This is a genomic window from Agromyces agglutinans, from assembly GCF_009647605.1.
Classification (GTDB): domain Bacteria; phylum Actinomycetota; class Actinomycetes; order Actinomycetales; family Microbacteriaceae; genus Agromyces; species Agromyces agglutinans.
The window spans coordinates 1-56,613 of record NZ_WJIF01000015.1 but is presented as its reverse complement, the minus strand read 5'-3'; the positions used below and the strand labels follow the sequence as shown (position 1 = coordinate 56,613).

General features: G+C 72.3%; 52 protein-coding genes. 46 read left to right on the top strand and 6 right to left on the bottom strand.

What is annotated here, in order from left to right; all coding sequences use genetic code 11:
* Window positions 1-77: 77 nt before the first annotated feature.
* The 11 genes from GE115_RS17385 (at window position 78) to miaA (ending at window position 11,697) form a co-directional block, all read left to right on the top strand.
* Complete coding sequence (locus GE115_RS17385) at window positions 78-1,319, top strand: ABC transporter permease (protein WP_312855333.1); 1,242 nt, start codon at window positions 78-80, stop codon at window positions 1,317-1,319.
* Between the two features lie 129 nt (window positions 1,320-1,448).
* Entirely contained in the window at window positions 1,449-1,940 is a 492-nt protein-coding gene (locus GE115_RS17380; protein ID WP_153686026.1) for a GNAT family N-acetyltransferase, read from the top strand.
* 90 nt (window positions 1,941-2,030) lie between these two features.
* A complete protein-coding gene (locus GE115_RS17375; RefSeq protein WP_153686025.1) occupies window positions 2,031-4,976 on the top strand; it encodes an FtsK/SpoIIIE family DNA translocase in 2,946 nt (981 codons plus the stop codon).
* A 39-nt stretch (window positions 4,977-5,015) separates the two neighbouring features.
* Window positions 5,016-5,615, top strand: a complete 600-nt coding sequence (gene pgsA / locus GE115_RS17370; protein ID WP_153686024.1) for a CDP-diacylglycerol--glycerol-3-phosphate 3-phosphatidyltransferase — start codon at window positions 5,016-5,018, stop codon at window positions 5,613-5,615.
* A gap of 11 nt (window positions 5,616-5,626) precedes the next feature.
* A complete protein-coding gene (locus GE115_RS17365) occupies window positions 5,627-6,160 on the top strand; it encodes a CinA family protein (protein WP_153686040.1) in 534 nt (177 codons plus the stop codon).
* A 125-nt stretch (window positions 6,161-6,285) separates the two neighbouring features.
* The gene (locus tag GE115_RS17360; RefSeq protein ID WP_153686023.1) at window positions 6,286-6,597 is read left to right on the top strand and encodes a helix-turn-helix domain-containing protein; all 312 of its coding nucleotides are present in this window, start codon (window positions 6,286-6,288) and stop codon (window positions 6,595-6,597) included.
* 105 nt (window positions 6,598-6,702) lie between these two features.
* A complete protein-coding gene (locus GE115_RS17355; protein WP_312855332.1) occupies window positions 6,703-6,933 on the top strand; it encodes a DUF3046 domain-containing protein in 231 nt (76 codons plus the stop codon).
* 267 nt (window positions 6,934-7,200) lie between these two features.
* Window positions 7,201-8,271: a recombinase RecA gene (gene recA / locus GE115_RS17350; protein ID WP_153686022.1), complete on the top strand. Its 1,071-nt coding sequence runs from the start codon at window positions 7,201-7,203 to the stop codon at window positions 8,269-8,271.
* Window positions 8,272-8,340: 69 nt separating this feature from the next.
* Window positions 8,341-9,090 (top strand): regulatory protein RecX, encoded by a 750-nt coding sequence (locus tag GE115_RS19305; protein ID WP_153686021.1) that lies wholly within the window; start codon window positions 8,341-8,343, stop codon window positions 9,088-9,090.
* A 92-nt stretch (window positions 9,091-9,182) separates the two neighbouring features.
* A complete protein-coding gene (miaB, locus tag GE115_RS17340) occupies window positions 9,183-10,775 on the top strand; it encodes a tRNA (N6-isopentenyl adenosine(37)-C2)-methylthiotransferase MiaB (RefSeq protein WP_153686020.1) in 1,593 nt (530 codons plus the stop codon).
* A 1-nt stretch (window position 10,776) separates the two neighbouring features.
* Window positions 10,777-11,697 (top strand): tRNA (adenosine(37)-N6)-dimethylallyltransferase MiaA, encoded by a 921-nt coding sequence (gene miaA, locus GE115_RS17335; RefSeq protein ID WP_312855331.1) that lies wholly within the window; start codon window positions 10,777-10,779, stop codon window positions 11,695-11,697.
* Window positions 11,698-11,726: 29 nt separating this feature from the next.
* Here miaA and GE115_RS17330 read toward each other — a convergent pair whose 3' ends face one another.
* Window positions 11,727-12,242, bottom strand: a complete 516-nt coding sequence (locus GE115_RS17330) for an Lrp/AsnC family transcriptional regulator (RefSeq protein WP_153686018.1) — start codon at window positions 12,240-12,242, stop codon at window positions 11,727-11,729.
* Window positions 12,243-12,342: 100 nt separating this feature from the next.
* Between GE115_RS17330 and GE115_RS17325 the strand changes: the two genes are divergently transcribed.
* Both GE115_RS17325 and dapF read left to right on the top strand, forming a co-directional pair.
* On the top strand, window positions 12,343-13,635 hold the full coding sequence (locus tag GE115_RS17325; protein WP_153686017.1) for an MFS transporter: 1,293 nt from the start codon (window positions 12,343-12,345) through the stop codon (window positions 13,633-13,635).
* 10 nt (window positions 13,636-13,645) lie between these two features.
* Window positions 13,646-14,527, top strand: coding sequence for a diaminopimelate epimerase (gene dapF / locus GE115_RS17320; RefSeq protein ID WP_153686016.1), 882 nt, complete (start codon window positions 13,646-13,648; stop codon window positions 14,525-14,527).
* Here the strand turns inward: dapF and GE115_RS17315 are convergent.
* Window positions 14,514-15,122 (bottom strand): class I SAM-dependent methyltransferase, encoded by a 609-nt coding sequence (locus GE115_RS17315; protein WP_153686015.1) that lies wholly within the window; start codon window positions 15,120-15,122, stop codon window positions 14,514-14,516. The two genes, dapF and GE115_RS17315, sit on opposite strands and share 14 nt — an antisense overlap.
* Before the next feature lie 42 nt (window positions 15,123-15,164).
* On the opposite strand from GE115_RS17315, the gene hflX reads away from it, so the two are divergent.
* The 4 genes from hflX (at window position 15,165) to GE115_RS17295 (ending at window position 21,151) form a co-directional block, all read left to right on the top strand.
* Window positions 15,165-16,715 carry a GTPase HflX gene (gene hflX / locus GE115_RS17310; RefSeq protein ID WP_153686014.1) on the top strand — a complete coding sequence of 517 codons (1,551 nt, stop codon included), beginning with the start codon at window positions 15,165-15,167 and terminating at the stop codon, window positions 16,713-16,715.
* A gap of 222 nt (window positions 16,716-16,937) precedes the next feature.
* On the top strand, window positions 16,938-17,945 hold the full coding sequence (locus tag GE115_RS17305) for a methylenetetrahydrofolate reductase (protein ID WP_153686013.1): 1,008 nt from the start codon (window positions 16,938-16,940) through the stop codon (window positions 17,943-17,945).
* Window positions 17,942-20,278 (top strand): 5-methyltetrahydropteroyltriglutamate--homocysteine S-methyltransferase, encoded by a 2,337-nt coding sequence (gene metE / locus GE115_RS17300; protein WP_153686012.1) that lies wholly within the window; start codon window positions 17,942-17,944, stop codon window positions 20,276-20,278. The genes GE115_RS17305 and metE overlap by 4 nt, the downstream gene beginning before the upstream one ends.
* Window positions 20,279-20,419: 141 nt before the next feature.
* Window positions 20,420-21,151 (top strand): alpha/beta fold hydrolase, encoded by a 732-nt coding sequence (locus GE115_RS17295; RefSeq protein ID WP_153686011.1) that lies wholly within the window; start codon window positions 20,420-20,422, stop codon window positions 21,149-21,151.
* A 79-nt stretch (window positions 21,152-21,230) separates the two neighbouring features.
* Here the strand turns inward: GE115_RS17295 and lexA are convergent, their stop codons facing one another.
* On the bottom strand, window positions 21,231-21,923 hold the full coding sequence (gene lexA, locus GE115_RS17290; protein WP_376765732.1) for a transcriptional repressor LexA: 693 nt from the start codon (window positions 21,921-21,923) through the stop codon (window positions 21,231-21,233).
* 278 nt (window positions 21,924-22,201) lie between these two features.
* On the opposite strand from lexA, the gene GE115_RS17285 reads away from it, so the two are divergent.
* The 9 genes from GE115_RS17285 (at window position 22,202) to GE115_RS17245 (ending at window position 33,825) form a co-directional block, all read left to right on the top strand.
* On the top strand, window positions 22,202-22,618 hold the full coding sequence (locus GE115_RS17285) for a LysM peptidoglycan-binding domain-containing protein (RefSeq protein ID WP_153686009.1): 417 nt from the start codon (window positions 22,202-22,204) through the stop codon (window positions 22,616-22,618).
* 30 nt (window positions 22,619-22,648) lie between these two features.
* Window positions 22,649-23,737, top strand: coding sequence for a histidinol-phosphate transaminase (locus GE115_RS17280; RefSeq protein WP_312855330.1), 1,089 nt, complete (start codon window positions 22,649-22,651; stop codon window positions 23,735-23,737).
* Window positions 23,738-23,824: 87 nt separating this feature from the next.
* The gene (gene hisB / locus GE115_RS17275) at window positions 23,825-24,439 is read left to right on the top strand and encodes an imidazoleglycerol-phosphate dehydratase HisB (RefSeq protein ID WP_153686007.1); all 615 of its coding nucleotides are present in this window, start codon (window positions 23,825-23,827) and stop codon (window positions 24,437-24,439) included.
* Complete coding sequence (hisH, locus tag GE115_RS17270) at window positions 24,436-25,074, top strand: imidazole glycerol phosphate synthase subunit HisH (RefSeq protein ID WP_312855329.1); 639 nt, start codon at window positions 24,436-24,438, stop codon at window positions 25,072-25,074. Before hisB ends, hisH begins: the two co-directional genes overlap by 4 nt.
* 153 nt (window positions 25,075-25,227) lie before the next feature.
* Entirely contained in the window at window positions 25,228-25,974 is a 747-nt protein-coding gene (gene priA, locus GE115_RS17265) for a bifunctional 1-(5-phosphoribosyl)-5-((5-phosphoribosylamino)methylideneamino)imidazole-4-carboxamide isomerase/phosphoribosylanthranilate isomerase PriA (RefSeq protein ID WP_153686006.1), read from the top strand.
* Window positions 25,958-26,839 (top strand): SseB family protein, encoded by an 882-nt coding sequence (locus GE115_RS17260; RefSeq protein ID WP_153686005.1) that lies wholly within the window; start codon window positions 25,958-25,960, stop codon window positions 26,837-26,839. The genes priA and GE115_RS17260 overlap by 17 nt, the downstream gene beginning before the upstream one ends.
* An 85-nt stretch (window positions 26,840-26,924) precedes the next feature.
* The gene (locus GE115_RS17255; protein WP_153686004.1) at window positions 26,925-28,364 is read left to right on the top strand and encodes a pyridoxal phosphate-dependent decarboxylase family protein; all 1,440 of its coding nucleotides are present in this window, start codon (window positions 26,925-26,927) and stop codon (window positions 28,362-28,364) included.
* Window positions 28,365-28,460: 96 nt separating this feature from the next.
* Complete coding sequence (locus GE115_RS17250; RefSeq protein WP_312855328.1) at window positions 28,461-33,059, top strand: ATP-dependent helicase; 4,599 nt, start codon at window positions 28,461-28,463, stop codon at window positions 33,057-33,059.
* Window positions 33,046-33,825, top strand: coding sequence for a DNA-formamidopyrimidine glycosylase family protein (locus GE115_RS17245; RefSeq protein WP_153686002.1), 780 nt, complete (start codon window positions 33,046-33,048; stop codon window positions 33,823-33,825). Before GE115_RS17250 ends, GE115_RS17245 begins: the two co-directional genes overlap by 14 nt.
* A 105-nt stretch (window positions 33,826-33,930) precedes the next feature.
* Here the strand turns inward: GE115_RS17245 and GE115_RS17240 are convergent, their stop codons facing one another.
* The gene (locus GE115_RS17240; RefSeq protein WP_312855345.1) at window positions 33,931-34,287 is read right to left on the bottom strand and encodes a DUF1844 domain-containing protein; all 357 of its coding nucleotides are present in this window, start codon (window positions 34,285-34,287) and stop codon (window positions 33,931-33,933) included.
* Between the two features lie 298 nt (window positions 34,288-34,585).
* Between GE115_RS17240 and infC the strand changes: the two genes are divergently transcribed.
* The 18 genes from infC (at window position 34,586) to GE115_RS17150 (ending at window position 52,052) form a co-directional block, all read left to right on the top strand.
* Window positions 34,586-35,206: a translation initiation factor IF-3 gene (infC, locus tag GE115_RS17235; RefSeq protein ID WP_312855344.1), complete on the top strand. Its 621-nt coding sequence runs from the start codon at window positions 34,586-34,588 to the stop codon at window positions 35,204-35,206.
* Between the two features lie 54 nt (window positions 35,207-35,260).
* Window positions 35,261-35,455, top strand: a complete 195-nt coding sequence (rpmI, locus tag GE115_RS17230) for a 50S ribosomal protein L35 (RefSeq protein ID WP_153686001.1) — start codon at window positions 35,261-35,263, stop codon at window positions 35,453-35,455.
* 32 nt (window positions 35,456-35,487) lie between these two features.
* On the top strand, window positions 35,488-35,874 hold the full coding sequence (gene rplT / locus GE115_RS17225) for a 50S ribosomal protein L20 (RefSeq protein WP_153686000.1): 387 nt from the start codon (window positions 35,488-35,490) through the stop codon (window positions 35,872-35,874).
* Window positions 35,875-35,984: 110 nt separating this feature from the next.
* A complete protein-coding gene (locus GE115_RS17220) occupies window positions 35,985-36,785 on the top strand; it encodes a TrmH family RNA methyltransferase (protein WP_153685999.1) in 801 nt (266 codons plus the stop codon).
* 82 nt (window positions 36,786-36,867) lie between these two features.
* Window positions 36,868-37,656, top strand: coding sequence for an amino acid ABC transporter ATP-binding protein (locus GE115_RS17215; RefSeq protein WP_153685998.1), 789 nt, complete (start codon window positions 36,868-36,870; stop codon window positions 37,654-37,656).
* A 67-nt stretch (window positions 37,657-37,723) separates the two neighbouring features.
* Entirely contained in the window at window positions 37,724-38,593 is an 870-nt protein-coding gene (locus GE115_RS17210) for a glutamate ABC transporter substrate-binding protein (protein ID WP_153685997.1), read from the top strand.
* 59 nt (window positions 38,594-38,652) lie between these two features.
* Window positions 38,653-39,303 (top strand): amino acid ABC transporter permease, encoded by a 651-nt coding sequence (locus tag GE115_RS17205; protein ID WP_312855327.1) that lies wholly within the window; start codon window positions 38,653-38,655, stop codon window positions 39,301-39,303.
* A complete protein-coding gene (locus GE115_RS17200; RefSeq protein WP_153685996.1) occupies window positions 39,300-40,235 on the top strand; it encodes an amino acid ABC transporter permease in 936 nt (311 codons plus the stop codon). Before GE115_RS17205 ends, GE115_RS17200 begins: the two co-directional genes overlap by 4 nt.
* 33 nt (window positions 40,236-40,268) lie before the next feature.
* Complete coding sequence (gene pheS / locus GE115_RS17195) at window positions 40,269-41,309, top strand: phenylalanine--tRNA ligase subunit alpha (RefSeq protein ID WP_312855326.1); 1,041 nt, start codon at window positions 40,269-40,271, stop codon at window positions 41,307-41,309.
* A gap of 5 nt (window positions 41,310-41,314) precedes the next feature.
* Window positions 41,315-43,840 carry a phenylalanine--tRNA ligase subunit beta gene (gene pheT, locus GE115_RS17190; RefSeq protein WP_153685995.1) on the top strand — a complete coding sequence of 842 codons (2,526 nt, stop codon included), beginning with the start codon at window positions 41,315-41,317 and terminating at the stop codon, window positions 43,838-43,840.
* A 142-nt stretch (window positions 43,841-43,982) separates the two neighbouring features.
* Window positions 43,983-44,390 (top strand): DUF1801 domain-containing protein, encoded by a 408-nt coding sequence (locus GE115_RS17185; protein WP_153685994.1) that lies wholly within the window; start codon window positions 43,983-43,985, stop codon window positions 44,388-44,390.
* Between the two features lie 224 nt (window positions 44,391-44,614).
* Window positions 44,615-45,658: an N-acetyl-gamma-glutamyl-phosphate reductase gene (gene argC, locus GE115_RS17180; RefSeq protein ID WP_153685993.1), complete on the top strand. Its 1,044-nt coding sequence runs from the start codon at window positions 44,615-44,617 to the stop codon at window positions 45,656-45,658.
* A complete protein-coding gene (gene argJ, locus GE115_RS17175; protein WP_312855325.1) occupies window positions 45,655-46,812 on the top strand; it encodes a bifunctional glutamate N-acetyltransferase/amino-acid acetyltransferase ArgJ in 1,158 nt (385 codons plus the stop codon). Before argC ends, argJ begins: the two co-directional genes overlap by 4 nt.
* 4 nt (window positions 46,813-46,816) lie before the next feature.
* Window positions 46,817-47,737, top strand: a complete 921-nt coding sequence (gene argB, locus GE115_RS17170; RefSeq protein WP_153685992.1) for an acetylglutamate kinase — start codon at window positions 46,817-46,819, stop codon at window positions 47,735-47,737.
* Window positions 47,734-48,921, top strand: a complete 1,188-nt coding sequence (locus GE115_RS17165; protein WP_153685991.1) for an acetylornithine transaminase — start codon at window positions 47,734-47,736, stop codon at window positions 48,919-48,921. The genes argB and GE115_RS17165 overlap by 4 nt, the downstream gene beginning before the upstream one ends.
* Window positions 48,922-49,007: 86 nt before the next feature.
* Entirely contained in the window at window positions 49,008-49,937 is a 930-nt protein-coding gene (gene argF, locus GE115_RS17160) for an ornithine carbamoyltransferase (protein WP_153685990.1), read from the top strand.
* Window positions 49,937-51,397, top strand: coding sequence for an argininosuccinate lyase (argH, locus tag GE115_RS17155; protein WP_153685989.1), 1,461 nt, complete (start codon window positions 49,937-49,939; stop codon window positions 51,395-51,397). The genes argF and argH overlap by 1 nt, the downstream gene beginning before the upstream one ends.
* Before the next feature lie 7 nt (window positions 51,398-51,404).
* Entirely contained in the window at window positions 51,405-52,052 is a 648-nt protein-coding gene (locus GE115_RS17150) for a DNA-3-methyladenine glycosylase (protein WP_153685988.1), read from the top strand.
* Between the two features lie 61 nt (window positions 52,053-52,113).
* Here the strand turns inward: GE115_RS17150 and GE115_RS19020 are convergent, their stop codons facing one another.
* Complete coding sequence (locus GE115_RS19020) at window positions 52,114-52,701, bottom strand: hypothetical protein (protein WP_376765731.1); 588 nt, start codon at window positions 52,699-52,701, stop codon at window positions 52,114-52,116.
* Between the two features lie 42 nt (window positions 52,702-52,743).
* Window positions 52,744-53,370: a DNA-binding protein gene (locus GE115_RS17140; RefSeq protein WP_153685987.1), complete on the bottom strand. Its 627-nt coding sequence runs from the start codon at window positions 53,368-53,370 to the stop codon at window positions 52,744-52,746.
* 116 nt (window positions 53,371-53,486) lie between these two features.
* On the opposite strand from GE115_RS17140, the gene tyrS reads away from it, so the two are divergent.
* Entirely contained in the window at window positions 53,487-54,782 is a 1,296-nt protein-coding gene (tyrS, locus tag GE115_RS17135) for a tyrosine--tRNA ligase (RefSeq protein ID WP_312855324.1), read from the top strand.
* Between the two features lie 19 nt (window positions 54,783-54,801).
* On the top strand, window positions 54,802-56,175 hold the full coding sequence (locus tag GE115_RS17130; protein WP_153685986.1) for a CoA transferase: 1,374 nt from the start codon (window positions 54,802-54,804) through the stop codon (window positions 56,173-56,175).
* Window positions 56,176-56,613: the final 438 nt, after the last annotated feature.

Here is a 56,613-nt window from a genome sequence, read left to right as displayed (position 1 = left end):
GCCGAAGCCGAAGCCGAAGCCGAAGCCGAAGCCGAAGCCGAAGCCGACGTCCACGCCGCCGACGCGGAGGCCGTGGCGTGATCGGCTGGCTCGCCCGGACCGGCACGGGCATGGTCTCCACCGTCGTCGAGGCGCTCGAGGAACTGCGCATCCATCGCGGCCGCGTGCTGCTCTCGCTGATCGGCGTCGCCGTCGCGGTGTGCGCACTCGCGACCGTCGTTGCGGCCGGTGCCATCGCCGAACAGGCGGGCCGCGAGATGCAGGAGCGGTACGGCGGGCGACCGGCGACCGTGCAGTTCAACCTCGCGACCGCGAACGGCCAGGCGGATGCCTCGGCCTCGCAGACCGCCTGGGCCTCCGCGATGGCCCGGCACGAGGTCGAGTACTCGACCCGCGTGGGCTACGGCTCGCTCACGGTGCAGTTCGCCGACGGCGCTCGGCCGGTATCCGCCCAGGTCGTCGACGCCGACTACGGGCTCATGCACCGGGTCCGGCTCGCCGAGGGCGCCTGGTTCACCGATCGCGACGCGGCGAGGCTCGCTCCCGCGGTGATCGTCAACGAGGTCATGTGGGAGCAGCTCGGCAGCCCGGCGCTGGCGACGCATCCGACGATCGAGGTCATCGGAGCCGACCCGTTCACGGCGGTCGTCACGGGAGTCACGCCGCGACAGTCCGAGTGGGAGACCGACCCGTCGGCGTTCATCCTCGCCGACGCCTACCTCGCGCACGCGCCGGAGCCGACCGACCCGATGATGGGCGCGTTCATGCCCGCGTACGAGGCGTGGGTCCCCGACGGCTCGGCCGAGGAGCTCACCGAGGCGCTCACGCGCACGCTCAGGTCCGAGCTCGGCGAGGGTGCCCAGGTCGACGGCTGGCGCAGCGACTACGCCGCATTCGACGGCGACCCGTACCTCGCGATCAAGCTCGTCATCGCGGGCGTCGCGGTCGTGATCCTGCTGCTCGGCGCCCTCGGCCTGCTCACGATCTCGCTCGTCACCGTGCGCGGCCGGATCCGGGAGATCGGCATCCGGCGCTCGTTCGGGGCGTCGGCCGGGCGCGTGTTCTTCTCGGTGCTGATGGAGACGGTCGTCGGCACGTTCGTCGCGGGCGTGGTGGGGGTCGGGATCTCGATCGCGCTCGTGCGGAGCCCGCTGCTCGGGCTCGCACTCGGCGGCCAGCTGGTCGAGGACCTCCCCGGGTTCCCGGTCGAGGCCGCGCTCATCGGCATCGGCTCCGCCGTGGCGGTGGGGGCGCTGTCGGGCCTCATCCCCGCGCTCGCGGCGGTCCGGGTGCGGGTCATCGACGCGATCCGGTTCTGAGGCGACTCGGTGCGGTTCCGCCTCGACTCGATCCGTTTCCGAGGCGCTGCCGGGGCGCGGTGCGGGCGGGCCGATCCCGCCGTTCGGCACCGAAACACCGACGAAACGCCGGGCGCGTAGCATCCGCCCATGACGGCCCTCAGCATCCGTCCGGCCGCGCCCGGCGACGGCGCGTTCCTCGCCGACATGGTCGTCGAGGCGGCGAACTGGCGCGACGGCACCAACCGGCCGCGTCCGGTCGTCCTCGCCGACCCGGTGCACCGCGGCTACGTCGCCGGCTGGCAACGTCCGGCCGACGCGGGCGTCGTCGCGGTCGACCCCGAGGGCAGGCCCGTGGGCGCGGCCTGGTACCGCGTCTTCCCGCCCGACGCCGCGGCGCACGGGTTCGTCGCGGCTGGCGTCCCCGAGCTCATCGTCGGCGTTCGGCCGCTCTGGCGGGCCCAGGGCGTCGGTCGCGCGCTGCTGCAGGGCGTGACGGATGCCGCGCGCCGCGCCGGATTCGCCCGCCTCGCCCTCAGCGTCGAGCACGGCAACTTCGCGGCGGCGCTGTACCGTTCGGAGGGATTCGCCGTCATCGCCTCGACGGCGACCCGCGACACGATGGTGCGCCGGCTCGGCTGAGCGAGCCGATGTGCGCCGCGCGGCCCCGGATCGCAGACACTCGCGGGCGGATGCCGCTCCGTGTCGCAGCCGGGCCGTAACGTGGAGCCCATGGCTACGGGCACCCGATCGAACAAGCGTGCGTCGGGCACGTCCGCCCGCACGACCTCCACGCGGCAGGCCACGGCCGCGACGAAGAAGCTCCCGGCGGCGACGGCACGCGGCAGCAAGGCGAAGCCGGCCGGTGCCGAGCGGCCGAACCTGCTGGTCCGGGCCTGGATGGGCCTGGCCCACGTGGTCGGCGCCGGCGCGCGCGCACTCGGACCCGAGACCCTCGCGAAGGAGGAGCGTCGCGACGGCCTGCCGTTCTTCCTCGTGCTGCTGGCCGTCGCCGGAGCCGTCGTCGAGTGGTTCGCCATCAACGACCCCATCGCGCAGACGCTCGACTCGTGGACGTTCGGGGCGCTCTTCGGGCGCGTCGCGTTCGCCCTGCCGGTCGTCATGCTGCTGTTCGCGGTGTGGCTGTTCCGCCATCCGAGCTCGGTGCACGACAACACGCGTATCGGCATCGGGCTCGCGCTGCTGCTCGTGTCGGTGTCGGCGCTCTGCCACATCTTCGGCGGGCAGCCCGCGCCCAGCGAGGGCATGCCGGTGCTCGCGCGCGCGGGCGGCATCCTCGGCTGGATGCTCGCGCAACCGCTCATCCTCCTCATCCAGCCGATCGGCGCGACGGCGGTCGTCATCGTGCTCGTCGCGCTCTCGCTGCTGATCATGACCAAGACGCCGCCGAACCGCATCGGCGCCCGCTTCCGCGAGCTGTACGTGTGGCTCTTCGGCGAGGTCGAGCCGCGAGAGACGGATGCCGCGTCCACCAAGGCCGAGGCGGAGCCCAAACGCCGGCGCGGCCGGGCCGAGAAGACCGAGCAGGTCGAGCTCGACGGCATCGACGCCGACGCCGACGCCAAGGGCGACCAGGCCGGCTCGGGCCTGCTGCCCTGGTGGCGACGAAACTCGTCGAATCGCGAGGAGGATCCCGACTTCGTGCCCGCCGGCGCCGACGGGCTCACCGAGGTGTTCGGGGCCGGATCGGCCGACGGCAGCTTCGAGTCGGCGCTCGAGGGCCAGGGCGGTCCCGACTCGTACGGCACCGAGGTGCTCGGCGACCTCGAGCGCGCCGAGTCGGCGCTGCAGCGGTTCACGGGCGAGACGCCGCACGGCGGCACCGCCCTGCGCGGCGACGACGGCGAGGGCGGTACGGCCGGCGGCGTGCTCGCCGGCCTCGAGGGCGCCGGCACCGTCGGTGCCGGCCTCGGTCCCGCCGTCGCCGCGACGACCGACGCTGCGGCGGCTCCGGCCGTCGACGAGGCCGAGCAGCCCGAGCGCCCATACCACCTGCCGTCGGCGGCCACGCTCGCGGCGGGCGCGCCGGCCAAGTCGCGCTCGGCGGCGAACGACGAGGTCGTGCGCCAGATCACGGGCGTCCTCGACCAGTTCGGCGTCGACGCGAAGGTCACGGGATTCTCGCGCGGGCCGACCGTGACACAGTACGAGATCGAACTCGGGCCGGGCGTGAAGGTCGAGCGCGTCACGGCGCTGTCGAAGAACCTCGCCTACGCGGTGGCCTCGAACGAGGTGCGCATCCTCTCGCCGATCCCGGGCAAGAGCGCCATCGGCGTCGAGATCCCCAACGCCGACCGCGAGATCGTGACCCTCGGCGACGTGCTGCGCTCGGGCGCGGCCGTCGGCGCGAAGCATCCGATGACCATCGGCGTCGGCAAGGACGTCGGCGGCGGCTACGTCGTCGCGAACCTCGCGAAGATGCCCCACCTGCTGGTGGCCGGATCGACGGGATCGGGCAAGTCGAGCTTCGTGAACTCGATGATCACGAGCCTGCTGATGCGCGCCAAGCCCTCCGAGGTGCGCATGGTGCTGATCGACCCGAAGCGGGTCGAGCTCGCGCCTTACGGCGGCGTGCCGCACCTGATCACGCCCATCATCACGAACCCCAAGAAGGCGGCCGAAGCGCTGCAGTGGGTCGTGAAGGAGATGGACATGCGGTACGACGACCTCGCGTCGTTCGGGTTCCGCCACATCGACGACTTCAACAAGGCCGTCGTCAACGACGAGATCGTGCTGCCGGCGGGCTCCGAGCGCCGGCTCAAGCCGTACCCGTACCTGCTCGTCGTCGTCGACGAGCTGGCCGACCTGATGATGGTCGCCCCGCGCGACGTCGAGGACTCGATCGTGCGCATCACCCAGCTCGCGCGAGCCTCGGGCATCCACCTCGTGCTCGCGACGCAGCGTCCGTCGGTCGACGTCGTGACCGGACTCATCAAGGCCAACGTGCCGTCGCGGCTCGCCTTCGCGGTGACGAGCGTCACCGATTCGCGCGTCATCCTCGACCAGCCGGGCGCCGACAAGCTCATCGGCCAGGGCGACGGGCTCTTCCTGCCGATGGGCGCCTCCAAGCCGATCCGCGTGCAGGGCGCGTGGGTCAGCGAGGGCGAGATCGAACGCGTCGTCACGCACGTGACCCGCCAGGCCCGGCCCGAGTACCGTCAAGACGTCGAGGCCGCGGTCGAGAAGAAGGAGATCGACGCGGACATCGGCGACGACCTCGAGCTGCTGCTCGCGGCGGCCGAGCTGATCGTGTCGAGCCAGTTCGGGTCGACCTCGATGCTCCAGCGCAAGCTGCGGGTCGGGTTCGCGAAGGCCGGGCGCCTCATGGACCTGCTCGAGTCGCGCGAGATCGTCGGGCCGAGCGAGGGGTCCAAGGCGCGCGACGTGCTCGTGACCGTCGAGCAGCTGCCCGGTGTCCTGGCCACCCTGCGCGGCGAGCCCGGCGGGTCTCCGGCAGCATCCCGAGCCCCCGCAGCGCCTGCCGCGCAGTCCGCACCGCCGTCCGGAACGGCGACCGGACCGGCCCCCCAGGCGGCACCCGGCTTCGGTGCCGACGACCGCTACGACGGCGATCCGGTGGCACGACGCACCGAGGCGCTCGAGGTCGTCGACGCCGATCCGGATGAAGACGCCTGGGGCCTCACGGGTCGCGACTGACGTGGGCCGGGGCGGTCGCCGGCCGCTATCCTGAGTGCCATGACCTCCTCCGCCGGCACTCCCGCGCGCTCGGCGAACTGGAACCTCCCCAACGCCATCACGGTGGTGCGGATCCTGCTCGCACCGGTCTTCTTCTGGCTGCTGCTGGTCGACGGCGGCGACGGAGGCACGCTGCGCTGGGTCGCGACCGCACTCTTCGTCGTGGCGATCTCGACGGACTGGGTCGACGGGTACATCGCCCGCAGCCGCGGGCTCGTCACCGACCTCGGCAAGCTGCTCGACCCCATCGCCGACAAGCTCCTCACGAGCGGGGCGCTCATCTGCCTGTCGATCTTGGGCGAGGTGCCGTGGTGGGTCACCGGGCTCATCGTGTTGCGCGAGGTCGGCATCACGGTGTGGCGTTTCGTCGAACTGCGCCGCGGCAACGTCGTGCCGGCCTCTTCGGGCGGCAAGCTCAAGACGGTCGCCCAGTCGGTCGCGATCTCGTTCGCACTCGCGCCGTTCCCGATGCTGCTCGGCGAGTGGATGGCGTGGGTCAATGCCGTGCTCATCGGCATCGCCCTCGCGCTCACGGTGTGGTCGGGCCTGCTCTACGTGCGCGACGCGGTCCGGCTCGGTCGCGAGCGGCACGCGGCGTGACCGACGAACGGATGCCCCCCGCCGGGGCCGTGTCGGCCGACGCGGTCCGCCTCGTCGCCGCGCTGGCCCAGCAGGGCCTGACGCTGGCCGTCGCGGAATCGCTGACCGGCGGCCTGCTCGCCGCCGAGATCGTCACGGTGCCCGGGGCATCCGTCGTCTTCACCGGCGCGGTCGTCGCGTATGCGACGCCGCTCAAGGCCAGCCTGCTGGGGGTCGATGCCGCGCTCCTGGCCGAGCGCGGCGCCGTCGACGCCGAGGTGGCGCGCCAGATGGCCGACGGTGTGCGGCGCGCGTGCGCGGTCGACGGTCGCCCCGCCGACCTCGGCATCGCGACGACCGGCGTGGCCGGTCCCGACCCGCAGGACGGGCACGCGCCTGGCACGGTGCACCTCGGCATCGCTTCGGCCCGGGGCATCCGGTCGGTCGCGCTCGACCTCGCCGGCGACCGGCCGGCGATCCGCCGCGCGGCGGTGGAACGGGCGGTCGCGGAGGCCCTCGCGGAACTCGACGCGACGGGTATCGCCGACGCGGAATACCCGGTGTGAACTCCCGGTTACAGGTGGCAGGTTCACACGGAAATTCCAGTGTGCAAGGCTAGAGTCGAAGGACACGGAAGGTCGGGTTAGACTGACCCTCCCGTTCCGGCTCAGGTGAGAGAAGGAGGTTCCCGATGGTTCTGGTTCGACAGGAGATCGGTGATGTGCTGAGGGACTTCCGTCTGCAGAAGGGCCGCACGCTCCGCCAGGTCGCCAGCAAGGCGAGCGTGGCGCTCGGCTACCTCAGCGAGGTCGAGCGCGGACAGAAGGAGGCGTCGAGCGAGATCCTCGCGTCGGTCGCCGACGCCCTCGACACGCCCATCTCCGTGATCATGCACGAGGTCGGCGATCGCATCGCCGTGCTCGAGGGGCTCACCCCGGTGGTGCCCGACAGCCTCCCCGACGAGCTCGTGGCCGAGTTCGACGCGGAGATCATGGTTCGCTGACCCACAGGATTCGATGGCGACGGCCGGTCGGAAGACCGGCCGTCGTCGTGTCCCGTGCGGAGGTGCCGAGGTTCGTGTTCGAAGGTTCGCGCCCGGGAGGCCGATGTGAAGCGCAGTGAGTTCCAGATCGCGGTCGAGACCGAGTTCGGCGCGGGCTACGCCGGGGCGCTGCTGCGCGACCTGACGATGGAGGCGCTCGGCGGCCGCACCGCACGCGAGGCCCTCGCCGCCGGTGTGCCGCCGCGTGAGGTCTGGCTCGCGCTCTGCGAGGCGACGGACGTCCCGGTCGAGCGCCGCCACGGGGTCGGCCAGCGCGAGCCGGGCCGCGATCGCTGACGACGATCGCGCTGGCCGCAGTCGCCGAAGACGTGTTCGACACGCCGGTGCGCGTTCGAACATGCGTTCGGTCGAACGCGTAGGCTCCTGCACAGCGGATGCCACGACGACACCGTCCACATCCTCCGGCTCGCCCGGTGCGATGTCGGTGGCCGGCCATACGGTCGGAGTCGTCGGAAGCAATCCCAACCGCCTTGTCGCCAGGAACGGGTCACCGTGAAGGCGACAGCCTAGAGGCAGCCGCACCAGCATCGAAGGAGCCAGCACATGCCATCACCAGTAGACCGCGAGAAGGCGCTCGAGACCGCCCTCGCCCAGATCGACCGCCAGTTCGGCAAGGGCTCCGTCATGCGCCTCGGCAGTGAAGAGCGCGCACCCGTCGAGGTCATCCCGACCGGCTCCATCGCCCTCGACGTCGCGCTCGGCGTCGGCGGCCTCCCGCGCGGCCGCATCATCGAGATCTACGGCCCCGAGTCCTCGGGCAAGACGACGCTCACCCTCCACGCGATCGCCAACGTCCAGCGCGCAGGCGGCATCGCGGCGTTCATCGACGCCGAGCACGCACTCGACCCCGACTATGCGAAGAAGCTCGGCGTCGACATCGACTCGCTGCTCGTGTCGCAGCCCGACACGGGTGAGCAGGCGCTCGAGATCGCCGACATGCTGGTGCGTTCGGGCTCGATCGACCTCGTCGTCATCGACTCGGTCGCCGCGCTCGTGCCCCGGGCCGAGATCGAGGGCGAGATGGGCGACTCGCACGTCGGCCTCCAGGCCCGCCTCATGTCGCAGGCGCTGCGCAAGCTCACGGGTGGACTGAACCAGACCAACACCACCATGATCTTCATCAACCAGCTGCGCGAGAAGATCGGCGTGTTCTTCGGCAGCCCCGAGACGACCGCGGGCGGCAAGGCGCTGAAGTTCTACGCCTCCGTGCGCCTCGACATCCGTCGCATCGAGACCCTGAAGGACGGCACCGAGGCGGTCGGCAACCGCACCCGCGTGAAGGTCGTCAAGAACAAGATGGCGCCGCCCTTCAAGCAGGCCGAGTTCGACATCCTGTACGGTGTCGGCATCTCGCGCGAGGGCTCGCTCATCGACTACGGCGTCGACCAGGCGATCGTGAAGAAGTCGGGCGCCTGGTACACCTACGACGGCGACCAGCTCGGCCAGGGCAAAGAGAACGCGCGCAACTTCCTGCTGCAGAACCCCGACATCGCGGCCGACATCGAGCAGAAGATCCTCGTGAAGCTCGGCATCGGCGCGGCCGGTGCGGCTGCTGCGGCGCAGCAGGCGGCGTCCAACGTCGAGTCGCTCGACGCGAAGCGCCGGGGGGCCTGAGTCACCGCGGCGCGTCGGTCCGCCGACGCGCCGCGGTCTCGATCCGTGATTTCCGGGGGAGGAGCACCAGTGCACGAATGGTCGCCAGACGAGCAGGCGAGAGGGCCTGAAGGTGCCGCAGGGCGCGACGGTGCCGCAGGGTCCGAGGGCGCTGCGGGCGATGCGCGGCTGGCCCCGGTCAGCTACCTGCCGTGGGCCGAGCCGTCCGCGACCGGGCGACGCTCGGCCGCGAAGGGCCGGTACCGCGGATCGGGGCGCCCGCCCGTCGACATCGGTGCTGCAGCTGCCGGCCTCGCCGACGACGGACCGGCCGACGACGGCTCCGACCGGCAGCGCGACGAGACCGGCGCCGAGCGCGACGCCCGCATCGATCGGCTCGTCGTCTCGCGGCTGCGCCGCTCCTCACTGTCGGTCTCCGAGGTGCGTGCGGTGCTCGTCGAGCACGGGCTCGACGACGCCGAGGTCGAGGAATGGATCGAGCGCTACGAACGGCTCGGCTACCTCGACGACGCCCGGCTCGCCGAGCAGGTCGTCCACACGAGCGCGGTGCGGCGCGGCAAGGGCAGCGGCGCGATCCTCGCCGAACTCGGCCGGCGCGGCGTCGACCCCTCCGCCGCGCGAGCGGCGCTCGACGAGATCGACCCCGAACTCGAGCGCGAGAACGCCGTCCAGGTCGCCCAGCGGCGTGCCCGCCAACTCGGCGGGCTCGACCGCGCCGTCGCCACGCGCCGGCTGACGGCGTTCCTGCAGCGGCGCGGCTATCCGTCCGAGGTGATCCGCGAGGCCGTGGCGGCGGCTCTCCCGGGCGATCGCGGCTGACCAGTCGCAGCTCACATCGGGTGCTCGGCGGTCGACCGGTCGAACGCCCCACGATCGAACGTCGCGGCGATCGAACGTACACTGGTTCGATCATGAGCACCCTCCGAGAGGCCTCGCCGGTCGAGGTCGATGACGCCGCGCCACGCACCTACGAGGTGCGCACGTTCGGCTGCCAGATGAACGTGCACGACTCCGAGCGTCTCTCCGGGTCGCTCGAGGCGGCCGGCTACGTGCCCGCCAACGGCGCGGAGCCCGACGTCGTGGTGATCAACACCTGCGCGGTGCGCGAGAACGCCGACAACAAGCTCTACGGCAACCTCGGCCACCTCGCGAGCGTCAAGCGACGCCACGCGGGCATGCAGATCGCCGTCGGCGGCTGCCTCGCCCAGAAGGACAAGAACGTCATCCTCGAGAAGGCCCCGTGGGTCGACGTGGTGTTCGGCACGCACAACATGGGCTCCCTGCCGAGCCTGCTCGAGCGTGCCCGGCACAACGACGAGGCGCAGCTCGAGATCCTCGACGCCCTCGAGGTGTTCCCCTCGACGCTGCCCACCAAGCGCGACTCCAGCTACAGCGGCTGGGTGTCGATCTCGGTCGGCTGCAACAACACCTGCACCTTCTGCATCGTGCCCGCGTTGCGCGGCAAGGAGAAGGACCGCCGGCCGGGCGACATCCTCGCCGAGGTCCAGGCGCTCGTCGACGACGGCGCGATCGAGGTCACGCTGCTCGGCCAGAACGTGAACTCCTACGGGGTCGAGTTCGGCGACCGGCAGGCGTTCGGCAAGCTGCTGCGTGCCGCCGGAAGCATCGAGGGCCTCGAGCGGATCCGGTTCACGAGCCCGCACCCGGCCGCCTTCACCGACGACGTCATCGACGCGATGGCCGAGACCCCGAGCGTCATGCCGCAGCTGCATATGCCGTTGCAGTCGGGCTCCGACCGCGTGCTGAAGGCGATGCGGCGCTCGTACCGGAGCGAGAAGTTCCTCGGCATCCTCGACCGCGTGCGCGCGAGGATCCCGAACGCCGCGATCTCCACCGACATCATCGTCGGCTTCCCGGGCGAGACCGAGGCCGACTTCCAGGAGACGCTGCGCGTCGTCGAGGCCGCACGGTTCGCGTCGGCGTTCACGTTCCAGTACTCGATCCGGCCCGGCACCCCGGCCGCGACGATGGAGGACCAGATCCCGAAGGAGGTCGTGCAGGAGCGCTACGAGCGGCTCGTGGCCCTGCAGGAGCGCATCTCCTGGGAGGAGAACCAGCGGCTCATCGGGCAGCCCGTCGAGGTCCTCGTCGCGACCGGCGAGGGCAAGAAGGACGCGGCGACCCATCGCATGAGCGGCCGCGCCGAAGACAGCCGGCTCGTGCACTTCGAGGTGCCCGAGGGGTCCGCAGTGCCGCGTCCCGGCGACGTCGTGTCGGTGACGATCACCGAGGCCGCCCCGTTCCACCTCATCGCCGACTCGACCGACGACGCGCCGCTCGCGGTGCGACGCACGCGCGCGGGCGACGCGTGGGATCGCCAGCAGGCCGAGAGCTGCGGGGTGCCCGCGGCTCCCGGCGCCGCACCCGCCGAAGCCGGCCGCGTGTCGCTCGGACTGCCGACCATCCGGGTCGCCCGCGAGCCGCTCGTTGCCCCGGGCGTCGGCACCATGCCGATCTACGACCCCACAGACGCCCAGCGCTGACGTGACCCTCATCGCGATCGTCGGCGCCACGGGCACCGGCAAGTCGGCCTTCGCGCTCGACCTCGCCGAGTCGTTCGGACGCGCCGGCCGCCCGGCCGAGATCGTCAACGCCGACGCGATGCAGCTCTATCGCGGCATGGACATCGGCACGGCGAAACTGCCGGTGGCCGAGCGCCGCGGCATCCCGCACGCGTTGCTCGACGTCCTCGACGTCACCGAGGAGGCGTCGGCGGCCGCGTACCAGGCGGCCGCGCGCGCCGAGATCGAGCGCATCGAGGCATCCGGCGCCGTCGCGCTCCTCGTCGGCGGCTCGGGGCTCTACGTGTCGAGCGCCATCCACGACTTCCGGTTCCCCGGCACCGACGCCGCGATCCGCGCACGACTCGAGGCCGAGCTCGCCGAGCTCGGGCCCGGCCTGCTGCACGCGCGCCTGCGCGGCATCGATCCCGAGACGGCGGCGGGCGTCGACGCCGCGAACGGGCGCCGGATCGTGCGCGCGCTCGAGGTGATCGAGCTCACCGGCGAGCCGAAGGCGGCACGCCTGCCCGACGAGCCCGTGGCGTGGCATCCGCACCGGGTCGTGCACCTCCGCAGCGATCGCGGCGTGCTCGTCGACCGGCTCGACCGGCGCGTCGAGCAGATGTGGCGCGACGGCCTCGTCGACGAGGCCGAGGCGCTGATCCCAGCCGGCATCGAGCGCGGCGTGACCGCCCGGCGCGCGATCGGGTACGCGCAGGCGCTCGCGGAGCTCCACGGCCGGATGCCTCGCGCCGACGCGATCGCGCAGACGCAGCAGCTCACGCGGACGTACGCGAGGCGCCAGGTCAGCTGGTTCAAGCGGTATCCCGACCAGTCCGTCGTCGATGCCGACGATCGTGGAGCGCTGGCCGCGGAGCTCGCACGACAGGTCGAGCTCGGCTGAGCAGGCGCGCCCGACCGGTACCGGCGCGGTCAGCCCTGCTCGGATGCCTCTCCGGCGTTCCACCAGCGGTCGCCCGTCGTGACCGGGCGCGGCGGGGGAGTCGGGCGCACCTCCCCGCGCGCGAACGGCGTGGACATCACCATCGTCGTCTCGATCGGCCCGTGCGTGCCGATGCGCTCGGAGAGCCCCTCGAAGTGCGCCATCGACGCGACTCGCACGCGAAGCAGCGTGCAGTGCCGGCCGGCGAGCTTGTGGATCTCGACGATCTCGGGGTACTCGTCGGGGTCGGCGGTCTTCAGCAGGCACCTGCCGGAATCGCAGCGCAGGTGGATGTAGGCGGTGACCTCCTGACCGACGCGGGCCGGGTCGACGTCGGCCGAGTAGCCGGTGATGATGCCGTGCGCCTCGAGCCGCCGCACGCGCTCGGCCACCGACGGCGCCGAGAGCGGGATGCGGCGCCCGATCTCGTTGTACGAGAGCCGGGCGTCGGCCTGCAGTTCGCGCAGGATCGCCCAGTCGGTCTCGTCGGGCTCGTACGATCGCATCGTGTCACGCTCCCATCGCGTTGCGAACGCGATCTGATCGACGGGAACGGGTGCTCGACGGCCATTCACGGCGTTCGCGCACCTTCCTACCATGATCCGCATGACTCCGGAACCCGTCGTCCAGGACACCTCGAACCGGCCCGTGACGCGCGGCCGCGGCATCGGCTGGCTGTCGGCCGCGGCGATGATCGGGGCGCTCGCCAACGCCGTCGCGGGCACCGCGGGCGCGCTCCTCGCCGAGCGGCTCGGCGGCGCGACGTGGTACGCCGGGTGGCCGCAGGCGATGATCGTGGTCGGCACGGCGATCGCGGCGCTCGTGATCAGCCCAGCGTCGCGTGGGGGCGGCCGCGCGAGGGCGCTCGCGTGGGGAGCGATCGCGGGTGCCTTCGGCGCGGCCGCGGTGGTGGTCTCCGCGATCGCGGGCGCGATCGTCGCGATGCTCCTCGGCAGCCTGCTCTTCGGCGCCGGCAACGCCGTGGTCATGCTCAGCCGCTATGCCGCGGCCGAGCGCGCGGCGCCCGCGAACCGGGTGCGGGCGCTGACGCGCCTCCTGGTCGCCACGTCGGTCGGAGCGGTGCTCGGACCGCTGCTCCTCGAACCGAGCGATGCCGCCGGTCGCGCGGTCGGCCTGCCGCCGCTGGCGGGCTGCTTCGTGCTGGGCGCCGTCGGGTTCGCCGTCGCGGCCGCCGAGCTGTTCCGGTCGGCGCCGCGCCGCTCGGTCGCGCCGCAGCGTCGCGACGAGTCGTCGCCGATGACGGATGCCGCGGCGGACGCCACGGCGGACGCGGTCGCCGTTGCCGCTGCCACGTCGGCGCCGGGGCGCTCGTCGACGGCGAGCCGACGGGACTCGATCGTCGGCATCGGCGTGCTCTCGCTCGCGAACGTCGTGATGGTGACGGTCATGGCCGTGCTTCCGGTGCACCTCGGCCACCTGCACGTCGACCTCGCCTCGGTCGGCGTGCTGATCTCTGCCCATATCGCGGCGATGTTCGCCCCTTCGCCCCTCTCGGGGGCGCTCGTCGAGCGGTGGGGAGCCGAGGTCGTCGCGTGCATCGGCGCCGTGGTGCTCGCCGCAGCCGCGTGCCTCGCGACCGGCGCTCCGCAGTCGGTTCCGGGTGTCGCGATCGCGGTCGTGCTGATCGGCCTCGGCTGGAACCTGTCGCTCGTCGCGGGCAGCGCGGTGCTCTCGCGGGACGCCGACGAGCGCGTGCGACTGCGTCGCGAGGGGTGGGGCGAGGTCGGCATGGGGGTCGCGGCCGCCGGCGGTGCGGCGGCCTCCGGCACCGTGCTCCAGCTCGCGGGATTCGGCGCCGTCGCGACGGCGGCAGCGGTCGTCGCGGTCGTGTTGCTGGCGTGGGCGGCGGCCGCCGGACCAGCCCGGGGCCGGCCGTAGACTGAGCGGCATGCCGTTCGATCTGAGGTTCACCAAGGGGCAGGGCACGGGCAACGACTTCGTCCTCTTCGCCGACCCCGAGGGCGACACCGAGCTCACCCCCGGCCAGATCGCCGCGGTGTGCGACCGCCGGTTCGGCGTGGGAGCCGACGGCGTCATCCGCGCCGTGCGCTCGGCCAACCTCGACGCGGGTGCCGCGGCGCTCACCGAGGACCCTTCTGCCGTGTGGTTCATGGACTACTGGAACGCCGACGGATCGGTGTCCGAGATGTGCGGCAACGGCATCCGCGTGTACGCGGCGTACCTGCTCGACCAGGGCTTCGCCGAGATCCCCGCCGGCGGCGCACTGGCGATCGGCACGCGCGCGGGCGTGAAGCGCGTGAGCCGCGCAGCGAACGGGTTCCAGGCCGATATGGGCCGCTGGCGCCTCGACGGCACCGAGCCGCTCGTGCGCGCGCGCGAGCTCCCGGTCGCCCGCCCGGGCCTCGGCATCGACGTCGGCAACCCGCACGTGGTCGTCGCCCTGGCCGACGACGGGGAGCTCGAACGGCTCGACCTCGGCTACGTGCCGATCCTCGACCCCGTGCCCGATGCCGGCGCGAACGTCGAGTTCGTGGTGCCCGCCGAACCCCTCGTCGAGGACGGGGTCGGTCGCATCCGTATGCGCGTGCACGAGCGAGGCTCGGGCGAGACGCTCTCGTGCGGCACGGGCGCCGTCGCATCGGCGCTCGCCGTTCGGCACTGGGCGGGCAGCGGCGCGCCGAACGACTGGCGCGTGCAGGTGCCAGGGGGAGTGCTGGGCGTGCGCATGTTCGAAGCCGCCGACGGCGAGCACGTCGCCCTGTCGGGGCCCGCCGAGCTCGTCTTCGACGGCGTACTCAGCCTCGCCTGACCTCCAGCACGCGGAAGCCCTTCGACGATTCGGCGCGCGTCACCTCGAAGCCGTCGGCGAACTCGGCGGCGAGCCAGCGCTCGAAGGAGTCGGCGCCGAGGTGCTTCTGCACGACGAGCCAGGCCGACGCGCCGGTTTCGAGCCGGGGCAGCCACTCTCGCATGAGCCCGTGCAGCACGGCCTTGCCGACGCGGATGGGGGGATTCGACCAGATCGATGCGAACGTGAGTCCGGCGGGAATGCCGTCGGCGGTCGTCGCCGTGACGTTGGAGAGCCCGTGCCGCGCCGCGTTGCGTCGCACGAGGTCGAGGGCGCGTTCGTTGACGTCGAGGGCCCAGACCGAGGCATCCGGCGACGTCATCGCGAGCGTGAGCGCGATCGGACCCCACCCGCTGCCGAGGTCGAGCAGGTTGCCCGCGGCGGGCGGCGCGGGCACGGTGTCGAGCAGCACGCGGGTGCCCCCGTCGACGTGCTCGGGGCTGAACACGGCGGGCGCGGTGACCACGCCGAGCTCGCGACCGGCGAGTCGCACCCGGATCTCGCGCAGCGCCTCGGGCGCCGCCGGGCTCGACGAGAAGTAGTGGTCCTGGGGCATACCGGGAACCTATCGCACGGATCCGAAGTAGGCTTGAGGGCAATGAACGACGCTTCGCACGACCCCGCCGACGACGCCGTAGACCGCGTGCTCCGCAACGCCGAGAGCCGCGCCGGCATCTCCCGCTTCGGTGCGGCCGACGCCACCTCCATCCAGAAGCACGAGTCGGATGCCCCGGAGTGGGGCGGTTCCGTCGACGGCGAGCAGCTCGAGCGCGAGGAACGAGCGGCCCTGCGGCGGGTCGGCGGGCTGTCGACCGAGCTCGAGGACGTCACCGAGGTCGAGTACCGGCAGCTGCGGCTCGAGAACGTCGTGCTCATCGGCGTGTACGCGCAGGGCTCGCTCGACGACGCCGAGAATTCGATGCGCGAACTCGCCGCGCTCGCCGAGACCGCGGGCGCGCGGGTGCTCGACGGCGTGCTGCAGCGCCGGCCGCATCCCGATCCGTCGACCTACCTCGGCCGCGGCAAGGTCGAGGAGCTCCGGCACATCGTCGCCTCGCTCGGCGCCGACACCGTCGTCGCCGACACCGAGCTCGCGCCCAGCCAGCGACGTGCCCTCGAAGACGCGGTGAAGGTCAAGGTCATCGACCGCACGGCGGTCATCCTCGACATCTTCAGCCAGCACGCGAAGAGCCGAGAGGGCAAGGCGCAGGTCGAGCTCGCGCAGCTCGAGTACCTGCTCCCGAGGCTCCGCGGCTGGGGCGAGTCGATGTCGCGCCAGGCCGGCGGCCAGGTCGGCTCCGGCGGAGCCGGCATGGGCAGCCGCGGTCCGGGTGAGACGAAGATCGAGCTCGACCGGCGCCGCATCCACTCGCGCATGGCGAAGCTGCGCAAGCAGATCGCGGGGATGAAGCCCGCGCGCGAGGCGAAGCGGGCCAACCGCCGCCGCAACGCCGTGCCGTCGGTCGCGATCGCGGGGTACACCAACGCGGGCAAGTCGAGCCTGCTCAACCGCATGACCGGTGCGGGCCTGCTCGTCGAGAACGCGCTGTTCGCGACGCTCGACGCGACCGTCCGGCGCAACACGACCGCCGATGGGCGGGTCTACACGCTCGCCGACACCGTCGGGTTCGTGCGCAACCTGCCGCACCAGCTCGTCGAGGCGTTCCGCTCGACGCTCGAGGAGGTCGGTGACTCCGACCTGATCGTTCACGTCGTCGATGCCGCGCACCCCGACCCCGCGGGCCAGATCGCGACGGTCCGCGACGTCATCGGCGAGGTCGGCGCGCGCGACATCCCCGAGCTCGTGGTGTTCAACAAGGCCGACCTCGTGACCGCCGAAGACCGGCTCGTGCTCCAGGGGCTGGAGCCGAACGCGCTGTTCGCGTCGGCGCGCACGGGCGAGGGCGTGGCCGAGGTGCTCGCGACGATCGGGCGCATGCTGCCCGACCCCGCGATCGAGATCGACCTGCTCGTGCCGTACGACCGCGGCGACGTGGTGTCGACCCTGCACGAGTCGGGGCGCGTGCTCTCGGTCGACTACGTCGAAGAGGGCACTCGCATCCGCGCCCTCGCGTCGCCCGAGCAGGCGTCGCAGCTCGCGGCGTTCGCCGCCGACTCCGAGCCCGCTGCCCGCGTCACCTCCGGCTGACCGCTGCCTCCGCCGGACTCGTCACCCGCCGTCACAATGCTCGTCCCTCGCCTGGCGACGGCGTATCGTCGCACGTGATCGACGGTGCTGGGCACGAGGCCCGGCACCTGGAGCGACCGCCGAGCCCGGCACCCGCCCGCGAGACCGACCCGCCGTGACGGCCGGGGCGGCGCGGCCAGCCGTGCAGCCACCGTCCTGCGGCACCAGTCCAGCAGGAGCGACATGGCAGCGACGGCCACCGACGGCGGCGACTGTCGCCTGCCGATCTCGTTCGAGTTGCTTCCGCCGCGCTCCGACGCGGCGGCGCTGGCGCTCGGCCGGACCATCGATCGGCTCGCCGACGTGCAGCCCGCGTTCATCTCGGTGACCTTCGGCGCCGGAGGCTCCTCGCGCGACCGCTCCCTGACGCTGCTGCGCTACATCCGCGAGCAGACCGAGGTCGAGCCCATGGCTCACCTGACGTGCATCGGTTCCTCGTACGCCGAGGCGAACCAGCTCGTGCGCGAATTCCTCGACGCCGGCATCACGAGCTTCCTCGCCCTGCGCGGCGACCCGCCCGCGGGCACCGCCGGCGACGATGCCGGCACCGGCGACCTGTCAAGCGCAGCCGAACTGGTCCAGCTCATCCACCGCGTGCAGGAGGAGCGGGAACCGTTCGGCCAATTCGGCATCCCCGGCATCCCCGGTGCGAGCGCGATCCGTACCCGCCCGCGGCCCGAGCGCGTCGCCGTCGCGGCATTTCCGACGGGACATCCGCGTTCGCGGAGCGCCTGGCAGGACGTCGACGCGCTGCTCGCCAAGGAGGTCGCGGGCGCGAACCTCGCGATCACGCAGCTCTTCTGGCACGCCGACGACTATCTCGGGTACGTCGAGCGGGCGCGGGCCGGCGGCGTGACCATCCCGATCCTGCCGGGGATCATGCCCGTGACGACGACGGCGCGGCTGCGCCGGCTCACCGAGCTCACGGGCGTCCAGCCGCCGGCGCAGCTCGCGATCGATCTCGAGATCGAGCCCGACGCCGAGGCGCAGGCCGAGATCGGCGTGTCGTTCGCCACCGAACTCGCCCGCGAGGTGCTCCTCGGCGGCGACGCGCCCGGCCTGCACCTCTACACGTTCAACCGCCATGAGGCCGTGCTCGGCGTGATCGAGCGGCTCGGCCTGAGCGAGCCTGCGGCGCCCGGCTTCGGGACCCACCGCACCACCCACGAGAGGAACACCACGAAGCGATGACCACCTCCGAATTCCCGAAGGGGACCATCCTCGGCTACCCGCGCATCGGGCGCCGTCGCGAGCTCAAGCGAGCCGTGGAGGCGTTCTGGGCCGGCTCGATCGATGCCGCCGAGCTCGAGGAGCGCGCAGCGGAGCTCCGGGCCGCGACGCGCGAGCGACTGGCCGGGCTCGGCCTCGGCCGGGCGGACTCCGCCATCCCCGAGTCCTTCTCCTTCTACGACCAGGTGCTCGACGCGGCCGTCGCCGTGGGCGCGGTGCCCGCCCGCTTCGCGCGCCTGGTGGGCGACGACGGCACGGTCGACCTCGCGGGGTACTTCACGATCGCGCGCGGCGAGGGCGACGACGCGCCGCTCGAGATGACGAAGTGGTTCGACTCCAATTACCACTACCTCGTGCCCGAACTCGCGCCCGACACCGCGTTCAGCGCCCACGCCGATCGGCTCGTGGCCGAGTTCGAGGAGGCGAAGGCTGCTGGATTCCTCACGCGCCCCGTCCTCGTCGGGCCGGTCACCTTCCTCGCCCTCGCCAAAGCCGCCGACGGCGCCCCCGAGGGCTTCCGCCCGCTCGACCGGCTCGCCGACCTCGTGCCGGTCTACGCCGAGCTCCTCGCAAGGCTCGCCGCGGCCGGCGCGCTGTGGGTGCAGCTCGACGAGCCCGCGCTCGTGAGCGAGAGCCTCGACGTGTCGCGCGAACGCGTGATCGAGGCGATCGGCGCCGCGTACGACGCGCTCGGCGCCGGATCCGACCGGCCGTCCATCTTCGTCGCCGCGCCGTACGGCGGGCTCGACGACGCGCTGCCGGCGCTGGCCGCCACGCCGGTCGAGGCGATCGGCTTCGACCTGGTCAAGGGGTCGGTGCCGGCGTCCCTCGATCCGGCGACCGCGGAGTCGCTGGCCGGCAAGACGCTCGTCGCGGGCGTCGTCGACGGCCACAACATCTGGCGCGGCGACCTGGCCGCCGCGTTCGACCGGGTCGAGGCGCTGGCGAACCTGTCGGGCAGTGTGGCGGTGTCCAGCTCCACGTCGCTCTTCCACGTGCCGCACGACGTCGCCGACGAGACGAGGCTCGACGGGCGCCTGGCCGGCTGGCTCGCCTTCGCCGACCAGAAGGTCGCCCAGGTCGCGACCCTCGCCACCGGCCTCGTCGAGGGCCGCTCGGCGATCGAGCCGGAACTGGCGGCGGCGACCGCCTCGCTCGCCGACCGGGCGCTGGCGCCCGGGGTGCGGGTGCCGGGCGTTCGCGAGCGGCTGGAGGGCCTTCGCGGGACCGACTTCAGCCGCGACGACTACGCCGCGCGGGTCGCCGCGCAGGAGTCGCTCGCGTTGCCCGAGCTGCCGACCACGACGATCGGCTCGTTCCCGCAGACGGCCGACATCCGGCGCGCCCGAGCCCGACTCGTGAAGGGCGAGCTCACCGAGGCGGAGTACACGGCGGCGATGCGCGAGGAGATCGAGCGGGTCATCCGTCTCCAGGAGGATCTCGGACTCGATGTGCTCGTGCACGGCGAGCCCGAGCGCAACGACATGGTGCAGTACTTCGCCGAGCTGCTCGACGGCTTCGCGGTCACCGAGCACGGGTGGGTCCAGTCCTACGGTTCCCGCTGCACACGGCCGTCGATCCTCTGGGGCGACGTGTCCCGGCCGGAGCCGATGACGGTGAGCTGGTCGACGTACGCGCAGTCGCTCACGCCCAAGCCCGTGAAGGGCATGCTCACAGGCCCGGTGACGATCCTCGCCTGGTCGTTCGTGCGCGACGACCAGCCGCTCGGCGATACCGCGCGCCAGGTCGCGCTCGCGCTGCGCGACGAGATCGCCGACCTCGAGGCATCCGGAATCCGCATCATCCAGGTCGACGAGCCGGCGCTGCGCGAGCTGCTGCCGCTGAAGCTCGCCGACCAGCGCGACTACCTCGACTGGTCGGTCGGTTCCTTCCGGTTGGCCACCGCGGCCGCCGCCGCGGCGACGCAGGTGCACACGCACCTCTGCTACTCCGAGTTCGGCGTCGTCATCGACGCGATCCGCAATCTCGACGCGGATGTCACGTCGATCGAGGCCGCCCGCAGTCGCATGGAGGTGGTCGACGACGTCGCCGCGAGCGGGTTCGACCACGGCATCGGACCGGGCGTCTACGACATCCACTCGCCGCGCGTGCCGAGCGTCGACGAGGTCTGGCAGCTGCTCGAGCGCGCCGCGGCCGAGATCCCGGCGTCGCGGTTGTGGGTGAACCCCGACTGCGGACTGAAGACCCGCGGATACGAGGAGACCGTCGCGTCGCTCGAGCACATCATCGAAGCGACCCGGGCGGTGCGAGCCGGCGTCCCGGCGGCCGTCTGAGGTCGCCGACCGGGCGACGGCTGAGTTCGACGACCCGGCGACGGCGGTGACGGGGTGCCGCGTGCTCGCGCGCACCCCGCTCACATCCGGCTTCGGGGCGGTTGGCGGCGGGCGCTCAGGTGCGGCGGCTACGGTCGTCGCATGCAGCTGGCGGTCACCGAGTCCGGAAGCGGTCCGCGAACCGCGATCCTCATCCACGGCATCATGTCGGACTCCCGCGCGTGGCATCGGGTGACCTCGGAGCTCGAGACGCACGGGTTCCGGGTCCTCGCGGTCGACCTGGCCGGCCACGGCCGCAGTCCGAGGGCGGTGCGCTACTCGCCGGCTGCCTGGGCCGATGACGTCGTCGAGACGGTCGCGCCGCTCATCGAGGGCACGCCCGACGTCGTCATGGGGCATTCGCTCGGCGGCCTCGTCGCGAGCCTCGTCGCCGACCGGATGGCACCGCGCGCGGCCATCTACATCGACCCCGCGTTCGCCTTCCCGAAGGGGCTGAAGGGTGCCGCCTTCAAGCTGTTCTTCGCGATGGCGCCCCGGCCGCGGCGGACGGCGCTCGTCAAGATGAACCCGAAGTGGCACGCCGAGGACGTCGAGATCGAGCTCGCGACCCTTCGCGACTGGGACAAGCGCACGATCCTGGGCTTCACCGACACGCGGCCGCTCGTGCCGCCGGTCCGACTGGTCGCGCCGAGCCTCGTGCTGCTCGCCGAGAAGAGCCTGCTGATCACCGAGCAGGTCGCCGCGCGTCTGCGCGGCCAGGGCATGACCGTGCAGACCGTCAGGGGCACCGGGCACACGGTGTTCCGCGACGACCACGCCGGCTTCATGGATGCCGTGATCGGCTGGCTCACGGCGCTGCCGAAGGCGGCGTAGACCGCCGCGGCGGTCGTCGGATCGCCGCGTCGATCGCCGGAAACGCCGCTGCGACGGCATCCGCCGCCGCGACGATCGTTCAGACGGTTCGCAGGACGGCGACGACCTTGCCGAGCACCTCGGATGCATCGCCGAGGATCGGCTCGAACGCGCTGTTGCGCGGCAGGAGCCACGTGTGGCCGTCGCGCTGGCGGAAGACCTTCACGGTCGCCTCGCCGTCGAGCATGGCGGCGACGATCTCGCCGTTCTCGGCGGTCTTCTGGGATCGCACGACCACCCAGTCCCCGTCGCAGATGGCGGCGTCGATCATCGAGTCGCCGACGACCTTGAGGATGAACAGCTCGCCCTTGCCGACGAGCTGGCGGGGGAGCGGGAACACCTCGTCGATCTGCTGCTCGGCGGTGATCGGCACGCCCGCGGCGATGCGGCCCACGAGCGGCACCATCGCCGCGTCGCCGACCGGCGCCGCGGAGCCCGCCGAGGCGTCGCGAACCTCGCCGCCGCCCGGCAGCTCGATGAGCACCTCGAGGGCGCGGGGCCGGTTCGGGTCGCGACGGAGGTACCCGGCGAGTTCGAGCTGGTTGAGCTGGTGGGTCACGCTCGAGAGCGAGGAGAGGCCGACGGCGTCGCCGATCTCGCGCATGCTCGGCGGGTAGCCCCGGCCGGCGACCGAACGCTGGATCATCTCGAGGATGGCGACCTGCTTCGCGGACAGGGACTTGCGCCGCCGCGTGGTACCGCTCTCGGACGTGCGGTCGATGTCGGTGCTCACGGTTCGCCCCTCGTTGCGGCCGGCTGCACGGCCGGATGTCGGTGGTGTCTGCTCGACTGGTGTCGGACATTCGAAACTGTATCCGCCACGCGGGCGCGCGACAAACATCTGTTCGAGCGTGTCGCAGATCGGCGGGGGGAATCGACCGGGAGGCGGGGGTCTTGCCAAGTATGACATTCGAAGATACATTCGGAACAGAGCTTCGCATCCGGCGCTCCCGGCCGAGCGCCGGGTGCGGCTCGCTTCATCGTTCGAGTTCGAGACGCACGGGAGGAACCATGAGCACACTCACCGCATTCGACGGCTTCGCCGGCTTCGACGGTCGTGTCGACGCTGACCGTTCCGAACGCTCGCGCGCCGGTTCGACGCCGCCCGTCGAGCCGCGCACCCGGCTCCGGCTCACGCGCCGCGGGCGCGTCGTCCTCACCTCGCTCGCCGCGCTGCCGCTCGTGCTCTGGGCGGTCATCGCGATCCTCGGCGCGGGTCCCGCCGCGGCGGGGGGTTCCACCGGGGCGGGCGGCGCGGCCCTCGAGGTCGTCACGGTGGGCTACGGCGACACCCTGTGGGAGCTCGCGCTCTCGATCGCGCCCGACGAGGATCCGCGCGAGGTCATCGCCGACATCCTCCGCATCAACGGCCTCGAGTCCGCTGTGGTGCAGCCCGGCCAGCAGCTGGCACTGCCGTCCGCGCCCTGAGGGCACCGACGGCGCGGCTAGCATGATCTGGTGACGAGTCTCGACGACCTCCCCATCCGAGACGACCTCCGCGGCAAGTCGCCTTACGGCGCGCCGCAGCAGGCCGTCCCCGTCGCGCTGAACGTCAATGAGAACACGCATCCCATTCCCGAAGCCGTCGCCCACGACATCGTCGCGCGCGTGGCCGCCGCGATCCTCGGCCTCAACCGCTACCCCGATCGCGAGTTCACCGAGCTGCGCACGGCCCTCGCGGGCTACCTCGGCCACGGTCTCGCGCCCGAGCAGATCTGGGCGGCCAACGGCTCGAACGAGGTGCTCCAGCACGTGCTCCAGGCCTTCGGCGGGCCCGGCCGCGCGGCCCTGGGCTTCGCACCGACCTACTCGATGTACTCGCTGCTGGCATCGGGCACCGGCACCGCGTGGATCGGCGCGCCCCGCGACGCCGACTACGAGCTGAGCCCCGAGACCGCCGTCTCGGCCGTGCGCGAGCACGACCCCGACGTGGTGCTGCTCTGCGCGCCGAACAACCCCACCGGCACGCCGCTCTCGCTCGAGACGATCGAAGCGGTCGCCGATGCGGCGAACGGCATCGTGGTCGTCGACGAGGCGTACCACGAGTTCGCCGACGAGGGCACGGTCAGCGCCCTCTCGCTCCTGCCGGGCCGGCCGCGCCTGCTCGTCTCGCGCACCATGAGCAAGGCGTTCGCGTTCGCGGGCGCGCGCGTCGGGTACCTCGCCGGCGACCCCGCCGCGATCGACGCGCTGCGCCTCGTGCGCCTGCCGTACCACCTCTCGGCGCTCACCCAGGCCGCGGCGCTCGGCGCGCTGGCCCACTCGGGCCAGATGCTCGCGATGGTCGACGAGATCCGCGCGCAGCGCGAGCGCATCACGACCGAACTGGCCCGCATGGGCTTCCGGCCGTACCGCAGCGGCTCGAACTTCGTCCTCTTCGGCGGCGTCGACGACCCGCACGCGGTCTTCGCGGCCCTGCTCGAGCGCGGCATCCTCATCCGCGAGATCGGCCTGCCCGGCAGCCTGCGGGTGACCGCGGGCACCGAGGCCGAGACCACGGCCTTCCTCGAGGCGATCGCGGTGTTCGCCCCGGTGCACGCCGGCTGAGCCGGCGGCATCCACGAACCCGCTCGAGCCGCCGTCTCGAATCGCAACGCCCGACCCGATCGAACGACCCCTGAATAGGATGGCGACATGACCTCCCCGAAGCCCCACCGCACGGCACGCGTGCAGCGGGAGACGAGCGAGTCGAGCATCGACCTGTCGATCGACCTCGACGGCACCGGCACGAGCGACATCGAGACCGGCGTGCCGTTCTACGACCACCTCCTCACCGCGTTCGCCAAGCACTCGCTCACCGACCTCACGGTGCGGGCGCGCGGGGACATCGAGATCGACGTGCACCACACCGTCGAAGACGTCGGCATCGCGCTCGGCACGGCGATCCGCCAGGCACTCGGCGACAAGTCCGGCATCTCCCGGTACGGCGACGCGCTCGTGCCCCTCGACGAGGCGCTCGCGCAGGCCGTGGTCGACATCTCCGGCCGTCCGTACCTCGTGCACACGGGTGAGCCCGACGGCTTCGAGTACCACCTCATCGGCGGGCACTTCACGGGCTCGATGGTCCGCCACGTATTCGAGGCGATCACGTTCAACGCCGCGCTCACCGTCCACGTCACGGTGCTGGGCGGCCGCGATCCGCACCACATCGCCGAGGCCGAGTTCAAGGCGTTCGCGCGCGCGTTCCGGCAGGCCAAGGCGCTCGACCCGCTCGTGGTCGGGATCCCCTCCACGAAGGGTGCGCTGTGACCCGCACGCGTCGCGTCGTCGTGCTCGACTACGGTTCGGGCAACATCCACTCGGCCGCGAAATCGCTCGAGCGCGCGGGCGCCGAGGTCCAGGTGACCAGCGACCGCGCGGCGGCGCTCGAGGCCGACGGGCTGTTCGTCCCCGGCGTCGGCGCGTTCAAGGCCGTGATGGACCAACTGCGCGCGGTCCGCGGCGATGAGATCATCGACCGGCGGCTCGCGGGCGGGCGGCCGGTGCTCGGCGTGTGCGTCGGCATGCAGGTGTTCTTCGAGCGCGGCGTCGAGCGCGGCGTCGACACCGAGGGCCTCGGCGAATGGCCCGGCACCGTCACCGAACTGCCGGCCGACGTGCTTCCGCACATGGGCTGGAACACCGTCGACGCGGGGGAGGGCAGCGCCCTCTTCGCCGGCATCGAGCACGAGCGGTTCTACTTCGTGCACTCGTTCGCGGCCCAGGAGTGGACGCTCGACGTGATGCCGCCGTTCCCGCGGCCGGCCGTGACCTGGGCCGAGCACGGCGGCCGGTTCCTGGCCGCCGTCGAGAACGGGCCGCTCTCCGCGACGCAGTTCCACCCCGAGAAGTCGTCGGAAGCCGGCATCCGCCTGCTCGGCAACTGGATCGGCACGCTGGGCTGAGGTCTCCGCCGCGGCGCCCTCGCGATGCGGCCGCATCGACTCGTCCGCGCCGTCGCGCGTCATCGGTCGGCCGTGCCCGCGCAACGAGACTAGGATGCTGTGACTGTGCCGAACGTCGCGCGGATCGCGTGGCTTTCCGATTCGAGGACAGTGATGAGTGAGTTCAACAAGACCCCGCGGCTGGTGCTCCTGCCGGCCGTCGACGTCGCCGGCGGCAAGGCCGTCCGGCTGACCAAGGGGGAGGCCGGGACCGAGACCAACTACGGCGATCCGGTCGACGCGGCGAGCGACTGGGCCGACCAGGGCGCGGAGTGGATCCACCTCGTCGACCTCGACGCGGCCTTCGGCCGTGGCTCGAACGCCGGCATCCTGAAGAAGGTCATCCGCCAGGTCAGGGGCGTGAACGTCGAGCTCTCGGGCGGCATCCGCGACGACGCGTCGCTCGAGCACGCGCTCGCGATCGGGGCGAAGCGCATCAACCTCGGCACCGCCGCGCTCGAGAACCCCGAGTGGGCGGCCTCGGTCATCGCGCAGTACGGCGAGGCCATCGCGGTCGGCCTCGACGTGCGCGGCACGACGCTCGCCGCCCGCGGCTGGACCAAGGAGGGCGGCGACCTCTGGCAGGTCATGGACCGCCTCGAGGAGGCGGGCGCGGCCCGGTACGTCGTCACGGATGTCACGAAGGACGGCACCCTGCAGGGGCCGAACCTCGACCTGCTCCGCCAGATCATGGACCGCACGCACCGCCCGGTCGTCGCCTCCGGCGGCATCTCGAGCCTCGACGACATCGCGGCGCTGCGCGAGCTCGTGCCACTCGGGCTCGAGGGCGCCATCGTCGGGAAGGCCCTGTACGCGGGCGCGTTCACGCTTCCCGAGGCGCTGGATGTCGCCTCGCACTGAGCCGGGGCAGCCGGGCGCCGAACCCGGGCGCCCCGGGGGCGGTCCCGCTGACGGCGCTCCCGCAGGCGGGCCGGTCGGTGGACCGACCGGGCCGGGCGGCGCGGCCGACTCGGCGGGCACGCCGTGGGCGGGCCGCGCGTTCGAGCAGAACCGGCACGCCGCCGACGACGGCAGCGCGCCGCCCGCGCTCGAAGCCGCGATCCGGAGATTCCGCGCCGGCGATGCCGGACAGGCCGACGTCGTGCAGGCGTTCGCCGGATCACGGCTGCTGATCCCGCTGCTGGCCGAACTGGGCGACGGTGGCACCGAGGTCGGGGCGCACGGCCACGCGGTCGAGAAGAGCCAGGAGCTGTCGATCGTCACGGTCGCCGGTCCCGACGGTCGTCGGGTGCTGCCCGTCTTCTCCTCGGTCGCGGCGATGTCCCGCTGGAACCCGGTCGCACGGCCGGTTCCCGCCGACGGCGTGCGGGTCGCGCTCGCGGCGGCCGACGACGGCACCGACCTCGTCGTGCTCGACCCCGGGTCGCCCGACGACGAGTTCGTGCTGCGCCGGCCCGCCGTGTGGGCGGTCGCGCAGTCGCACGAGTGGCGGCCGCCGTTCGAGTCCGAGGCCGTCATCGCGGCGTTCGAGCGGTCGATCGCGACCGAGCTCGCGGTGCTCGGCGTCGAACTCGTGCCGGGCGACCCGCAGGCGCATCTCGCGGGGCCCGAGCTCGTGGTGCGGCTCGTGCTCGTCGAGGGCCTCACGCGCGACGAGCTCGACGCCACGACGGCTCGGCTCGCGCGACGCTGGGCCGACGACGAGGCGATCGCGACCGGGGTCGACTCGCTCGCGGTCAAGCTCGTCGGCGGCCGCGCCGCGTAGCCGTCGATCCGCGGCCGTCGTTGACGCGCGCCGAGCGCGAGCGGATGATCGGAGTGCGCAGGCGCGCGGAACGCGAGGTGCGGCGATGCATCCGGACGACGGCCACGAGCGCGGAGCCGACGACGAACCGGGCGGCTCCGGCGGACCCGAGGACTACCGCGAGGTGCTCGAGCTCGCGCGGCGGTCGGCAGCGGAATGGCTGGCCGGCCTCGGTGAGCGGCCCATCCCGGCGCGGGCGACGCCCGAGGAGGTCCGGTCCGCGCTCGGCGAGGCACTGCCCGATGTCGGCGAGCCGCCGGCCGCGGTGATCGAGCGGCTGGCCGGCGCGATCGAGCCGGGCCTGCTCGCGATCGGCTCGCCGAGGTTCTACGGCTGGGTCATGGGCGGCACGCAGCCGACGGCGCTCGCGGCCGACTGGCTCGTCTCAGCGTGGGACCAGAACGCCGGGCTCCGCGACATCACGCCCGGCGTGGCGGCGGCGGAGGAACTGGCGGGGGAGTGGATCGTGGACCTGCTCGGCCTGCCGTCGGGCAGCGCCGTGGGCTTCGCGACCGGCGCGACCATGGCGCAGTTCGCGGCGATGGCCGCCGGTCGAGACGAGGTGCTCCGGCGGGTCGGGTGGGACCCGGCGGTCTCCGGGCTCGCGGGGGGCCCGCGCGTGCGTTTCGTGGTCGGCGCGGAGCGCCACGGCACGGTGGACCTCGCCGGCCGCTACCTCGGTCTCGGCGAGCCGACGGCGGTGCCCGCCGACGACCAGGGACGCATCCGGGTGGACCGCCTCGAGGAGGTGCTCGCCGCCGGGGAGGGGCCGGCCCTCGTCGTGCTGCAGGCGGGAAACATCCACTCGGGCGCCTTCGACGACTTCTCGGGAGCCGTGGCGGTCGCGCATGCCGCGGGCGCCTGGGTGCACGTCGACGGCGCGTTCGGGCTGTGGGCGGCTGCGTCCCCGCGCTCCGCGCACCTCACCGCCGGCCTGGCGGGCGCCGACTCGTGGTCGACCGACGCGCACAAGACGCTGAACGTGCCGTACGACTGCGGCGTCGCGATCGTTCGCGAACCCTCGGCCATGTTCCGGGCGCTCAGCATGCAGGCGAGCTACCTGCAGGCGACCGGCACGGGCGCCGATCCGCACGAGAAGGTGGCAGAGCTCTCGCGGCGCGCCCGCGGCGTGCCGACGTGGGCCGTGCTGCGTTCGCTCGGCCGGCAGGGCGTCGCGGACCTCGTCCACCGCCTCACCGGATCAGCGCGAGCCATCGCCGACGGGCTCGCCGAGCTTCCCGGCGTCGAGGTGCTGAACGACGTCGTGTTCACCCAGGTGTGCGTCGCGCTGGGCGACGACGCGACGACCGCGGCGCTCAGCGAACGCCTGTGGGGCGATGGCGATGTGCTCGCGATGACCTCCCGCTGGCGGGATCGCACCGTCGTCCGGTTCTCGGTGAGCAACTGGCGTACGGATGCCGCGCAGGCTGCCCGCACGGTCGCGGCGGTCGAGCGCGCGCTGGCCGCTGGAGCGAGTCCGGCCTGACCCGGTCGCACTCGCCGGTCGTGGGGTATCGGTCGCCGGGCGGCGGATCCGCTGATGGCCGGGCCGGATGTCGGCGGGGCACGGCAGGATGGAACCGTGGATGCGCCGCTCGACGCCTTCTCGGAAGCCACGCGCACGTGGTTCGCCGAGTCGTTCCGGGCGCCCACGGCGGTGCAGGCCGCGGCCTGGGCCGCCATCGGCCGAGGCGCGCACTCGCTCGTCGTCGCACCCACGGGCTCGGGCAAGACGCTCTCGGCGTTCCTCTCCGCGATCGACCGCCTGCACACCGAACCGCCGCCTGCCGAACCCGGCACGCGCGTGCTCTACCTCTCGCCCCTGAAGGCGCTCGGCGTCGACGTCGAGCGCAACCTGCGGGCGCCGCTCACCGGCATCGCGCGGGTCTCCGAGCGCCTCGGCATCGAGCCGCCGCACGTGAGCGTGGGCGTGCGCTCGGGCGACACGACGGCCGCCGAGCGCCGCACCCTGCTGCGCACGCCGCCCGACATCCTGATCACCACGCCCGAATCGCTCTTCCTCATGCTGACGTCGCAGGCGCGCGAGACGCTACGAACCGTCGAGACGGTCATCATCGACGAGATCCACGCCGTCGCCGCGACCAAGCGCGGGGCGCACCTCGCGCTCTCGCTCGAGCGGCTCGACGACCTGCTGCCGAAGCCGGCGCAGCGCATCGGGCTGTCGGCGACGGTGCGCCCGGTCGAAGAGGTCGCGCGCTTCCTGTGCGCGAGCGCCCCGGTCGAGGTGGTCGCCCCACCGAGCGAGAAGCGCTTCGACCTGCGCGTGGTCGTGCCCGTCGAAGACATGGCGCAGCTGCCGGCGAGCGACGATGCCACCGGCTCCATCTGGCCCCACGTCGAGGAGGCGATCCTCGACCAGGTGCTCCAGCACCGCTCGTCGATCGTGTTCGCGAACTCGCGGCGACTGGCCGAACGGCTCACGGCTCGCCTGAACGAGCTCTCGCTCGAGGCATCCGAACGCGAAGCGCTGCTGGTCGCGGCGGCGGCTGCCCCGCCGCCCGCCGCGTTGATGGCGCAGTCGGGGCAGACCACGGGCGCACCGCCCGTGCTCGCGCGCGCCCACCACGGCTCCGTGAGCAAGGAGCAGCGCGCCGACATCGAGGACGACCTGAAGAGCGGGCGACTCCGCTGCGTGGTCGCCACCTCGAGCCTCGAGCTCGGCATCGACATGGGCGCGGTCGACCTCGTCGTCCAGGTCGAGTCGCCGCCGTCGGTCTCGAGCGGCCTGCAGCGGCTCGGGCGGGCCGGCCACCAGGTGGGCGAGGTCTCGCGCGGGGTCATCTACCCCAAGCAGCGCGCCGACCTCGTGCACGCCGCCGTCACGAGCGAGCGCATGCTCGGCGGCGCCATCGAGACCATGCGGGTGCCGGCGAACCCGCTCGACATCCTCGCCCAGCAGACCATCGCGGCGGCCGCGCTCGATCCGCTCGACGTCGAGGGGTGGTTCGGCGCGGTGCGCCGGGCCGCGCCCTTCGCGACCCTGCCGCGCTCGGCCTACGAGGCGACGCTCGACCTGCTCGCGGGCCGGTACCCATCCGACCGGTTCGGCGAGCTGCGGCCGCGGCTCGTGTGGGATCGCGAGGAGGGCACGCTCGTCGGCCGCCCCGGTGCGCAGCGCCTCGCCGTCACGAGCGGTGGCACGATCCCCGACCGCGGCATGTTCGGCGTGTTCCTCGTCGGCGACGAGGCCGGCGGGCGCCGCGTCGGCGAGCTCGACGAGGAGATGGTCTACGAGTCGCGCGTCGGCGACGTGTTCGCGCTCGGCGCCACGAGCTGGCGCATCCAGGAGATCACGTTCGACCGGGTGAACGTGGTGCCCGCCTTCGGCCAGCCGGGCCGGGTGCCGTTCTGGAAGGGCGACGGGCTCGGGCGCCCGGCCGAGCTCGGCCGCGCACTCGGCGCGTTCATGCGCGAGGTCGCGGCGGCCGACGAGGCCGACGCACGTGCGCGCATCGCGGCGGCCGGGCTCGACGCGTACGCGGCGACGAACCTGCTGGCGTTCCTCGCCGACCAGCAGCAGGCCACCGGCCACCTTCCGACCGACCGCACCCTCGTGGTCGAGCGCACGCGCGACGAGCTCGGCGACTGGCGGGTGATCCTGCACTCGCCGTTCGGCATGCCCGTGCACGCACCGTGGGCGCTGGCGGTCGCCGCGCGCGTCCGCGAGCGCCACGGTGTCGACGGCGCCGCGGTGGCCGCCGACGACGGCATCATCGTGCGGATCCCCGACACCGGCATCGATCCGCCCGGCGCGGACCTGTTCGTCTTCGAGCCCGATGAGCTCGAACAGCTCGTGACCGACGAGGTCGGCGGGTCCGCGCTGTTCGCGAGCCGGTTCCGCGAGTGCGCCGCCCGCGCGCTCCTGCTGCCCAACTACCAGCCCGGTCGCCGCTCGCCGCTCTGGCAGCAGCGCCAGCGGTCGGCGCAGCTGCTCGAGGTCGCGAGCGCGTTCCCGACCTTCCCGATCATCCTCGAGACCGTGCGCGAGGTGCTCCAAGACGTCTACGACGTGCCGGCGCTGACCGAACTCGCGCGCGATGTCGCCGCGCGCCGGCTGCGGCTCGTCGAGACGACGACCGAAGCCCCGAGCCCGTTCGCGAGCTCGCTGCTGTTCGGCTACGTCGGCGCGTTCATGTACGAGGGCGATTCGCCGCTCGCCGAGCGGCGGGCCGCCGCACTGGCGATCGACACGGCGCTGCTCGGCGAGCTGCTCGGCCGGGTCGAGCTGCGGGAACTCCTCGACCCCGGCGTCATCGAGCAGACCGAACGCGAACTCCAGCGGCTGGCCGACGATCGTCGTGTACGCCAGGCCGAGGGCGTCGCCGACCTCCTGCGCGTGCTCGGCCCGCTCTCCGACGCCGAGATCGCCGTGAGGGTGACCGACGACACCGACCCGATCGCCGCGGTCGCCGAACTCCTCGACGCGAGACGCGTCGTTCGCGTGAACTTCGCCGGCCGCGAGCAGGTCGCGGCCGTCGAAGACGTCGGGCGGCTGCGCGACGCGCTCGGCGTGCCGGTGCCGCCGGGCGTCGCCGTCGCGTTCGCCGAGCACGTCGGCGACCCGCTCGGCGACCTGGTCAGCCGCTACGCGCGCACCCACGGCCCGTTCGCGGTGGAGGAGGTCGCCGATCGCTTCGGCATCGGCGTGGCCGTGGCGCGCGGCGCCCTGCGGTGGCTCGCCGACGAACGACGCGTGGTCGAGGGGGAGTTCCGGCCGCACGGCACGTCGACCGAGTGGTGCGACGCCGAGGTGCTGCGCCGGCTCCGTCGCCGATCGCTGGCGGCCCTGCGGCACGAGGTCGAACCCGTGCCGCAGCGCGTGCTCGCCCGGTTCCTGCCCGAGTGGCAGCACATCGGCCGTCCGTTGCGGGGCATCGACGGCGTCCTCGCGGTCGTCGAACAGCTCGAGGGCGCTCGGCTCCCCGCGTCGGCGTGGGAGTCGCTGGTGCTTCCCGCTCGGGTGTCCGACTACAGCCCGGCGATCCTCGACGAGCTCATGGCCACGGGAGAAGTGCTCTGGGCGGGTGCCGGCGCGCTCGCGGGCGACGACGGCTGGGTCGAGCTCCACCTGGCCGACGGCGCGCCGCTCTCGCTCGACCCGCCGCCCGACCCCGAGCTCACCGCGCTCCAGCGCGAGGTGCTCGTCGCGCTCGGGTCGGGCGGCGCGTACTTCTTCCGGCAGCTCGCCGATGCGGTCGGCCGGTTCGGCGAGCTCGACCAGCCGGTCGCCGATGACGAGCTGGTCGAAGCCCTCTGGGGGCTCGCCTGGGCGGGCCTCGTCACCAACGACACGTTCGCGCCGGTGCGATCACTCATCGCCGGAGGGCGCAGCGCGCACAAGGCGCGACGTGCGGCGCCACGGTCGCGGATGCTCCGGGGCCGGTCGATGCCGCGCACGACCATGGCGAACCTGCCGAGCCGAACCGGTCCGCCGTCGGTCGCGGGGCGTTGGTCGATCCTGCCCGTGCCCGACGCCGACGCCACGCGTCGCGCGCACCTGCTCGGCGAGACGCTGCTCGACCGGTACGGCCTCGTCACCCGGGGCACCGCGGTGGCCGAGGGCGTCGTGGGCGGGTTCGCGCTCGTCTACCGCACGCTCAGCGGCTTCGAGGACTCGGGCCGCGCTCGCCGGGGGTACTTCGTCGAACGCCTGGGCGCGGCGCAGTTCGCCGCCCCGGGCGCGGTCGACCGGCTGCGCGGGTACGCCGATCGGGCCGACGGGCTCACCGCTCCCGCCGACGCCGGAGGCTCGGGCGGGGTCGGGTCGGCGGCGGCGCGCGACGGCTCGAGCGTGGTCGTGCTCGCGGCCACCGATCCGGCGAACGCGTACGGTGCCGCGCTGCCCTGGCCAGAGCCTCCGGGTGAGAGCTCGCACCGCGCCGCGCGCAAGGCCGGGGCGATGGTCGTGCTCGCCGACGGCGAGCTGGTGCTCTACGTCGAGCGCGGCGGCAAGACGATGCTGGCCTACCACGACGACGAGCGGCTGCTCGGCGCGGCGGCCGAGGCGATCGCGGGCGTCGTCCGCACCGGTCGCGTCCGGCGGCTGGCGGTCGAGAGCGTCAACGGCGCGTTCGTCATCGGCACCCCGGTCGGCGCAGCCCTCAGCGCTTCCGGCTTCTCCGAGACGCCGAGGGGCCTGCGCATCGATGCCAGAGGGTGACACCGTCTTCCAGGCCGCGGCGCGGCTGCGCCGCGCGCTCGTGGGCCGCGTGCTCACTCGCACCGACTTCCGCGTCCCGCGCTACGCGACCGTCGATCTCTCGGGTCGCACGGTCGACGAGGTCGCCGCGCGGGGCAAGCACCTGCTCATCCGGGCCGGCGACGAGACGATCCACTCCCACCTGAAGATGGAGGGCACCTGGCGGGTGTTCCGGCCCGGCGAGCGATGGAACCGTCCGGCCCACCTCGCGAGGGCCGTGCTCGAGAACGCCGACGCCGTCGCCGTCGGCTTCGAGCTGGGCATCCTCGAGGTCGCGCCGCGCGAGCGCGAGGGCGAGGTCGTCGGCCACCTCGGCCCCGACCTCCTCGGTCCCGACTGGGATGCCGCGGAGGCGCTGCGACGCCTGACCGCGGCGCCCGACGTGCCCATCGCCGTTGCGCTGCTCGACCAGCGCAACCTCGCGGGCCTGGGCAACGTCTACGTCAACGAACTGTGCTTCCTCCGTGGCATCCGGCCGCACCGGCCCGTCGCCGAAGTGCCGCAACCCGAGGCGATCATCGACCTCGGCCGCCGGCTCATCGTCGCGAACCGCGACCGGATCGCGCGCGTGACGACGGGCGTCGACCGTCGCGGCGAACGCCTGTGGGTCTACGGCCGAGGAGGGGAACCCTGCCGGCGCTGCCGCACGCCCATCGAGCGCGGCGAACTCGGCCCTACCGAGCTCGCCGAACGCGTCACCTACTGGTGCCCGAACTGCCAGCGGTGACGCGGCCGGCGGTGACGCGGCCGGCGGTGATCCTGCCGGCGGTGACGGCCCGACGGCGCGATCCTGCGCCTCCTTCGTGCCCTGCCCGTGACCCGCGCGGCCGCGTCAGCTGACGGGCCCGGTCCACTTCTCGCCCGGTCCCTGGCCGATCGCGTCGGGGATGACGGATGCCTCGCGGAACGCGAGCTGCAGCGAGCGGAGGCCGTCGCGCAGCGACCGCGCGTGCATGTCGCTGATCTCGGGTGCGCCCGCGGTGATGAGGCCCGCGAGGGCGTTGATGAGCTTGCGCGCCTCGTCGAGGTCGGTCTGCTCGTCGGGGTCGTCGGCGAGCCCGACCTTGACCGCGGCGGCGCTCATCAGGTGCACGGACGCCGTGGTGATGACCTCGACGGCGGGAACATCGGCGATGTCGCGCGTGGCCTCCGAGACCTGCTCGTGCTGGTGGTCGTCGGCACCGGGCACGACGGGGGACTCGTCTGAACTGTTGCTCACAGACTTCCTCTGCTAGACTTCTTCGGGCTCCGGGGCTTGTCCCCGGTACGAAAGTGGAGATACTCCCACCCGCGCATACCGCTTCATCAAGGTTACCGGGTCGATTGCACTCCGCCGCCCGTCGTCAGACGGGAGGTAGACAGGGTGCCGCATGAACCGCACGGAAGAATTCCGTGCGGCGAATCGCGTTGGATTTCCGCTCTCGTCGTCCGGGCGGCATCCGTCTCCCGCACGAGCTTGAGCAATCGTTCGAGTAGAGGAGACACGCATCAGCGATCCGCGTACCAATGACCGTATCCGCGTCCCCGAGGTCCGCCTCGTGGGCCCTGGCGGAGAGCAGGTCGGCGTCGTGAAGATCGAGGTGGCCCTGCGGCTCGCGCAGGAGGCCGACCTCGATCTCGTCGAGGTCGCGCCCAACTCGCGCCCGCCGGTCGTCAAGATCATGGACTACGGCAAGTACAAGTACGAGGCTGCGCAGAAGGCGAAAGAGGCCAGGCGCAACCAGGCGAACACCATCCTCAAAGAGGTCCGGTTCCGCCTCAAGATCGACAAGCACGACTACGAGACCAAGATGAAGCGCGCCGTCGGCTTCCTCAAGACCGGCGACAAGGTCAAGGCGATGATCCTCTTCCGCGGGCGCGAGCAGTCGCGCCCCGAGATGGGCGTCCGCCTCCTCCAGCGCTTCGCGGAAGACGTGGCGGAGTTCGGCACGGTCGAGCACAACCCCACGATCGACGGCCGCAACATGGTCATGGTCATCGCTCCTCTCAAGAACAAGTCCGAGGCCAAGGCCGAGGCGAATGCACAGCGTGCTGCGGCGAAGTCGCGCCCCGAGGCCGAGGCCGAGGGTGCGACCGAGGCGCAGTCGGCCGAAGCCACCGAGGCCTAGGCCAGCACAGACGTCCGCCACCCGCGTGGCGGCAGAACCAAGGAGAAACACGAGATGCCGAAGCAGAAGACCCACTCCGGGGCGAAGAAGCGCTTCAAGATCACCGGCACCGGCAAGCTGAAGAAGCAGCAGGCCGGCATGCGCCACAACCTCGAGGGCAAGTCCTCGGTGCGCACGCGCCGCCTCAACCAGGACAAGGTGCTGTCGGCGCCCGACACCAAGGTCATCAACAAGCTGCTCGGTCGCTGAGCCGCCCGACCCGAATCAGGAAGTAAAGAGTCATGGCAAGAGTCAAGCGCGCAGTCAATGCGCACAAGAAGCGTCGGGTCATCCTCGAGCGTGCCGAGGGTTACCGCGGCCAGCGCTCGCGTCTCTACCGCAAGGCGAAGGAGCAGGTCACCCACTCGCTCGTCTACGCGTACCGCGACCGCCGCCAGAAGAAGGGCGACTTCCGTCGTCTCTGGATCCAGCGCATCAACGCGGCCTCGCGTCAGCACGGCCTCACCTACAACCGCTTCATCCAGGGCCTCGGCCTCGCGGGCATCGAGGTCGACCGTCGCATCCTCGCGGAGCTCGCGGTGAACGAGCCCGCCACCTTCGCGGCGCTCGTCGAGTCGGCCAAGCAGGCGCTCCCGGCCGACACGTCGGCCCCCAAGACCGCGGCGTAATCCGCTCCGTCTTCCGAACGGCCCCGGTACCTCCAGGCACCGGGGCCGTTCGCGTGCGTGCGACACGCCGGATGCCACGGCCGGGCTGCGGGCGAACCTAGACTGGCTGCATGCTCGAGAACCCCCGTTCCCCTCGCGTGCGCGCCGTCGCGAAGCTCGCGAAGAAGCCGGCCCGTGCCGAGAGCGGGTTGTTCCTGCTCGAGGGGCCGCAGGCGGTCGCGGAGGCGCTCGAGTTCCGCCCCGAGCTCGTGGTCGAGCTGTACGGGACGCCCTCGGCGCTCGAGCGCCACGAGGGCATCGGTCGTGCAGCGGTCGCCGCGGGCGTCGACGTCGAGTACGTCACCGAGGAGGTGCTCGAGGCGATGGCCGACACCGTCACGCCGCAGGGGTTCGTGGCGGTCTGCCGGCAGTTCCCGACGGCGCTGAAAGACGTGTTCGCGGCGAAGCCGAAGCTGGTCGCCATCCTCGAAGAGGTCCGCGACCCCGGCAACGCGGGCACGATCGTGCGCGCCGCCGACGCCGCGGGCGCCGATGCCGTCGTGTTCTCCGGCCGCGCGGTCGATCTGTACAACCCGAAGGTGGTGCGCTCCTCCACCGGGTCGATCTTCCACGTGCCGGTCGCGGTCGGCGCCGATCTCGAAGACGTGCTGAACCGGGCGCGCGCCGCCGGCCTCACGGTTCTGGCCGCCGACGTCAAGGGAGAAGACCTGCTCTCCGTGCGCCAAGAGGGCGTGCTCGACGGTCCGACGGCCTGGCTGTTCGGCAACGAGGCCCGTGGCCTGCCCGACGAGCAGCTCGCGCTCGCCGACCGCGCGGTCACCGTGCCGATCTACGGCCACGCCGAATCGATGAATCTCGCGACCGCGGCATCCGTCTGCCTCTACGAGAGCGCCTTCGCACACCGCAGCTGAGCGGCCCTCGGCGGTCACGAAACGGTAACCGCCGCGGTGCGGCGCTGGCGGTTCGACGGCCTCGGTCCCTAGTTTGGTGGATATGTCCCCGACTCCCGAGGCGCCCCCGACCTCAAACATCTCGGTCCGGCGCGGTGAGCCGCTCGTCGTCGTCGATCACGTCGACAAGCACTTCGGCGAGCTGCACGTCCTGAACGACATCAACACCGTCGTCAATCGCGGCGAGGTCGTCGTCGTGATCGGCCCGTCGGGGTCCGGCAAGTCCACGCTGTGCCGCGCGATCAACCGCCTCGAGACGATCGACTCGGGCACGATCACGATCGACGGCGAGCGACTGCCCGAAGAAGGCAAGGGGCTCGCGAAGCTGCGGGCCGACGTCGGCATGGTGTTCCAGTCGTTCAACCTGTTCGCCCACAAGACGGTGCTCGAGAACATCACCCTCGCGCCGATCCAGGTCAAGGGCATGAAGCGCAAGGACGCCGAGGCGAAGGCGATGGAACTGCTCGAGCGCGTCGGCGTCGCGAACCAGGCGAAGAAGCTGCCGGCGCAACTCTCCGGCGGCCAGCAACAGCGTGTTGCCATCGCTCGTTCGCTCGCCATGAATCCGAAGCTGATCCTCATGGACGAGCCGACCAGCGCGCTCGACCCCGAGATGATCAACGAGGTCCTCGACGTCATGGTCGGCCTCGCCGAGCAGGGCATGACCATGATCGTGGTGACCCACGAGATGGGCTTCGCCCGCAAGGCCGCCGACCGCGTGCTGTTCATGGCCGACGGGGCCATCGTCGAGGAGGCGACCCCCGCCGAGTTCTTCGACCACCCGAAGTCCGACCGTGCGAAGGACTTCCTCTCCAAGATCCTCGAGCACTAGCTCGGCACAGACCTCGGCTGCCAGAAGCGGCGGGGACACCACGGAACAAGGAAGCAGAGGCAGGATTATGAAGCGCAGCAGAATCGCGTTCGCCGCAGCGGCGGCCGCGGCGGCTCTCGTGCTCGCCGGATGCGCCGGCAACGGCGACGGCGGCGGCGAAGCCGAGGAGACGGTCGAGCCGGCTCCCACGTTCGACGAAGGCACCACCATGGCCGAGCTCTCCGAGGCCGGCACCATCACGATCGGCACCAAGTTCGACCAGCCGCTGTTCGGCCTCGTCGGCCCGTCGGGCGAGCCCGAGGGCTTCGACGTCGAGATCGGCAAGATCATCGCCGGCGAGCTGGGCATCGATGCCGAGAACATCGAGTGGGTCGAGACCGTCTCGGCCAACCGCGAGCCCTTCATCCAGAACGGCCAGGTCGACCTCGTCGTCGCGACGTACACGATCAACGACAAGCGCAAGGAGGTCGTCTCCTTCGCGGGCCCGTACTACATGGCCGGCCAGTCGATCCTCGTGCTCTCCGACAACGACGACATCGAGTCCGAAGACGACCTCGTGGGCCAGCCGGTGTGCTCGGTCACGGGTTCGACGCCGGCCGCGAACCTGAAGGAGCTCGGCGCCGAGGTGCTCGAGACCGACACGTACTCGAACTGCCTCGAGCCGCTGCGCCAGGGCCAGGTTGTCGCGGTGTCGACCGACAACGTCATCCTCGCGGGCCTCGCGGCCCAGAACGAGGGCGAGTTCAAGGTCGTCGGCGAGCCGTTCACCGAGGAGCCCTACGGCATCGGCGTCGCGCTCGAGGACACCGAGTTCCGCATGTGGATCAACGACGTGCTCGAGGCCGCCTATGAAGACGGCCGGTACGAAGAGGCGTGGAACTCGACGGCGGGCGAGATCCTGCCGTTCATCGAGCCGCCGGCCGTCGACCGCTACTGATCGAACGGACCCGGGCCCGACGGGGCCCGGGTCCGCCCCATCCCCACGAGAGGACCCGCGTGGACGTCGTCATCGCGAATCTCCCGCTCTACCTCGAGGGCTTCAGCACCACGCTGCTGCTCCTCGCCGTCGGCGGCGCGGGCGCCCTCGTGCTCGGCACGTTCATCGCGGCCATGCGCATCTCGCCGATCGCGACCCTGCGGGTCATCGCGACGGTCTATACCGAGATCATCCGGAACACCCCGCTCACGCTCGTCGTGATCTTCTGCGCGGTGATCCTGCCGATCCTGGGTTCCGACCTCGAATACCTGATCGCCGGCATGATCGCGCTCGCGGTCTACACCTCGCCGTTCATCGCCGAGGCACTCCGGTCGGGCATCAACGGCGTGCCGGTCGGCCAGGCCGAAGCGGCACGCAGCCTCGGCCTCGGCTTCAGCCAGACCGTCTCGCTGATCGTGCTGCCCCAGGCATTCCGCATGACGATCCCGCCGCTGATCAACGTCTTCATCGCCCTCACGAAGAACACCTCGGTCGTCGGCGGCGTCGGGTTCGTCAGCGAACTGTTCGGCGTCGGCCGCACGCTCGCGAACGCGAACGGCGACGCCGTGATCGCGGTGCTCGTGGGCGTGGCCTTCTTCTACCTCGTCGTGACGGTGCCGCTCGGCCTCCTCGCGACCCAGCTCGAGCGGAAGTGGGTGGTGCAGCGATGAGCGGCGCCAGCGTGTTGTTCGACGCACCGGGCCCCAGGGCCCGGCGCCTGTCCCGCATCTTCTCGGTCGTCACGGCGATCGCCGTGGTGGCGGGCCTCGGCTGGCTGATCGCGACCCTGAACGCGCCGCGCGAGTCGGGCGGCATCACGCTGCCCGGCATGTTCGACCCGGCCCGCTGGGACATCGTGACGGACCCCGAGATGTGGAGCTTCGTCATCGGGGTCGGCGTGTGGGGCACGCTGCGCGCCGCACTCGTGGCCGCCGTGCTCGCGATCGCGCTCGGCGTCGTGCTCTCGCTCCTGCGCAGTTCGACGATCGCGTGGATCCGAATCCCGACCGCCGTGCTCATCGAGTTCTTCCGCGGCATGCCCGTGCTGCTGATGATGCTGTTCATCCTGCTCGTCGCGGGCACCGGGCAGTACTGGGCCGTGGTCTCCGCGCTCGCGATCTACAACGGCGCGCTCATCGGCGAGGCCCTGCGCGCCGGGCTCGTCGCCCTGCCTCGCGGCCAGCGCGAGGCCGCCCTCAGCCTCGGCATGCGCCCGCTGCAGTCGAAGATGCTCGTCGAGTTCCCCCAGGCGTTCCGCCAGATGCTGCCGATCATCGTCGCGCAGCTCGTGGTGCTGTTGAAGGACACGTCGCTCGCCTATATCGTCGGCTACCCCGAGCTGCTGCGCGTCACCCTGAACAACCTCGGCAGCTTCTACGGCAACCGCTACGCCTTCACGCTGTGGTGCATCGCCTTCGTCCTCTACCTCGTCATGAACCTCACGCTGTCGGCGTTCGCACGCTGGCTCGCCAGGCGCACCGACCGCCGGTACCACATCGGCAAGGGCGGCGGCACCACGCTTCCCGACGACCCCAACCAGGCGATGCTGCTCGCCGACGCGAACGCCGCGGCGCGCCAGTCGGAGTCCCAGGGCCCGCGCTGATCCGTCGACGCCGGGCCGGTAGACTCGGTGCTCGTGCCAGAAGACACCCAGATCACCGAGTCCGCGGTCGACGCGGCTGTCGAGGCGGCACTCGCGGCCATCGCCGCCGCCGCCGACTCGAACGCCCTCAAGCAGGTGCGCGCCGAGCACACCGGCGAGAAGTCGACGCTCGCGCAGCTGAACGCCCTGCTCCGCAACGTCCCGAACGACCAGAAGGCCGCGCTCGGCAAGCTCGTCGGCGGCGCCCGCGGTCGCGTGAACCAGGCCTTCGCCGCGCGCGAGGCCGAGATCGTCGAGGCCGAGGCCGCCGCGCGGCTCGAGCGCGAGGCGGTGGATGTCACGGCCCTGCCGTCGCGGTTCACCGCGGGTGCGAGGCATCCGCTCACCCTGCTGCAAGACCGCGTGAGCGAGGTCTTCACCGGCATGGGCTGGGAGATCGCCGAGGGCCCCGAGGTCGAGAGCGAGTGGTTCAACTTCGACGCCCTCAACTTCGACGCCGACCACCCCGCGCGAGCGATGCAGGACACGTTCTTCGTCGACCCGCCCGAGGCGCACCTCGTGCTGCGCACCCACACGAGCCCGGTGCAGGTGCGCTCGATGCTCGATCGAGAGGTGCCGATCTACGTGCTCGCGCCCGGCCGGGTGTACCGCACCGACGAGTTCGACGCGACGCACCTGCCGGTCTTCATGCAGTTCGAGGGCCTCGCGGTCGATCGCGGGCTCACCATGGCCCACCTCAAGGGCACCCTCGACCATTTCGTCAAGGCGATCTTCGGCGACGAGGCGAAGGTGCGACTGCGCCCCAGCTACTTCCCCTTCACCGAGCCGAGCGCCGAGCTCGACTTCTGGCATCCGACGTTCAAGGGCGGCGCGCGCTGGATCGAGTGGGGCGGCTGCGGCATGGTGCACCCGAACGTGCTCCGCTCCGCGGGCATCGACCCCGATGTGTACACGGGCTTCGCGTTCGGCATGGGCATCGAGCGGGGACTGATGCTCCGCAACGACGTCCAGGACATGCGCGACATGGCCGAGGGCGATATCCGCTTCTCCCAGCAGTTCGGAATGGTGGTCTAGAAGACATGCGAGTACCCCTCAGCTGGCTCGCCGAGTACGTCGAGCTCGTCCCGGGCACGACGCCCGAAGACGTGCAGGCCGCCCTGGTCCGGGTGGGCCTCGAGGAGGAGGACGTGCACACGTTCGACCTCCAGGGGCCGATCGTCGTGGGCGAGGTCCTCGACTTCGTCGAGGAGCCGCAGTCCAACGGCAAGACCATCCGCTGGTGCCAGGTGCGCGTCGCGCCCGACGGCGAGACGGCCGCCGACGGCGGAGACGCCGTCCACGGCATCGTCTGCGGTGCCCGCAACTTCTTCGTCGGCGACCAGGTGGTGGTGACCCTGCCGGGCGCGGTGCTGCCCGGCCCGTTCCCGATCGCGGCGCGCAAGACCTACGGACATGTCTCAGACGGCATGATCGCGTCGGCGCGCGAGCTCGGCCTCGGCGACGACCACGACGGCATCCTGCGGCTCTCGACGCTCGGCATCGAGGCTCCGGTCGGCACCGACGCGATCGCCCTGCTCGGCCTGAACGACGCGGCCGTCGAGATCAACGTGACGCCCGACCGCGGGTACGCGTTCTCGATCCGCGGCGTCGCCCGCGAGTACGCGCACGCCACGGGCGCTGCGTTCCGCGACCCGGTGGCGCAGTCGGCACCGGTCGAGCCTGCGACCGGCGGGTTCCCCGTGGTGATCGACGATCGTGCGCCGATCCGGGGCAACGTCGGCTCCTCGGTGTTCGCGACCCGCATCGTGCGGGGCGTCGACCCGACCGCCCCGACGCCCGCGTGGATGATCGCGCGGCTCAAGCTCGCCGGCATCCGCTCGCTCGGGGTGCTGGTCGACATCACCAACTACGTGATGCTCGAGTTCGGCCAGCCGATCCACGGCTACGACCTCGACCAGTTGCGCGGCGGCATCGTCGTGCGCCGTGCGCACGTGGGCGAGCGATTCACCACGCTCGACGGCAAGGAGCGCACGCTCCACGTCGAGGACCTCGTGGTGACCGACGACCGCGGCCCCATCGGCCTCGGCGGGGTCATGGGCGGCGCCGAGACCGAGATGGGCGATGCCACGCGCAACGTGCTCGTCGAGGCGGCGAACTGGGACCCGGTGTCGATCGCGCGCACCGCGCGCCGGCACAAGTTGCCGAGCGAGGCCGCGAAGCGGTACGAGCGCGGCGTCGACCCGGCGATCGCGGCCGCGGCCGTTTCGCGGGTCGCGCAACTGATGTCCGACCTCGCCGGCGGAACCGCCGACGACGGCGGTTCGCTCATCGCCGAGGCGCCCGGGCGAGAGGCGATCCTGCTGCCGCACGGCTACGCCTCGACGCTCATCGGGGTCGAGTACACCGAGCAGCAGGTGCACGACGCGCTCGCCGAGATCGGCGGCGCGGTCACCCGCACCGATGCCGGGTTCGAGGTCGTGCCGCCGTCGTGGCGCCCCGACCTCACCGGCAAGGCCGAGCTCGTCGAGGAGGTCGCGCGCCTGATCGGCTACGACCTCATCCCGTCGGTGCTGCCGGTGGCGCCTCCCGGCCGCGGGCTCACGCGCTCGCAGCGGCTGCGCAAGCAGGTCGCCGACGTGCTCGCGGGCGCGGGCTCCACCGAGGTGCTCGCCTTCCCGTTCGTCGATGCCGAGGAGAACCGCCGGTTCGGCAGTGCCGAGGGCGGCGAGATCGCGCAGGTCAAGGTCGCCAACGCGCTCGACGCATCGAGGCCGTACCTGCGCCGGTCGCTGCTGCCGGGGCTCATCGAGGTCGCGCGTCGCAATCTCTCGCGCGGATTCACCGATCTCGACCTGTTCGAGACCGGGCTCGTGTTCCTCCCCGCGGAGGGCCGTGCCTACGGTTCTGCCGAGCTCCCCGCGGGCGGCGCCCTGCCCGGCGACGACGACCTCGCCGCGCTGCAGGCCGGCATCCCGCCGCAGCCGCGCCACCTGGCGGTGCTGCTCGCGGGCGATGTCGTGCGCAAGGCACCCGGCCAGGCGCCGGTCGCCGCCGGGCTGGCCGACGCGCTCGATCGCGTCCGGGCAGCCGCGCGCGCCGCGGGCGTCGAGCTCGAGGTCGTGCAGGCGCGCCGCGCCGCCCTGCACCCCGGCCGCACCGCCGAGCTCCGCGTGGGCGGGCAGCCCGTGGGCTACGCGGGCGAGCTGCACCCGTCGGTCGCCGAGTCCAACGACCTGCCCCGCGTCGTGGCGGTCGCCGAACTCGACCTCGACGCCGTGATCGCCGCGGGCGACCGCCCCGTCGAGGCGACCGGGCTCTCGAGCTTCCCGGCGGCGACGCAGGATCTCTCGCTCGTCGTCGCTCGAGATGTACCGGCGTCGATCGTGGCGACCGCGGTCCGCGAGGGCGCGGGCGCCCTGCTCGAGCACCTCGAGCTCGTCGACGACTACCGCGGCCGGGGGGTCGACGAGGCGGCCAAGAGCCTGACCTTCGCACTCCGGTTCCGCGCGCCCGATCGGACGCTCACCGCCGCCGAGGCGAGCGAGGCGAAGCTCGCCGGCGCCGCCCTCGCGGGGGAGCGCACCGGCGCGGTCATCCGCGACTAGCGCACGTCGCGCACGTCGCGCACGCCGCGCACGCCGCGCACGTCGCGCACGTCGCTCACCGCACCACCGCACGTACGAGAGCGGCGCCGGGCAATCCCGGCGCCGCTCTCGTCGTCGGGCCGCCGCGGCGCTACCCTGAGTCATGGCCGCCGAGCAGAAGACGTTGCCCACGGGCGCTTCCGTCGCCGAGTTCCTCGATGCGGCCGAACCGGCCGGCCGTCGCGAAGACGGTTACGTGCTGCGCGACCTGTTCGACCGCGTGACCGGCACCGACGCCGTCATGTGGGGCCCGTCGATCGTCGGGTACGGCGTGCAGCACTACAACTACGCCACGGGTCGCGAGGGTGATTGGATGATCGTCGGCTTCTCGCCGCGCAAAGCCTCGATGTCGCTGTACGGTCTGCAGACCGAGGGTGCCGAGCCCCTGATCGAGCAGCTCGGCAAGGTCAAGGTGGGCGCCGGATGCCTCTGGGTCGGGCGGCTCTCGTCGATCGACCTGCACGTGCTCGAGTCCCTCGTCGATCTCGCCTGGGTGCACGCGCGAGGGTGAGGCATCCGTCACCGGTTTGCGTCGGCGACCGGGGCGTCGCTAGGGTCGAGGGCATGTCCGCGCTTCGGCTCCCCACCTCCGCACGCTCCTCGCGTGTCGTCGTGGTGCGCAGCCGACGCCGGGGCGGCCGCCGACTCTAGGCGACCCCGCGTACGGCGATGGAGCCGTCTGCAGGTGTCGCCGGAGCCGATTCCTCGACCGCTTCGACCTTTAGGGTGGAACCCATGACCTACTCCGTCGCCGTCTCCGGCGCGTCCGGTTATGCCGGGGGAGAGATCCTCAGGCTGCTCGCCGATCATCCCGATTTCGAGGTGCGCACCGTCACCGCGCACTCGAACGCGGGCCAGCCGCTCGTCGCCGTGCAACCGCACCTGCGCGCCTACACGCACCTGACCCTGCAGGAGACGACGCCCGAGGTGCTCTCGGGCCACGACGTCGTCTTCCTCGCGCTGCCGCACGGTGCCTCCGGCGCCGTCGCAGCAGCCCTGCCCGACGACACGCTCGTCATCGACTGCGGCGCCGATCACCGGCTCGAGTCGTCGACGGACTGGGCGCGCTTCTACGGGGCCGACCACCACGGCGCGTGGACCTACGGCGTGCCCGAGCTGCCGCGGCTGTCGGGCACGCAGCGCGACCGGCTCGCGAAGACCCGGCGCATCGCGGCCCCCGGCTGCAATGCCTCGACCGTCGCCCTCTCGCTCGCGCCGGGAATCCGCGCCGGCGTGATCGAGGAGCACGACCTCGTGTCGGTGCTCGCCGTCGGCCCCTCGGGCGCCGGCAAGAGCCTGAAGGCGCACCTGCTCGGCGCGGAGATCCTGGGGTCGGCGAACCCGTACGCGGTCGGCGGCGTGCATCGGCACATCCCCGAGATCCAGCAGGCGCTGCGCTGGGCGGGCGCCGACCGGCCGACCATCTCGTTCACCCCGGTGATCGTGCCGATGTCGCGGGGCATCCTCGCGACCTCGACGGCCCGGCTGGTTCCGGGAACGGATGCCGCCGCGGTGCGCCGGGCGTGGGAGGACGCCTACGCCGGCGAGCCGTTCGTGCAGCTCCTGCCCGAGGGCCAGTTCCCGAAGACGGCCGACGTCGTCGGCGCCAACACCGCGCTGCTCGGCCTCGCGGTCGACGAGCAGGCCGGCCGCGTCGTCGTGATCGCGGCCGTCGACAACCTCGTGAAGGGCACGGCCGGCGCGGCCGTGCAGTCGGCCAACATCGCGCTCGGGCTCACCGAGACGACCGGTCTTCCCGTGAACGGAGTCGCACCGTGAGCGTCATCGCACCCGCCGGCTTCGAGGCCGCCGGCGTCGCAGCCGGCATCAAGCGCACCGGGGCGCTGGATCTCTCGCTCGTGGTCAACCGCGGGCCATCGCACGCCGCGGCCGCCGTGTTCACCTCGAACCGCGCCCAGGCGAACCCGATCATCTGGTCGCGGCAGGTCATCCTCGACGGCGTCGTGTCGGCGATCGTGCTCAACTCGGGCGGGGCGAACTGCTTCACCGGCCCCGAGGGATTCCAGGTCACGCACCGCACGGCCGAGGCCGCGGCATCCGCTCTCGGCGTCTCGGCGGGCGACGTGCTCGTCTGCTCGACGGGTCTCATCGGCGACCAGCTCGACGGCGAGGTGCTCGAAGAGGGGGTCCTGTCGGCCGCGAACCGGCTCGGCGCCGACGCGGCGGCCGGAGCCGACGCGGCGCGCGCGATCATGACCACCGACACGACGCCCAAGACCGTGGTGGTCGAGGGTGACGGGTGGCGCATCGGCGGCATGGCCAAGGGCGCGGGCATGCTCGCTCCGGGCCTCGCCACGATGCTCGTCGTGCTGACGACCGACGCCGTGCTCGAGGCATCCGACCTCGACGCCGCGCTGCGGCAGGCGACCCGCGTGACATTCGACCGGCTCGACTCCGACGGCTGCATGTCGACCAACGACCAGGTCACGCTGCTCGCCAGCGGTGCCTCGGGCGTGGTCCCCGAGCTCGCGGCGTTCACGCAGGCGCTCACGCGCGCCTGCGAGGACCTCGCGACGCAGCTGCAGGCCGATGCCGAGGGCGCGAGCCACGACATCTCGATCGAGGTGCTCGGTGCCGCGACCGAAGACGACGCCGTGGAGGTCGGCCGGTCGGTGGCCCGCAACAACCTCTTCAAGGCGGCCATCTTCGGCAACGACCCGAACTGGGGGCGCGTGCTCGCGGCGATCGGCACGACGCAGGCGCCGTTCGACCCGTACCTCGTCGACGTCAGCATGAACGGCGTGCGGGTCTGCCACGCGGGCCGGCCCGACCGGCCGCGCGACGAGGTCGACCTGAGCCCGCGCGCCACGCACGTGCGCATCGAGCTGCACGCGGGCGAGGCGTCCGCGACGATCCGCACCAACGACCTCACGCACGACTACGTGCACGAGAACAGTGCCTACGCGAGCTGACGAGATGAGCGAGAACCTGAACGAGACGGATGACTCCGGCGCGGCCGAGAAGGCCCGCACGCTCATCGAGTCGCTGCCGTGGCTCAAGCGCTTCCACGGCGAGACCATCGTCGTGAAGTTCGGCGGCAACGCGATGGTGAGCCCCGAGCTGCAGCGCGCGTTCGCCGAGGACATGGTCTACCTGCGGTACGCGGGCATCAAGCCCGTGATCGTGCACGGCGGCGGCCCGCAGATCTCGGCCATGCTCGAGCGCCTCGGCATCGACAGCGAGTTCCGCGGCGGCTACCGCGTGACCACGCCCGAGGCGATGGACGTCGTGCGCATGGTGCTCACGGGCCAGGTGAACCGCGAACTCGTGAGCCTCATCAACCGGCACGGTCCGCTCGCGAGCGGCGTCTCGGGGGAGGACGCGGGCCTGTTCACCGGACGCCGGCGCGGGGCGCTCGTCGACGGCGTGGAGGTCGACCTGGGGCTCGTCGGCGATGTCGTCGACGTCGACCCGGCGGCTGTGCAGGCCCTGCTCGAGGCCGGGCGCATCCCGGTCGTGTCCTCGATCGCGCCCGATGCCGACCACCCCGGCCAGTCGCTGAACGTGAACGCCGACTCGGCCGCCGCCGCGCTCGCCGTCGCGCTCGGCGCGGCGAAGCTCGTGATCCTCACCGACGTCGCCGGCCTCTACCGCGACTGGCCGAACCGCGACTCGCTCGTCTCGGTCATCGAGGTTCCCGAACTCCTCGACCTGCTGCCGAGCCTCGAGTCGGGCATGATCCCCAAGATGACCGCGTGCCTCGATGCCGTGCAGGGCGGCGTCGAGAAGGCCGCGATCATCGACGGCCGCGAGCCGCACTCGATCCTGCTCGAGGTGTTCACGACGCAGGGCTCGGGCACCGAGGTCGTGCCCGCCGGAGCAGGGGAGCCGGCATGACCGCGTGGCAGGACCGCTTCGACGCGCGCATGATGCGCTCGCTCGGGAAGCCGCTCGCCAAGCTCGCGCGCGGCGAGGGCGCCCGGGTGTGGGACGACGAGGGCCGCGAGTACCTCGACTTCCTCGCGGGCATCGCGGTGAACTCGCTCGGGCACGCCCACCCCGTGTTCGTCGAGGCGGTCTCGCGCCAGGCGGCGACCCTCGCGCACGTCTCGAACTACTTCGCGACCGAGCCCGCGCTCGCGCTCGCCGAACGCGTCGTGCGCCTGAGCGGGGCGGGCGACCGGGGCCGGGCCTGGTTCGGCAACTCGGGCGCCGAGGCCAACGAGGCCGCGTTCAAGCTCGCGCGCCTCAACAACTCGGGCGGCGCGCGCACGCGCGTGCTCGCGCTCGTCGACGCCTTCCACGGGCGCACCATGGGCTCGCTCGCCCTCACGGGCAAGCCGCACATGCGGCAGGCGTTCGAACCGCTGCCCGGCGGGGTCGAGCACATCCCGGCGACGTTCGAGGCGCTCGAGGCGAACCTCGACGACGCCGTGGCCGCGCTCATCGTCGAGCCGATCCAGGGCGAGGCCGGCGTGGTCGAGCTGCCCGACGGCTTCCTCGAGCGAGCCCGCGAGCTCACCCGTCGCCACGGCGCGCTGCTCATCGTCGACGAGATCCAGACCGGTGCCGGGCGCACCGGCGCCTGGTTCGGCTTCCAGCACGCGGGCATCACACCCGACGCGATCACGATCGCGAAGGGCATCGGCGGCGGCATGCCGATCGGGGGCCTCGTCACCTTCGGCCACGCCTCCGACCTGTTCCAGAAGGGCATGCACGGCTCGACGTTCGGGGGAAACCCGCTCGCGACCGCGGTGGCCGGTGCGGTGCTCGGCGAGATCGAGCGGGCCGGACTCGTCGAGAACGCCGCGCGTCGCGGCGTGCAGCTGCGCGAGCGGATCCTCGGCCTCGGCTCGCCGCTCGTGAGCGGCGTCCGCGGTCGCGGCCTGCTCGCGGGCGTCGCGCTCGCCGAGCCGATCGCGACGCGCGTGCAGGCCGCGGCGCTCGAGTCCGGCCTGATCGTGAACGCCGCGAACGACTCGACCATCCGGCTCGCTCCACCGCTCATCATCGGCGACGCCGAGCTCGACGAGTTCGAGGCGCGCTTCGCGCGAACCCTCGACCTCGCCGGCCGGGGCTGACCCGCCGCACCGCCCTGGGCGACCGACCGCCCCGAGCGCCGCCCGACCTCCACTCGAGAACCCGACCGAACCAGGAACGGAACCGCATGACCCGCCACTTCCTCCGCGACGACGACCTCTCGCCCGCCGAGCAGGCCGAGGTGCTCGACCTCGCCCTGCGCCTGAAGGCCGATCGCTTCGCCGAGCGCCCGCTCGAGGGCCCGCAGACCGTCGCGGTGTTCTTCGACAAGACCTCGACCCGCACGCGCGTCTCGTTCTCGGTCGGCATCGCCGACCTCGGCGGGGTTCCGCTCATCACGGCCTCCGGCGACAGCCAGCTGGGCGCGAAGGAGTCGATCGCCGACACCGCGCGCGTGCTCGAACGCATGGTCGCCGCCATCGTGTGGCGCACGTTCGCCCAATCGGGCCTCGAGGAGATGGCCGCCGGCACCACGGTGCCGGTCGTCAACGCGCTCTCCGACGACTTCCACCCCTGCCAGCTGCTGGCCGACCTGCTCACCGCGAAGGAGCGCTTCGGCGACCTCGGCGGGCGAACCCTCGCCTACGTCGGCGACGGCGCCAACAACATGGCCCATTCGTACCTGCTCGCCGGCGCGACCGCGGGAATGCACGTGCGCATCGGCGCGCCAGCCGACTACGCGCCGCGCGCCGACATCGTGGAGGACGCCCGCCGCATCGCCGAGCAGACCGGAGGCTCGGTGCTGGTCACCACCTCGGCCGCCGAGGCCGCTCGCGGAGCCCACGTCGTGGCCACCGACACGTGGGTGTCGATGGGCCAGGAGGACGAGAAGGCGCAGCGGCTGGCGGTCTTCGGCGACTACGGCGTCGACGACGAGCTGATGGCCGAGGCATCCGACGACGCGATCTTCCTGCACTGCCTCCCGGCGTACCGTGGATACGAGGTCGAGGCGTCGGTCATCGACGGACCGGCCTCGGTCGTGTGGGACGAAGCGGAGAACCGGCTGCACGCGCAGAAGGCGCTGCTCGCGTGGCTGCTCGCGAGGAAGGACGGCTGATGGCCGAGCACAACGACGGCGCCGACCGGGGCACCGAAGCGCACGGCACCAACGAAGGCGCCCTCTGGGGAGCCCGGTTCGCGAGCGGACCGTCGCCCGAACTCGCACGCCTGTCGAAGTCCACGCACTTCGACTGGCAGCTCGCGCCCTACGACCTCGCCGGATCGCGCGCGCACGCCCGCGCGCTCGCCGCGGCCGGCTACCTGGCCGACGACGAGCTCGCGACGATGCTCGGCGGCCTCGACACGCTCGAGGCGCGGTTCGTCGCCGGCGAGCTCGTCGCGGCCGACTCCGACGAGGACGTGCACGGGGCGCTCGAGGCCGCGCTCATCGCCGAGGTCGGGCCCGAGGTCGGCGGCAAGCTCCGCGCCGGGCGCAGCCGCAACGACCAGATCGCCACGCTCGTGCGCCTCTACCTGAAGGACCACGCGGCCGTCATCGGCCGCGACCTGGTGCACCTCATCGACGCGCTCGCGGCGCAGGCCGACGCCCACCGCACCGCGATCATGCCGGGTCGCACGCACCTCCAGCACGCGCAGCCGGTGCTGCTCGCGCACCACCTGCTCGCGTACGGGTGGGCGCTCTCGCGCGACCTCGAGCGACTCGTCGACTGGCTCAAGCGAGCGGATGTCTCGCCGTACGGCGGCGGCGCCCTCGCCGGGTCGACGCTCGGCCTCGACGTGGCATCCGTGGCCCGCGACCTCGGGCTCGCCGCGCCGGCCGACAACTCGCTCGACGGCACCGCGAGTCGCGACGTCGTCGCCGAGTTCGCGTTCATCACCGCGATGATCGGCATCGACGTCTCGCGCCTCGCCGAAGACGTGATCCTCTGGAACACGCGCGAGTTCGGGTTCGTGACCCTCGACGACGGCTACTCGACGGGTTCGTCGATCATGCCGCAGAAGAAGAACCCCGACATCGCCGAACTCGCGCGCGGCAAGTCGGGCCGGCTCATCGGCAACCTCTCGGGCCTGCTCGCGACGCTGAAGGGCCTGCCCCTGGCCTACAACCGCGACCTCCAGGAGGACAAGGAGCCCGTCTTCGACTCGGTCGAGACGCTCGAGGTGCTGCTGCCCGCGTTCACGGGCATGATCGCGACGCTGCGGTTCCACACCGACCGCATGGCCGAACTCGCGCCCGCGGGCTACTCGCTCGCGACCGACGTCGCCGACTGGCTCGTGAAGCGGCACGTCCCGTTCCGCGACGCGCACGAGATCACCGGTTCGCTCGTGCGGTACGCCGAGGAGCGTGGGCTCGACCTCGACGCGGTCGACGACGCCGCGCTCGCCGGGATCTCGCCGCTGCTCACGCCCGACGTGCGCGAGGTGCTCACGATCGAGGGCTCGGTCGGCAGCCGCACCGGGCACGGCGGCACCGCGCCCGAGCGCGTCGCGGAGCAGTTCGCGGCGCTCGCCGATCGGGTGCGGCACCTCGTGGCGGGCCTCCCGGAGGCCCGCTGAGCGACGGATGCCTCACGCCGTGATCCCCGACGACGTGCGGGCCGGCCTCGTGCCGGCCACGCGCGAAGCGCTCTCGGTCGACTCGATCGAGCTCGGCCCCCGGCTGCTCGGCGCCGTGCTCGCCCACGAGACCGACGAGGGCGTCGTGGCGGTGCGCCTGAGCGAGGTCGAGGCGTACCGCGGGGTCGGCGAGGACCCCGGGTCGCATGCCTTTCGGGGTAAGACGCCGCGCAACGCCGTCATGTTCGGCGAGGCCGGATATCTCTACGCCTACTTCAGCTACGGCATGCACGTGTGCCTGAACGTGGTGGCCGGCCGGCCGGGCGCCTCGTCGGCGGTGCTGCTGCGGGGCGGGGTCGTCGTGGAGGGGCTCGAGCTCGCGCGCCGCCGTCGCCCGGGAGCATCCGATCGCGACCTCGCCCGCGGGCCTGCGCGCCTGAGCCTCGCGCTCGGCGTGCCGTTGTCGGCCTCGGGAGACGACCTGCTCGCGCCGCCGTACACCCTGCTGCTGCCGGCTGCACCGCTGCCGTTCGAGGCGGGTCCGCGGACGGGCGTCAGCGGGCCGGGCGGCGGGGCGGCCTTTCCGTGGCGGTTCCGGATCGCGGGCGATCCCGGGGTGTCCCCGTACCGACGGCATCCGAAGGCCGTGGGCTGACCTCGATCGACGAGGCACGTTGGCGCCGGCGCCGGCCCCGGCGCTTCGGAACGGGTGCGGCTCAGCGCACGGCGAGATGCACGGCGAGGCCGGCGGCGCACGCCCAGATGAGGCTCGCCAGCGTGCCGATGATGAACCGTTCGCGCGCCTCGGGAGCCTCGAGTTCGGTGAAGCGGCCGACACCCTTCACCGCCACGACGATCGCGAGCCCCTCGGGGAATCCCGCGACGATGGTTCCCGCCGCGGCGAGTCGTTCGAGCACGCCGATGGTGAGCCCGCCGCGCAGAACCTCACGACGCGCCGGCGCCAGGCCCGGTTGCGTCGGCGCGCTCGGGTCGGAGACGAGGATGCCGCCGTGCAACCCGGGAACCGCGCTGCCACCCATCGCGAGCCGGAGGGCCGTGGTGGCGGCGGGGCCGCCGCCGAACACCGCGAGGGTGATGCCGACGGCTCCGATGAGTGGGGCGAGCTGCGGTGGCGCCGGCGTCGACGGACCGGAGGCGCCGACCACGGCCAGCGCGAGTCCGCCGGTCGCCAGCCAGAAGTAGAGCGGTCTCGGTCGCACCGCGGCGAGCACGGCGAGCACCGTGCCGCCGATCAGCCCGAACGCGAAGATGGTCCAGTTGAACGCCGATGCGATGAACTCCACGACCGATCCCTTCCGTCGCCCCGGCGGGCGCGCGTGTCGAGCCTAGCGAGCCGCGCGGTCGAGTTCGTCGAGGAGGCGGACGAGCGCGGGGATCGACTGTCGATCGACGTTCCAGAGCGCGGACTTCAGGCGCTGGCTCACCGCCGCGTCGGTCACACCGAGCGCGGCCGCGGCATCCTTCTGCGAACGGCCGTCGGCGACGAGGTCGGCGACCTCCCAGCCCGCGTCGGACCGTCGTGCCCGCAGCACGAGCAGGAGGCGCAGGAGCGCCTCGACGTGTGCGGCCGGGCGTGCGTCGGCGGCGATGCGGTCGCCGAGTTCCTCGGGGACGCGCAGCGCGAACCGCCCGTCGGCGCGCTTCGCGGCCTCGACCGCATCGCGCGCGGCGATGAACGCCGGCCCGGAGGCCTTGCGAACGGCGTCGGGCAGGGGAGTGCGGATGCCGCCGACGCCGAGACCGATGCTCCAGTGCCCGTCGCGGGCCAGGTGCAGCACGAGGTCGAGCGCGGTCGTGGCATCCGAGGTCAGCGCCTGCACCTCGTCGCCGGCGGTCTGGTCGACCGGCAGCAGCAGGGCCTCGCCGAACTCGGCCTGCAGGTCGGCTTGCATCGCCGCCGAGCGGTCGACATCGGCGCGGCTGCCGATCTGGTCGGCGGTGATCACGAACATCCCGGCATCCATTCAGCTCAGAAGCTTGATTCCCTGAGGTGAAGGCTACATCCTTCAGCGAGGGGAGTCCAGTGTGGGACCTTCACCGGCGCGTCCGCGCTGTTACGCTTGCTGGCGTGTCAGACCCCGTGATCCTCGCCACCCAGCAGAACGACCCCTCTTTCGAGGACGTCTGGGAGGAGCTCACCTGGCGCGGCCTCGTGCACGTCTCGACCGATCAGGCCGCGTTGAAAGAGCTGCTCGCGGGCGAGCCCATCACGTATTACTGCGGCTTCGACCCGACCGCCCCGAGCCTGCACCTGGGCAACCTCGTGCAGCTGCTCACGATGCGGCGGCTCCAGCTCGCGGGGCACCGCCCGCTCGGCCTCGTCGGGGGCTCGACGGGCCTCATCGGCGACCCCCGGCCGACCGCCGAGCGCACGCTCAACACCAAGGAGACGGTCGCCGAATGGGTCGGCAGGTTGCAGGAGCAGGTGTCGCGATTCCTCTCCCGCGAGGGCGAGAACCCGGTACGCCTCGTGAACAACCTCGACTGGACCGCCGGGCTCTCGGCCATCGACTTCCTGCGCGACATCGGCAAGTACTACCGCGTCGGCACGATGCTGAAGAAGGACGCGGTGGCGTCACGGCTCAACTCCGACGCCGGCATCAGCTACACCGAGTTCAGCTACCAGATCCTGCAGGGATTCGACTACCTCGAACTGCATCGCCAGTACGGCTGTGTGCTGCAGACCGGCGGCAGCGACCAGTGGGGCAACCTCACGAGCGGCACCGACCTCATCCACCGGGTCGAGGGCCGGCACGTGCACGCCATCGGCACGCCGCTCATCACGAACTCCGACGGTACGAAGTTCGGCAAGAGCGAGGGCAACGCCATCTGGCTCGACGCCGAGATGTGCACGCCCTACCGCTTCTACCAGTTCTGGCTCAACACCGACGACGCCGACGTGATCGCGCGGTTGAAGGTGTTCACGTTCCTCTCCCGCGCCGAGATCGAGGAACTCGAACGACTCGTGGAGGCCGAGCCGTTCCGCCGCGCCGCCCAGCGGAGGCTCGCGGTCGAGGTGACGACGCTCGTGCACGGTGCGGAGGCCACGGACGCGGTCATCGCCGCCTCCGAGGCCCTGTTCGGCAAGGGCGACCTCGGCGCGCTCGACGCCGCGACGCTGCGATCGGCGCTCGAGGAGCTGCCGAACGCGACCGTCGCCGCGGGAACGCCGGTGCTCGACGCGTTGCTCGCGACCGGGCTGGTGTCGAGTCTGGGCGAGGGACGACGAGCGATCGCGCAGGGCGGCGTCACCGTCGACGGCGTCAAGGTCGACGGCTCCGCCGTCATCGACGGCGCGCTGCCCGGCGGCGTCACGGTGCTCCGGCGCGGCAAGAAGACCCTGGCCGGCGTCTTCATCGGGTGAGCGCGACGGGGTGAGCCGGATGCCGGGGGAGTCTGCTGCAGGGCTCGTCCGTCGCGTCTGGGGCGAACTCGGCCGCGACCCCGTGGCGCTCGAGCGTCTCGGTCCGATCCCTGAAGCACCCCTGCCGGCCCGACTGGACGCGGGCGGACTGGTCGCCGGAGCGGTCGCGATCGCGTCGCTCGCCGCGGCGGCATCCGACGCCGACCGACGGCCGATCGCCCTCGACGGCGATCGCATCGCCACCGCCGTGACGAGTGAACGCTGGTTCGCGCTCGAGGGAGCGCCGCCGTCGGTCTGGGCGCCGCTGTCCGGTTTCCGCCGTTCGGCCGACGGGTGGGTGCGCACGCACGCGAACTATCCGCACCACGAACACGCGCTGCGGCGGGCGCTCCACGTCGCGGTGGATGCCTCGCCGGCCGAGGTCGATCGCGCGATCGCGGCTCGCACGTCCGCCGAGCTCGTGGCATCCGTCACCGCCGCCGGCGGACTGTGCGTCGAGGTCCGCGCGGAACGTCCGTCGGAGGACGCGGCGCTCCGCGAGCGGCCACTCGTCGACCTCGGCGGTTCCGGCGGCACGCGCCGCTCCGGCTCCGGCGACGCGGCGCGCCCGCTCGCGGGGCTGCGCGTGCTCGACCTGACGAGGGTGATCGCCGGGCCGGTCGCGACTCGAACGCTCGCGCTGCTCGGCGCCGAGGTGCTCCGGGTCGACGGCCGGGCGCAGCCCGAGATCGGCTGGCAGCACCTCGACACCGGGGCGGGCAAGCGCAGCACGATGCTCGACCTCGCCGACGGTGCGGATCGACGCCGCTTCGGCGAGCTGCTCGACGGCGCCGATGCCGTCGCGCTCGGCTATCGCCCGGCCGGGCTCGAGCGTCTGGGACTCTCACCCGACGAACTCGTGGACCGGCACCCGCGACTGGTCGTCGGGGCGGTGTCGGCGTGGGGATTCGACGGCGCGAATGCCGATCGCCGCGGATTCGACAGTCTCGTCCAGGCCGAGACCGGCATCGCCGTGCTCGAGGGCGACGCGGATGCGCCGGGCGCGCTGCCCGCGCAGGTACTCGACCACGCGACGGGGTACCTCCTCGCCGCTGCCGTCACGTCGATGCTCCACGGAGCAGCCGGCGGGGCGCGGGTCGCCAGGCTGTCGCTGCGGAGGACGGCCGCCGAGCTGCTCGGCATGCCGCGTACGGATGCCCCGCTGCCGCAGCCGGCCCTTGCTGCCGAGGCCGCGGCGTCCCATCTCGTGGAGTTCACGACCCCGCTCGGCGCCGTGCGCGTGGCGAAGCCCGCGCTGGATACCGCCGACGGGACCTCCGAGTGGCCCGCCGGGCCGCGGCCGTGGGGTGCCGACCGCGCGGAGTGGATGCCGGTCGTCGCCGACGGGCGCTGACGGCGACGACCGTCCGCGCGTGCGGGCTCAGCACCGGCCGACATCGGCCGCGATCGTATGCCACCTCTGGAATCACCCGTTGAACTGGGCATACATCGGGCACTCGTGCCGCTTCGCCGTGTGCGACACGCCCGGGATGCGCGCGGGATTTGGCACAGGATCGCGAAGCCGCGTAAGTTCATACCTGTCGCCGCGGCGGTCAGGAAGAAGCGAGAAGCTGATCCGGGCAGTCGGGCGGGAAGTCTTAGCCAAATAACCTCGAAGGCGCATTTGCGACTCGGTGATTTCAAGTCTAAGATTGAACCTCCATCCACCTGTATCTCAACCGAACGATTCGTCGGGCGGTTCGATGCTGGATCGAGTTCGAATCTCGGAACGATGTTCCAGCTTCGGGTTCGTGGTGGTATGGTTGACAGGTTGCCCTGAAGTTCGGGCCTG

Bases quoted from the DNA above. Each gene is read 5' to 3' on its own strand.
- GE115_RS17325 (WP_153686017.1), top strand. From the start codon at position 12,343: ATGACTCCGGAACCCGTCGTCCAGGACACCTCGAACCGGCCCGTGACG.
- GE115_RS17165 (WP_153685991.1), top strand. From the start codon at position 47,734: ATGACCGCGTGGCAGGACCGCTTCGACGCGCGCATGATGCGCTCGCTC.
- miaB (WP_153686020.1), top strand. From the start codon at position 9,183: ATGAGCACCCTCCGAGAGGCCTCGCCGGTCGAGGTCGATGACGCCGCG.
- GE115_RS17255 (WP_153686004.1), top strand. From the start codon at position 26,925: ATGCATCCGGACGACGGCCACGAGCGCGGAGCCGACGACGAACCGGGC.
- priA (WP_153686006.1), top strand. From the start codon at position 25,228: ATGAGTGAGTTCAACAAGACCCCGCGGCTGGTGCTCCTGCCGGCCGTC.
- GE115_RS17245 (WP_153686002.1), top strand. From the start codon at position 33,046: ATGCCAGAGGGTGACACCGTCTTCCAGGCCGCGGCGCGGCTGCGCCGC.
- dapF (WP_153686016.1), top strand. From the start codon at position 13,646: ATGCCGTTCGATCTGAGGTTCACCAAGGGGCAGGGCACGGGCAACGAC.
- argF (WP_153685990.1), top strand. From the start codon at position 49,008: ATGACCCGCCACTTCCTCCGCGACGACGACCTCTCGCCCGCCGAGCAG.
- hisB (WP_153686007.1), top strand. From the start codon at position 23,825: ATGACCTCCCCGAAGCCCCACCGCACGGCACGCGTGCAGCGGGAGACG.
- argH (WP_153685989.1), top strand. From the start codon at position 49,937: ATGGCCGAGCACAACGACGGCGCCGACCGGGGCACCGAAGCGCACGGC.
- GE115_RS17210 (WP_153685997.1), top strand. From the start codon at position 37,724: ATGAAGCGCAGCAGAATCGCGTTCGCCGCAGCGGCGGCCGCGGCGGCT.
- GE115_RS17285 (WP_153686009.1), top strand. From the start codon at position 22,202: ATGAGCACACTCACCGCATTCGACGGCTTCGCCGGCTTCGACGGTCGT.
- GE115_RS17375 (WP_153686025.1), top strand. From the start codon at position 2,031: ATGGCTACGGGCACCCGATCGAACAAGCGTGCGTCGGGCACGTCCGCC.
- rpmI (WP_153686001.1), top strand. From the start codon at position 35,261: ATGCCGAAGCAGAAGACCCACTCCGGGGCGAAGAAGCGCTTCAAGATC.
- GE115_RS17260 (WP_153686005.1), top strand. From the start codon at position 25,958: ATGTCGCCTCGCACTGAGCCGGGGCAGCCGGGCGCCGAACCCGGGCGC.
- rplT (WP_153686000.1), top strand. From the start codon at position 35,488: ATGGCAAGAGTCAAGCGCGCAGTCAATGCGCACAAGAAGCGTCGGGTC.
- GE115_RS17380 (WP_153686026.1), top strand. From the start codon at position 1,449: ATGACGGCCCTCAGCATCCGTCCGGCCGCGCCCGGCGACGGCGCGTTC.
- GE115_RS17140 (WP_153685987.1), bottom strand. From the start codon at position 53,370: ATGTTCGTGATCACCGCCGACCAGATCGGCAGCCGCGCCGATGTCGAC.
- GE115_RS17200 (WP_153685996.1), top strand. From the start codon at position 39,300: ATGAGCGGCGCCAGCGTGTTGTTCGACGCACCGGGCCCCAGGGCCCGG.
- argB (WP_153685992.1), top strand. From the start codon at position 46,817: ATGAGCGAGAACCTGAACGAGACGGATGACTCCGGCGCGGCCGAGAAG.
- argC (WP_153685993.1), top strand. From the start codon at position 44,615: ATGACCTACTCCGTCGCCGTCTCCGGCGCGTCCGGTTATGCCGGGGGA.
- GE115_RS17215 (WP_153685998.1), top strand. From the start codon at position 36,868: ATGTCCCCGACTCCCGAGGCGCCCCCGACCTCAAACATCTCGGTCCGG.
- pgsA (WP_153686024.1), top strand. From the start codon at position 5,016: ATGACCTCCTCCGCCGGCACTCCCGCGCGCTCGGCGAACTGGAACCTC.
- GE115_RS17330 (WP_153686018.1), bottom strand. From the start codon at position 12,242: ATGCGATCGTACGAGCCCGACGAGACCGACTGGGCGATCCTGCGCGAA.
- GE115_RS17220 (WP_153685999.1), top strand. From the start codon at position 35,985: ATGCTCGAGAACCCCCGTTCCCCTCGCGTGCGCGCCGTCGCGAAGCTC.
- GE115_RS17305 (WP_153686013.1), top strand. From the start codon at position 16,938: ATGGCAGCGACGGCCACCGACGGCGGCGACTGTCGCCTGCCGATCTCG.
- GE115_RS17295 (WP_153686011.1), top strand. From the start codon at position 20,420: ATGCAGCTGGCGGTCACCGAGTCCGGAAGCGGTCCGCGAACCGCGATC.
- hflX (WP_153686014.1), top strand. From the start codon at position 15,165: ATGAACGACGCTTCGCACGACCCCGCCGACGACGCCGTAGACCGCGTG.
- GE115_RS17360 (WP_153686023.1), top strand. From the start codon at position 6,286: ATGGTTCTGGTTCGACAGGAGATCGGTGATGTGCTGAGGGACTTCCGT.
- GE115_RS17130 (WP_153685986.1), top strand. From the start codon at position 54,802: ATGCCGGGGGAGTCTGCTGCAGGGCTCGTCCGTCGCGTCTGGGGCGAA.
- GE115_RS17150 (WP_153685988.1), top strand. From the start codon at position 51,405: ATGCCTCACGCCGTGATCCCCGACGACGTGCGGGCCGGCCTCGTGCCG.
- GE115_RS17315 (WP_153686015.1), bottom strand. From the start codon at position 15,122: ATGCCCCAGGACCACTACTTCTCGTCGAGCCCGGCGGCGCCCGAGGCG.
- recA (WP_153686022.1), top strand. From the start codon at position 7,201: ATGCCATCACCAGTAGACCGCGAGAAGGCGCTCGAGACCGCCCTCGCC.
- metE (WP_153686012.1), top strand. From the start codon at position 17,942: ATGACCACCTCCGAATTCCCGAAGGGGACCATCCTCGGCTACCCGCGC.
- GE115_RS17365 (WP_153686040.1), top strand. From the start codon at position 5,627: ATGCCCCCCGCCGGGGCCGTGTCGGCCGACGCGGTCCGCCTCGTCGCC.
- pheT (WP_153685995.1), top strand. From the start codon at position 41,315: ATGCGAGTACCCCTCAGCTGGCTCGCCGAGTACGTCGAGCTCGTCCCG.
- GE115_RS17185 (WP_153685994.1), top strand. From the start codon at position 43,983: ATGGCCGCCGAGCAGAAGACGTTGCCCACGGGCGCTTCCGTCGCCGAG.